Origin of the sequence: Caballeronia sp. BCC1704, from assembly GCF_902833455.1 — a bacterium.
In the GTDB taxonomy this organism is placed as follows: domain Bacteria; phylum Pseudomonadota; class Gammaproteobacteria; order Burkholderiales; family Burkholderiaceae; genus Caballeronia.
The window spans coordinates 1-56065 of the sequence record NZ_CADFFT010000002.1; the positions used below are offsets into that span (position 1 = coordinate 1).

56 protein-coding genes and 1 rRNA gene (1 of these 57 cut by a window edge) are annotated in these 56065 nt (G+C 63.4%); 24 read left to right on the forward strand and 33 right to left on the reverse strand.

Annotation, left to right across the window (positions count from 1 at the left end):
• The 8 genes from HWX53_RS09790 to HWX53_RS09825 all read right to left on the reverse strand — a co-directional run.
• Positions 1–108: ribosomal RNA gene (locus tag HWX53_RS09790) — 16S ribosomal RNA — on the reverse strand; the annotation flags it as partial.
• Positions 109–535: 427 nt separating this feature from the next.
• Positions 536–880, reverse strand: coding sequence for a DUF4148 domain-containing protein (locus HWX53_RS09795; RefSeq protein ID WP_175940672.1), 345 nt, complete (start codon positions 878–880; stop codon positions 536–538).
• A gap of 558 nt (positions 881–1438) precedes the next feature.
• Complete coding sequence (locus tag HWX53_RS09800) at positions 1439–3352, reverse strand: response regulator (protein ID WP_175940673.1); 1914 nt, start codon at positions 3350–3352, stop codon at positions 1439–1441.
• On the reverse strand, positions 3349–5103 hold the full coding sequence (locus HWX53_RS09805) for an ATP-binding protein (RefSeq protein ID WP_175940674.1): 1755 nt from the start codon (positions 5101–5103) through the stop codon (positions 3349–3351). The genes HWX53_RS09800 and HWX53_RS09805 overlap by 4 nt, the downstream gene beginning before the upstream one ends.
• A complete protein-coding gene (locus tag HWX53_RS09810) occupies positions 5103–6173 on the reverse strand; it encodes an ATP-binding SpoIIE family protein phosphatase (RefSeq protein ID WP_175940675.1) in 1071 nt (356 codons plus the stop codon). The genes HWX53_RS09805 and HWX53_RS09810 overlap by 1 nt, the downstream gene beginning before the upstream one ends.
• Complete coding sequence (locus HWX53_RS09815) at positions 6158–6598, reverse strand: anti-sigma regulatory factor (RefSeq protein ID WP_175942294.1); 441 nt, start codon at positions 6596–6598, stop codon at positions 6158–6160. The genes HWX53_RS09810 and HWX53_RS09815 overlap by 16 nt, the downstream gene beginning before the upstream one ends.
• 22 nt (positions 6599–6620) lie before the next feature.
• Entirely contained in the window at positions 6621–6980 is a 360-nt protein-coding gene (locus HWX53_RS09820) for an STAS domain-containing protein (RefSeq protein WP_175940676.1), read from the reverse strand.
• 53 nt (positions 6981–7033) lie between these two features.
• Complete coding sequence (locus HWX53_RS09825; RefSeq protein WP_175940677.1) at positions 7034–7951, reverse strand: STAS domain-containing protein; 918 nt, start codon at positions 7949–7951, stop codon at positions 7034–7036.
• Positions 7952–8346: 395 nt separating this feature from the next.
• Here HWX53_RS09825 and HWX53_RS09830 point away from each other — a divergent pair, with 395 nt between their 5' ends.
• The 3 genes from HWX53_RS09830 to HWX53_RS09840 all read left to right on the forward strand — a co-directional run bounded on the left by HWX53_RS09830 (position 8347) and on the right by HWX53_RS09840 (position 11329).
• Positions 8347–9726, forward strand: a complete 1380-nt coding sequence (locus HWX53_RS09830; RefSeq protein WP_175940678.1) for a nucleobase:cation symporter-2 family protein — start codon at positions 8347–8349, stop codon at positions 9724–9726.
• A gap of 25 nt (positions 9727–9751) precedes the next feature.
• Complete coding sequence (locus tag HWX53_RS09835; RefSeq protein WP_175940679.1) at positions 9752–10585, forward strand: alpha/beta hydrolase; 834 nt, start codon at positions 9752–9754, stop codon at positions 10583–10585.
• A 141-nt stretch (positions 10586–10726) separates the two neighbouring features.
• Entirely contained in the window at positions 10727–11329 is a 603-nt protein-coding gene (locus HWX53_RS09840) for a phasin family protein (RefSeq protein WP_175940680.1), read from the forward strand.
• A gap of 15 nt (positions 11330–11344) precedes the next feature.
• Here the strand turns inward: HWX53_RS09840 and HWX53_RS09845 are convergent, their stop codons facing one another.
• The 7 genes from HWX53_RS09845 to HWX53_RS09875 form a co-directional block, all read right to left on the reverse strand.
• Positions 11345–12145: an exodeoxyribonuclease III gene (locus tag HWX53_RS09845; protein WP_175940681.1), complete on the reverse strand. Its 801-nt coding sequence runs from the start codon at positions 12143–12145 to the stop codon at positions 11345–11347.
• 181 nt (positions 12146–12326) lie between these two features.
• A complete protein-coding gene (locus HWX53_RS09850; protein ID WP_175940682.1) occupies positions 12327–13217 on the reverse strand; it encodes an ABC transporter permease in 891 nt (296 codons plus the stop codon).
• Complete coding sequence (locus tag HWX53_RS09855; RefSeq protein ID WP_175940683.1) at positions 13214–14038, reverse strand: ABC transporter ATP-binding protein; 825 nt, start codon at positions 14036–14038, stop codon at positions 13214–13216. The genes HWX53_RS09850 and HWX53_RS09855 overlap by 4 nt, the downstream gene beginning before the upstream one ends.
• Positions 14039–14150: 112 nt before the next feature.
• The gene (locus tag HWX53_RS09860) at positions 14151–15170 is read right to left on the reverse strand and encodes an ABC transporter substrate-binding protein (protein WP_175940684.1); all 1020 of its coding nucleotides are present in this window, start codon (positions 15168–15170) and stop codon (positions 14151–14153) included.
• Positions 15171–15209: 39 nt separating this feature from the next.
• Positions 15210–16100, reverse strand: coding sequence for a TauD/TfdA family dioxygenase (locus tag HWX53_RS09865; RefSeq protein ID WP_175942296.1), 891 nt, complete (start codon positions 16098–16100; stop codon positions 15210–15212).
• Between the two features lie 115 nt (positions 16101–16215).
• Positions 16216–17412 (reverse strand): DNA polymerase IV, encoded by a 1197-nt coding sequence (dinB, locus tag HWX53_RS09870; protein WP_175940685.1) that lies wholly within the window; start codon positions 17410–17412, stop codon positions 16216–16218.
• 132 nt (positions 17413–17544) lie between these two features.
• A complete protein-coding gene (locus HWX53_RS09875; protein WP_175940686.1) occupies positions 17545–17910 on the reverse strand; it encodes a hypothetical protein in 366 nt (121 codons plus the stop codon).
• Positions 17911–18151: 241 nt separating this feature from the next.
• On the opposite strand from HWX53_RS09875, the gene HWX53_RS09880 reads away from it, so the two are divergent.
• Positions 18152–19729 (forward strand): MDR family MFS transporter, encoded by a 1578-nt coding sequence (locus tag HWX53_RS09880; RefSeq protein WP_175940687.1) that lies wholly within the window; start codon positions 18152–18154, stop codon positions 19727–19729.
• A 29-nt stretch (positions 19730–19758) separates the two neighbouring features.
• Here HWX53_RS09880 and HWX53_RS09885 read toward each other — a convergent pair whose 3' ends face one another.
• From HWX53_RS09885 to HWX53_RS09900, 4 genes are all read right to left on the reverse strand, one after another.
• Positions 19759–20001, reverse strand: coding sequence for a hypothetical protein (locus HWX53_RS09885; RefSeq protein ID WP_175940688.1), 243 nt, complete (start codon positions 19999–20001; stop codon positions 19759–19761).
• Positions 20002–20178: 177 nt separating this feature from the next.
• Positions 20179–22002 carry an alkaline phosphatase D family protein gene (locus HWX53_RS09890; RefSeq protein ID WP_175940689.1) on the reverse strand — a complete coding sequence of 608 codons (1824 nt, stop codon included), beginning with the start codon at positions 22000–22002 and terminating at the stop codon, positions 20179–20181.
• Positions 22003–22161: 159 nt separating this feature from the next.
• Positions 22162–23232 carry an FUSC family protein gene (locus HWX53_RS09895; protein ID WP_175940690.1) on the reverse strand — a complete coding sequence of 357 codons (1071 nt, stop codon included), beginning with the start codon at positions 23230–23232 and terminating at the stop codon, positions 22162–22164.
• 19 nt (positions 23233–23251) lie between these two features.
• Positions 23252–24178, reverse strand: coding sequence for a LysR family transcriptional regulator (locus HWX53_RS09900; RefSeq protein WP_175940691.1), 927 nt, complete (start codon positions 24176–24178; stop codon positions 23252–23254).
• 112 nt (positions 24179–24290) lie between these two features.
• Between HWX53_RS09900 and HWX53_RS09905 the strand changes: the two genes are divergently transcribed.
• Complete coding sequence (locus tag HWX53_RS09905) at positions 24291–24725, forward strand: VOC family protein (protein WP_175940692.1); 435 nt, start codon at positions 24291–24293, stop codon at positions 24723–24725.
• A gap of 90 nt (positions 24726–24815) precedes the next feature.
• Here the strand turns inward: HWX53_RS09905 and HWX53_RS09910 are convergent, their stop codons facing one another.
• Together HWX53_RS09910 and HWX53_RS09915 are read right to left on the reverse strand one after the other, a co-directional pair.
• Positions 24816–25100, reverse strand: coding sequence for a hypothetical protein (locus tag HWX53_RS09910; protein ID WP_175940693.1), 285 nt, complete (start codon positions 25098–25100; stop codon positions 24816–24818).
• A 214-nt stretch (positions 25101–25314) separates the two neighbouring features.
• Positions 25315–26679, reverse strand: a complete 1365-nt coding sequence (locus HWX53_RS09915) for an MFS transporter (protein ID WP_175940694.1) — start codon at positions 26677–26679, stop codon at positions 25315–25317.
• Positions 26680–26928: 249 nt separating this feature from the next.
• Here HWX53_RS09915 and phnN point away from each other — a divergent pair, with 249 nt between their 5' ends.
• Positions 26929–27486 (forward strand): phosphonate metabolism protein/1,5-bisphosphokinase (PRPP-forming) PhnN, encoded by a 558-nt coding sequence (phnN, locus tag HWX53_RS09920; RefSeq protein WP_175940695.1) that lies wholly within the window; start codon positions 26929–26931, stop codon positions 27484–27486.
• 128 nt (positions 27487–27614) lie between these two features.
• Positions 27615–28361, forward strand: a complete 747-nt coding sequence (locus HWX53_RS09925; protein WP_175940696.1) for a Pr6Pr family membrane protein — start codon at positions 27615–27617, stop codon at positions 28359–28361.
• 7 nt (positions 28362–28368) lie between these two features.
• Here the strand turns inward: HWX53_RS09925 and HWX53_RS09930 are convergent, their stop codons facing one another.
• The 8 genes from HWX53_RS09930 to HWX53_RS09965 form a co-directional block, all read right to left on the reverse strand.
• Positions 28369–28677 carry an EthD family reductase gene (locus HWX53_RS09930; RefSeq protein WP_175940697.1) on the reverse strand — a complete coding sequence of 103 codons (309 nt, stop codon included), beginning with the start codon at positions 28675–28677 and terminating at the stop codon, positions 28369–28371.
• Positions 28678–28716: 39 nt separating this feature from the next.
• Positions 28717–29586 carry an MBL fold metallo-hydrolase gene (locus HWX53_RS09935; RefSeq protein WP_244140062.1) on the reverse strand — a complete coding sequence of 290 codons (870 nt, stop codon included), beginning with the start codon at positions 29584–29586 and terminating at the stop codon, positions 28717–28719.
• Between the two features lie 68 nt (positions 29587–29654).
• Positions 29655–30551 (reverse strand): quinoprotein dehydrogenase-associated SoxYZ-like carrier, encoded by an 897-nt coding sequence (locus HWX53_RS09940; protein WP_244140063.1) that lies wholly within the window; start codon positions 30549–30551, stop codon positions 29655–29657.
• Positions 30539–31570: a quinoprotein relay system zinc metallohydrolase 2 gene (locus HWX53_RS09945; protein WP_244140064.1), complete on the reverse strand. Its 1032-nt coding sequence runs from the start codon at positions 31568–31570 to the stop codon at positions 30539–30541. The genes HWX53_RS09940 and HWX53_RS09945 overlap by 13 nt, the downstream gene beginning before the upstream one ends.
• Positions 31571–31576: 6 nt before the next feature.
• Positions 31577–32344 carry a hypothetical protein gene (locus HWX53_RS09950; protein ID WP_175940699.1) on the reverse strand — a complete coding sequence of 256 codons (768 nt, stop codon included), beginning with the start codon at positions 32342–32344 and terminating at the stop codon, positions 31577–31579.
• Complete coding sequence (locus tag HWX53_RS09955; protein ID WP_175942303.1) at positions 32341–33219, reverse strand: substrate-binding domain-containing protein; 879 nt, start codon at positions 33217–33219, stop codon at positions 32341–32343. The genes HWX53_RS09950 and HWX53_RS09955 overlap by 4 nt, the downstream gene beginning before the upstream one ends.
• Before the next feature lie 90 nt (positions 33220–33309).
• A complete protein-coding gene (locus tag HWX53_RS09960; protein ID WP_175940700.1) occupies positions 33310–33723 on the reverse strand; it encodes a c-type cytochrome in 414 nt (137 codons plus the stop codon).
• 89 nt (positions 33724–33812) lie between these two features.
• On the reverse strand, positions 33813–35621 hold the full coding sequence (locus HWX53_RS09965) for a methanol/ethanol family PQQ-dependent dehydrogenase (protein ID WP_175940701.1): 1809 nt from the start codon (positions 35619–35621) through the stop codon (positions 33813–33815).
• A gap of 378 nt (positions 35622–35999) precedes the next feature.
• Here HWX53_RS09965 and HWX53_RS09970 point away from each other — a divergent pair, with 378 nt between their 5' ends.
• The 9 genes from HWX53_RS09970 (at position 36000) to HWX53_RS10010 (ending at position 44195) form a co-directional block, all read left to right on the forward strand.
• Complete coding sequence (locus HWX53_RS09970; protein ID WP_175940702.1) at positions 36000–36374, forward strand: 4a-hydroxytetrahydrobiopterin dehydratase; 375 nt, start codon at positions 36000–36002, stop codon at positions 36372–36374.
• Positions 36375–37073: 699 nt separating this feature from the next.
• Complete coding sequence (locus tag HWX53_RS09975) at positions 37074–38102, forward strand: beta-ribofuranosylaminobenzene 5'-phosphate synthase family protein (protein ID WP_175940703.1); 1029 nt, start codon at positions 37074–37076, stop codon at positions 38100–38102.
• Positions 38103–38147: 45 nt separating this feature from the next.
• The gene (locus HWX53_RS09980; RefSeq protein WP_175940704.1) at positions 38148–39077 is read left to right on the forward strand and encodes an NAD(P)-dependent methylenetetrahydromethanopterin dehydrogenase; all 930 of its coding nucleotides are present in this window, start codon (positions 38148–38150) and stop codon (positions 39075–39077) included.
• On the forward strand, positions 39077–40228 hold the full coding sequence (locus HWX53_RS09985; RefSeq protein WP_175940705.1) for an ATP-grasp domain-containing protein: 1152 nt from the start codon (positions 39077–39079) through the stop codon (positions 40226–40228). Before HWX53_RS09980 ends, HWX53_RS09985 begins: the two co-directional genes overlap by 1 nt.
• Before the next feature lie 13 nt (positions 40229–40241).
• Positions 40242–41252, forward strand: coding sequence for a methenyltetrahydromethanopterin cyclohydrolase (mch, locus tag HWX53_RS09990; RefSeq protein WP_175940706.1), 1011 nt, complete (start codon positions 40242–40244; stop codon positions 41250–41252).
• Positions 41249–42184 carry a RimK family alpha-L-glutamate ligase gene (locus HWX53_RS09995; protein ID WP_241269953.1) on the forward strand — a complete coding sequence of 312 codons (936 nt, stop codon included), beginning with the start codon at positions 41249–41251 and terminating at the stop codon, positions 42182–42184. The genes mch and HWX53_RS09995 overlap by 4 nt, the downstream gene beginning before the upstream one ends.
• On the forward strand, positions 42171–43022 hold the full coding sequence (locus HWX53_RS10000; protein WP_175940708.1) for a triphosphoribosyl-dephospho-CoA synthase: 852 nt from the start codon (positions 42171–42173) through the stop codon (positions 43020–43022). Before HWX53_RS09995 ends, HWX53_RS10000 begins: the two co-directional genes overlap by 14 nt.
• 189 nt (positions 43023–43211) lie before the next feature.
• Positions 43212–43721, forward strand: a complete 510-nt coding sequence (gene fae, locus HWX53_RS10005) for a formaldehyde-activating enzyme (RefSeq protein WP_175940709.1) — start codon at positions 43212–43214, stop codon at positions 43719–43721.
• 84 nt (positions 43722–43805) lie between these two features.
• A complete protein-coding gene (locus HWX53_RS10010; RefSeq protein WP_175940710.1) occupies positions 43806–44195 on the forward strand; it encodes a hypothetical protein in 390 nt (129 codons plus the stop codon).
• Positions 44196–44210: 15 nt separating this feature from the next.
• Here HWX53_RS10010 and HWX53_RS10015 read toward each other — a convergent pair whose 3' ends face one another.
• Positions 44211–44648, reverse strand: coding sequence for a dihydroneopterin aldolase (locus HWX53_RS10015; RefSeq protein ID WP_244140127.1), 438 nt, complete (start codon positions 44646–44648; stop codon positions 44211–44213).
• Positions 44649–45023: 375 nt separating this feature from the next.
• On the opposite strand from HWX53_RS10015, the gene HWX53_RS10020 reads away from it, so the two are divergent.
• The 6 genes from HWX53_RS10020 (at position 45024) to HWX53_RS10045 (ending at position 50700) form a co-directional block, all read left to right on the forward strand.
• A complete protein-coding gene (locus HWX53_RS10020) occupies positions 45024–47075 on the forward strand; it encodes a sigma-54-dependent Fis family transcriptional regulator (RefSeq protein WP_175940712.1) in 2052 nt (683 codons plus the stop codon).
• Positions 47072–47671 carry a flavoprotein gene (locus HWX53_RS10025; protein WP_175940713.1) on the forward strand — a complete coding sequence of 200 codons (600 nt, stop codon included), beginning with the start codon at positions 47072–47074 and terminating at the stop codon, positions 47669–47671. The genes HWX53_RS10020 and HWX53_RS10025 overlap by 4 nt, the downstream gene beginning before the upstream one ends.
• Positions 47650–49050 carry a DUF6513 domain-containing protein gene (locus tag HWX53_RS10030; protein ID WP_175940714.1) on the forward strand — a complete coding sequence of 467 codons (1401 nt, stop codon included), beginning with the start codon at positions 47650–47652 and terminating at the stop codon, positions 49048–49050. The genes HWX53_RS10025 and HWX53_RS10030 overlap by 22 nt, the downstream gene beginning before the upstream one ends.
• A 193-nt stretch (positions 49051–49243) precedes the next feature.
• A complete protein-coding gene (gene pqqA / locus HWX53_RS10035) occupies positions 49244–49318 on the forward strand; it encodes a pyrroloquinoline quinone precursor peptide PqqA (protein ID WP_008354335.1) in 75 nt (24 codons plus the stop codon).
• Positions 49319–49403: 85 nt separating this feature from the next.
• The gene (locus HWX53_RS10040; protein ID WP_175940715.1) at positions 49404–49973 is read left to right on the forward strand and encodes a DUF447 domain-containing protein; all 570 of its coding nucleotides are present in this window, start codon (positions 49404–49406) and stop codon (positions 49971–49973) included.
• A 22-nt stretch (positions 49974–49995) separates the two neighbouring features.
• On the forward strand, positions 49996–50700 hold the full coding sequence (locus tag HWX53_RS10045; protein WP_175940716.1) for a (5-formylfuran-3-yl)methyl phosphate synthase: 705 nt from the start codon (positions 49996–49998) through the stop codon (positions 50698–50700).
• Here the strand turns inward: HWX53_RS10045 and HWX53_RS10050 are convergent.
• Genes HWX53_RS10050 through HWX53_RS10060 form a run of 3 tightly spaced genes read right to left on the reverse strand, consistent with a single transcriptional unit; the run spans position 50691 to position 53438 of the window.
• Positions 50691–51278, reverse strand: a complete 588-nt coding sequence (locus HWX53_RS10050; protein ID WP_175940717.1) for an aspartate kinase — start codon at positions 51276–51278, stop codon at positions 50691–50693. The two genes, HWX53_RS10045 and HWX53_RS10050, sit on opposite strands and share 10 nt — an antisense overlap.
• Positions 51279–51282: 4 nt before the next feature.
• Positions 51283–52410, reverse strand: a complete 1128-nt coding sequence (locus HWX53_RS10055; RefSeq protein WP_175940718.1) for a hydantoinase/oxoprolinase family protein — start codon at positions 52408–52410, stop codon at positions 51283–51285.
• Entirely contained in the window at positions 52407–53438 is a 1032-nt protein-coding gene (locus HWX53_RS10060) for an ATP-grasp domain-containing protein (RefSeq protein WP_175940719.1), read from the reverse strand. The genes HWX53_RS10055 and HWX53_RS10060 overlap by 4 nt, the downstream gene beginning before the upstream one ends.
• Before the next feature lie 13 nt (positions 53439–53451).
• On the opposite strand from HWX53_RS10060, the gene HWX53_RS10065 reads away from it, so the two are divergent.
• Both HWX53_RS10065 and HWX53_RS10070 read left to right on the forward strand, forming a co-directional pair.
• Positions 53452–54150, forward strand: coding sequence for a HisA/HisF-related TIM barrel protein (locus HWX53_RS10065; RefSeq protein ID WP_175940720.1), 699 nt, complete (start codon positions 53452–53454; stop codon positions 54148–54150).
• An 816-nt stretch (positions 54151–54966) separates the two neighbouring features.
• A protein-coding gene (locus HWX53_RS10070; RefSeq protein ID WP_175940721.1) for a formylmethanofuran dehydrogenase crosses the window boundary here: on the forward strand, positions 54967–56065 show its 5' portion. It continues 164 nt past the right edge of the window; 1099 of the gene's 1263 nt are visible here — the first part of the coding sequence; it begins with the start codon at positions 54967–54969; its stop codon lies off the right edge, out of view.

A 56065-nucleotide genomic window follows, 5' to 3' on the forward strand; every position in this document is an offset into this window, starting at 1 on the left:
ACCCGTTCGCCACTCGCCGCCAGGCCGAAGCCCGCGCTGCCGTCCGACTTGCATGTGTAAGGCATGCCGCCAGCGTTCAATCTGAGCCAGGATCAAACTCTTCAGTTCAATGCCTGTTACTGTTTTCGGTTTCTAAGAAACCGGTCGCTCACTCAACGTACTGACGATGATTAATCCGTCCTAAGACAGATAAACCTTCCTCTGATACTTCGTGTGAGACTCTTGATACTTTTGCTTATGCCGCAGCGCCTAAGCACCGCAACCGCACTCGCCATCAAGCGCCCACACTTATCGGCTGTTAGTTTTTAAAGAGCAGTTGCACAAGAATCGCGTTGCTTATTTGCTTGCTTTCTTGCGCGCCGTCATTCAACGGGAGGCGAATTATGACTGGCGCAAGACAGGTAGGTCAACCCCTTTTTCCAAATTATTTTCGGGCGACGATTAGGCACTAAAAACGACAGGTAAAGAAGCGCCAGTGCGTGAATTCACAGCACGATATCCGTCTGGCGCGCAGAGCATCGATAGGTTCGAGCGCTCAGTTTCCGAAGAATGGTACGCAGAAGTCCGCCGGACCGACGCAATCCGCCGCCGCAGACGACGAGCCGCCGCGCCGCATCGGCCCCGACGCAACTGCACCTGATTGCATGCCGCCGTAAGCCTCTTGCGCATTCTGCGCTGCGACCTTGGCCTCTGCCGCCTGAATGTCCGCGGGGTACGTCGCGTTCTCTCCCGTGGCCGGCGAGAATCCGGCCCGCTCCAGCTGCACGAGTTCAGCCTTGACTTGTGCGCGAGTCACCGGGCCCGTCTGGGCCTGAGCGAATGCAAACGCCGGCGCGACGACAGCGGCGACCGACAAGACGATTTTAGCGATGGTGTTCATGGTGAGTGCAAACTCCGACGAGTAGGGTTGACGTAGATCGCATGCGATCCGCTAACCTCGCTCGGCCCGGGTTCCAAGCATTGAGGCTTCGAATGGTTAACCGCGGCACATCGCGATCTATTCCATCGCGAGAACGCTCGCATGCCGTGCGTGTTCGTCAAATCGTTGGCTATCACCCAACACGTCTGGCGCTCGCGAAGATACGCGCCGGCGACAACGTCGATGCATGCGCCGGCGGGGGCTGTCGTCTCGGACGATCGAAGCGATCACGTATCACCACAGTTTCACCGTGTTTATATGTAGACGTCCTTACGAATCGAAGCGGAGGTGGCTCACACGGGAAACTCCTCGACACTGCGAGCGATATGTGAAGGAACACGCGTCACACAGCCGAAATACAGCCTACATCTCCGCGCCCCGCCGATGCCCAAAGCGCTCCGTTCCCCGCCACGAGGCAAAAAACGAAAGACGCGCGCCGCCCGATCCCGCAACCGTTGCCGCCACGCGCATCACAATCGCTTCAAGCGGATCGCACGCCAACACCATCGCCGAGCCCCTTCACCCCCCAAACCGCCCCCGCACGGCCTTTAAAATCTCCGCGAACGCCACCGGCTTCACCAGATGATGATCGAAGCCCGCTTCCCTCGATCGCTGCCGGTCATTCGCCTGCCCATAGCCCGTTACCGCGAGCATCAGCGCATCCTGCGTCGCGGGACGCGAACGCATCTCGGCCGCGAGCGTGTAGCCGTCCATTCCCGGCAGTCCGATATCGAGGAGGATGATCTGCGGCGCGAAGCTGTCGCTGATGGCGAGCGCCGTGGTCGCGTCATGCGCGGTGCGCACATCGAAGCCATCGGCTTCCAGCAGTAACGACATCGCCGTTGCGGCATCCACGCTGTCATCGACGAGCAGCACGCGCATGCCGCCGCTCACGCTCGCCGGCTCGCGCTCCACCGCACGCGGCGCGACTTCCGCTCCCTTCGCGAGCGGCAGCCACACGACGAACTCGCTGCCCTGATGCGGCCCGGCGGAATACGCGTCGATACGGCCGCCCTGCAATTCGACAAGCGTCTTTGCCAGCGGCAAGCCGATGCCGAGCCCGCCTTCCGAGCGTTCGAGCGATGTCTCCGACTGCACGAACAGATCGAAGATATGCGGCAGCATGTCCGCCGCAATGCCGATGCCCTTGTCGCGCACGGTGATCCGCACTTCGTCGCCGACCTGCTCGGTCTCGATAGCGACCTCGCCTTCTTCGACGCTGTACTTCGACGCGTTCGACAGCAGATTGCCGAACACCTGCGCGATCCGCACGCTGTCGCCGATGATGAAGAGCGGCGCATCCGAGAGCTTGGTCGTGAGCCGGTGACGCTTCCTGTCGAGCGCGGGCTGCGTCGTTTCGATCGCCGCTTCGACCGCCGCCGCGATATCCACCACTTCGCGCCGCAGCGTGATCTTGCCCTGCGTGATGCGCGCGACGTCGAGCAGATCGTCGACGAGACGGCTCAGATGCCGCACTTGCCGGTCAATGATCGAGCGCACCGTCGAAAAGTTCTGCGCCGAGGGCGCGCGGTCGGGGTCGAGCAGGTCCACGGCGTTGCGAATCGGCGCGAGCGGATTGCGCAACTCGTGCGCGAGCATCGCGAGGAACTCGTCTTTACGGCGGTCGGCATCGCGTAACAGCATCTCCGCGGCCTTGCGCTCCGAGATGTCGTTGACGATACCCGCGATACGCGCCGGCCGCCCCTGCGCATCGCGTACGAGCGACGCACGCTCGGACACCCAGCGCGGTTCGCCATGCGCGCGCGGAATACGATATTCGACCTGATACGGCGCGCCGCTCGCGAGCAACTGTCGGTACGCCGCCGCGACATGCTCGCGATCCAGCGGATGAATCTCGCCCGACCAGTGATCCGGGCCGGGTTCGGGCGTCGGTGCGCCATCGCCGGAATTCCACAGCCGCGCGTAGGCGGGGCTCACATAAAGCAGGCGATTCGCGGCAGGATCGAGCATCCAGAAGACGTCGTCGATATTTTCCGCAAGCTGGCGAAACCGCTCCTCGCTCTCGCGCAACGCGTTTTCCGCGAGCCGCACGCGCAGCAGCGCGCGCACGTGCGCGATCAGTTCGGCAGGCTCGACCGGCTCGGTCAAATAGCTGTCCGCGCCGCCTTCCAGACCGCGAATGCGATCCATGCTATGGACCGCCGCCGCCGACGTTTGCAGCACGAGCGTTCCCGCCGTTTCCGCCGACGCCTTGATCTGCCGGCACACTTCGAGGCCGTTGATATCGGGCAGCTTCACGTCGAGCAGCACGAGATCCGGCGATTCCGCGCGCACGCGCTCCAGCGCGGCGGTGCCGGTTCCCGCCTCGATCACGTTGAATCCGGCACGCGACAGAATGCGCGTCTTCGCGTAGCGCGCGCCGTCGTTGTCGTCGACGTTGAGGATCAGCACCTCGGTCCAGTCGCTTTTCATGTCGCCAACCCTTCCCCGCGACGCAAGCCCTCCATCGCCTTCGACACCATGTCCAGCACGCCGGCCAGTTCTCCGCCGGAGATCGGCTTCTGGATGAATGCCGCCGCGCCGAGCGCCTCTGCCTCGTTGCGATCCTCGGCCTCGCCGAGCACCACGACCGGCACATTGCGCGTCGCTGCCTGCGCGCGCAATGCGGCGAGCCAGATCCACGCTTCGGATGCCGCGGGCCGCACCGCGAGCAGCAGCGCGGCCGGCGGCGTGCGCGCGAGCGCGCGACTCGCTTCATCGAGCGTCGCGGCGCTCACCGTGCGATACGGCGAAGCCTTGAGCGCGGCCTCGCAATCCAGCCGCTCGATCGGATTGCTCGCGACGACGAGCACCATCGGACGTGCGTCGCCGTGCGCGGCTTGCATGCTGTCCGGCGCGCCGTATTCGGCCGGTATCGTCGCAATAAAGGTTGAGCCGCGTCCGAGTTCGCTCTCGAGCGAGACATCGCCGCCGAGCAGCTTGCAGAGCTTCCTGCACAGCGGCAGGCCGAGCCCCGTGCCCTTCACGTATTGCTGAAGCCGGTTCTCGACTTGTCCGAATTCTTCGAAGACGACGTGCTGGTGCTCGGGCGCGATGCCGATGCCCGTGTCCTTCACCGCGAACGTGATGAGGCGCCGCACTTCGTCATAACTCGCCGACACGCGCACCTCGCCCCGCTCGGTGAACTTGAGCGCGTTCGACACGAAGTTGCGCAGCACCTGCGCGACCTTGGCTTCGTCGGTGCGAATGGGCGGAAGCCCTTCGCACGATTCGAAGACGAGTTCGACCGCGCCGCCCGGCGTGAGCGGGCGCAGCATGCCGCGCAGCGCCGAAAAAAGCGTGTCGACCTCGAATTCCGTGGCGCGCACTTCGATCTTTCCGGCTTCGATCTTCGCGAGGTCGAGCAGATCGTCGACCGTTTCGGAGAGATCTTCCGCCGCCTTGCGGATGAAGCGCACCTGCTTTTCCTGCTCCTCCGTCAGATCGCCGTCGATACGTTCGAGCAGCAGCTTGGACAGCGCGCGAATCGACGAAAGCGGCGTGCGGAATTCATGGCTCATGTTCGACAGGAAGCGCGATTTCGACTCATCCGCGCGGCGCAGATGATCGGCGCGCGCGTCGAGTTCGGCGTACAGCGCGACGACGCCGCGATTCGTGTCTTCGAGTTCGCGCGTGAGGCGCGTGAGTTCTTCCTGGCGCTCGCGCAAGTCGGCGAGCGCGCCGATCAGCTCGCGGTTCTGACGCGCGAGTTCCGCAGTCGAATCTTCGCTGTCCTGGCGCGACAGCGTGGCTGATATGGCTTGCACCGCGCCCGCATCGACAGGCGCATTGTCCGGCAGCGTCTTCGCGAGCGAAATGGCCGTGCCGCCGCCAACTTCGTCGGCGATCGCGCATTGGTCCATTAAGCGCTGCGCGGCGAGCAGGCCGAGTGCGGCTTGCGAGTCGTCGTGCTTCATCGCGCGAAGCCGCTCGCCCGCGCTCGCGCACGCCAGAAATCGCACGACGAAGCGCGGCGGATACGTCGCGTCGTCGACCACGAAATCCGCCCGCGCCCGCGCGCCGGCGGTGAGCACCGTGCGCGCCGCTTCGAGCACGGAGGTCGAAATGCGCGTCTGGTCCTGCGCAGAGAAGCCGAGCGCGGCGCTCGCGTCGCGCGCCTTGCGGCGAGCCGCGACGATGTCGTGCTCGCCGTCGATCTGCATCGAGTAGAGCGGAAGCGTCATCACGCGCTCCCGGCCGCGCGGGCGACGAACACGGTGACGTCGTCGCGGCCACGCGAGAAATCGCGGTACAGCACCGCCGCGACGAGCGCCGGATGCCGCGCGCTCAGGCCCGGATAGCGCGCGAGATCCCAGCGCGAACCGATTCCATCCGAATGCAGCACGACGAGCGCGTTGGGCGGATACGGCACGTCGAATTGCTGCACGCGTCGCGCTCCGTGCCCGACGATGCCGCTGTGCGACACCAGATGCCGGTGCGAATCCTCCGTCCACACGCTCGCCGCGATATTGCCGATGCCGGTGAACGCGACCTTCGCGCCGCTCGCCGACGCGGCATTTGCAAGCACCGGCATGCGCGCGATGCCGACCGCCGCTCCGCGCGTCGGGCGCAAGGCTTCGTTCGCAAGCTCCATGATGCGTTCGAGCGGCGCGTCGCCGTGGCAGCCGAGCACGCGCGCCGCTTCGACCGCCGCGACGTTCGCGAGCGGCCCGTGACCCAGGCCGTCCGCGACGAGCACGGTAAAACCGTCCTTGCCCGCGCTACAGGACCACGCGTCGCCGCAGACGGTCTCGCTCGGAAGCGGCAGGTTCACGACGCCGTAGGTGACGCGCGCCGCACCGATGGACCCGGCGGCAGGCGCGGCCGCGCGGTTCCAGCAGACGACGCGCATCACCGTGCCTTGCTGCGGCCTGCTCCAGATATCGAGCTCGCCAGACAGACGCCGGATCGCGCCCATGCCGTTGCCGGGACTGCCCGCCGTCGTGTAGCCGTCCTCGAAGCAGCGGTAAAGATCGTGGATGCCGGGGCCGCTATCGACGGACAGAATCTCGATGCCGTAACGGTCGCCCGCATCCAGCAGCGGACGCACGAGCAACTCGCCGCTGCCCGCATGTTTGAGAAGATTGGTGCCGCATTCGGTGACGACAATCGCGAGCTCGCCCGCGACTGTCTCGTTGAAACCGAGCCCGCGCGCCAGTTCGCCGATCGAGCGTCGCGCGAAGGCTATCTGGCTCGCCTCCGCGATCTCGTGGCGCTGTTGCGCGGCCATCGATTCCTTCAGAACGGTTTCCATTTCGTGATCGAGACGTGCGTACCTTCACCCGGCGCAGAGCGGATATCGAACTCGTCGCACAGGCGTTTGGCGCCGCCGAGACCCAGTCCCAGCCCGCTGCCGGACGTGTAGCCGTCCGAGAGCGCGCGGGCGATGTCGGGAATGCCGGGCCCGTTGTCGACGAATTCGAGTTTGAGGCCACGGCGGCCATTGCGCTCGACGATCGTGCAATGCACGTCGCCGCCGCCACCGTAGATGAGCGTGTTGCGTGCCAGTTCGCTCGCCGCCGTCACGAACTTGGTCTGATCGATGAGCGACAAGCCCTGCGCCACCGCCTTCTCGCGCACGAACTGGCGCAGCCGCACGATCTGCTCGTCCGAGCGGATCGGCAGCGTCTCGGCCGGTGAGGAGGCAGCGCGCGCTGCCGAGGAATCGAAGGTGATCATGGAATGGTTCGCTTGGCGGCCGTCAGACCGCGCCGCCCCCGGTAAGCAGCGCCATGCCTTTTTCCACATTGAGCGCCGTGCGCACGCCCGAGAGCGTGAGCCCGAGTTCCACGAGCGTGATCGCGACTGACGGCTGCATGCCGACGACGACCGTCTCTGCGTCCAGCACCCGCGCCATCGCCGCCGTGTTGCCGATCATCCTGCCGATGAACGAATCCACCACGTCGAGCGACGAAATGTCGATCAGCACGCCCTTCGCGCCGTCTTTCACGATGCGGCTCGTCAGGTCGTCCTGCAGCGCGAGCGCGAGGCGGTCGTGCATGTCCACTTGAATGGTGACGAGCAGCAGCTTGCCCATCGTGAGAATTGGAATGCGATCCATCGCTTGGGGCCCTGTTCAGTCGCGTTGCATGCGGTTGTCGATCTCGCGCGCCGTCATTCCGGCAGCGACGAATCGTGCAAGCCGCCCGCGCCGTTGCGCGTGGCGTTGTCTTGCGCGCCCGCCGCCGTCACGGACTTGCCGGTGCGCTGCAGCGCGACGATGAACGCCGCCGCGAGCGACGCCTTCGTCGTCACGTTCGACAGGTTCACGCCCAGATGCACGATGGTCTGCGCGATCTGCGGACGAATGCCGCTGATGATGCAGTCCGCGCCCATGAGCCGCGCCGCCGCGACCGTCTTGAGCAGGTGCTGCGCGACGAGCGTGTCGACGGTCGGCACGCCCGTGATGTCGATGATCGCGATGGCCGCGCCGGTTTCCACGATCTTCTGCAGCAGGTTCTCCATCACGACTTGCGTGCGCGCCGAGTCCAGCGTGCCGATGAGCGGCAACGCGAGAATGCCGTCCCACAGTTGCACGACGGGCGTCGACAATTCGAGCAGTTCCTGCTGCTGGCGCACGATCACTTGCTCACGGCTCGCCTGAAACACTTCGGTGGTGTAGAGGCCGAGTTCGTCGAAGAGCGAGCTGACGGTCCATGTGAGATCCGCGAGCGCGGCGGGATCGGTCGCGAGTTGCTGACGCAGACGCGCGACGAGCGGTTGCTTCAGCGAGAAAACGAACATCGCGGTTTCGACCGGCGAGAAGCCCTGGCGGGCGCGCTGCCCCGACATATCCGCGAGAAACGCGCGTACTTCCTGCCAGTGCGACGCCTTGAAATCGACGCGATCCGACGCTGCGAGCGCGCCCAGCAGCAACGAGATGAACTGCCCGAACTGATTGCGCAACTCGGCTTCCCCGACGAGTCCGCGCCGCGACGCGATGGCATGCTGCTGCGTGATCCACTCGGCGAGCAATTCCGCCTGGTTCGAAGTAAAGAGTTGGGCGAGTCGCGTTCCGCCGACCATTTCCATGCCGAGATCCCTGTGCGAATGATGGTTTTTTTGGGCGCCAAAGCCCCGGATGTCGCCGATATTTGCGTTGAAAGCATCGGGCCGCGTATGCCGCGCCCGCCCCCGCGCAACGCAAAGGCGCTCGGAATGTAGCACGCCATCTTGAAAATCGACAGTGCGCGCGGCCTTGATTTTCAAGCCTTAACGCGATTCCTGCGAAGAATCGTCGTGGAAATTTGGGGATCGGGAAAATGTGCCGGGCGTTCGATAGCGGCTGGACAAAAGACGGTCATATGTCCCTGCCGCGCTTCGAAGAACGTGCGATGCCGCTTATAGCGGCGCGATTATTTTTTTGCGCGTCAGCGGGTGCAATACTCGCTCGCACATCACGCGATAACCCGCCGCCCGGAGCGCACATGGCCCAAACCCATCATCCCGTCGACGAAGTGCTGCCCCTCGGACAGATGCTCGCCGTCGCCATACAGCACGTGCTCGTCATGTATGCGGGCGCCATTGCCGTGCCGCTCATCATCGGCGCGGCGCTCAAGCTGCCGAAGGATCAAGTCGCGTTTCTGATCAGTTCGGACCTCTTCGCATGCGGCGTCGTCACGCTGATTCAGTGCATCGGCATCTGGAAGTTCGGCATCCGGCTGCCCGTCATCATGGGCGTCAGCTTTGCGCCGGTCGGGCCGATGGTCGCGATGGCTTCATCGAGCGCGGGACTGCCGGCCATCTTCGGCGCGACTATCGCCGCGGGCGTGTTCGCCATCGTCATCGCGCCGTTCTTCGGGCGGCTGATGCGGTTCTTCCCGCCTATCGTGACCGGCACCATCATCCTGACCATCGGCATGACGCTATTTCCCGTCGCGATCAACTGGGCAGGCGGCGGACATGGCGCGCCGCATTTCGGCGAACCGAGGAACCTGATGATCGCAAGCATCGTGCTGCTCGCCATTCTGCTCATCAACAAGTATCTGAAGGGCTTTGTCGCCAACATCTCGGTGCTGCTCGGCATGGCGATCGGCTTTCTCGTCGCGTTGCCGATGGGCCTCGTGAACTTCTCGGGCGTCGGGCGTGCCGCGTGGTTCGCGCCGGTGCGGCCGTTCGCGTTCGGCTTGCCGACCTTCGACATCGCGGCGATCGCGTCGTTGTGCCTCGTGATGATCGTCATCATGGTCGAATCGCTCGGCATGTTCCTCGCTCTCGGCGATCTCGCGATGCGTCCCGTCACGCGCGCCGATGCCACGCGCGGCCTTCGCACGGACGGACTCGGCACTGTGATCGGCGGCGTGTTCAACACGTTTCCGCATTCGTCGTTTTCGCAGAATATCGGGCTCGTCGGCATTACCGGCGTGAAAAGCCGCTGGGTCGTCGCGGTATCGGGCGTTATCCTGATGCTGCTCGGGCTATTGCCGAAGCTCTCCAATCTGATTGCGTCGATACCGGTCGTCGTATTGGGCGGCGCGGGCATCGCGATGTTCGGCATGGTCGCGGTCACCGGCGTCAAGATCCTCAGCAAAGTGGATTATGAAAACAAGAACAACCTGCTCATCATTGCCATCAGTCTCGGCGTCGGCGTCATCCCGCTCGCGGCGCCGACGTTCTTCGCGCAAATGCCCGCGTGGGCCGGCCCGCTCACGCATAGCGGCATCACGCTTGCCGCGATCTTCGCGATCTGTTTGAACGCGCTGTTCAATCGCAGACAATCTGCGGACACCGTGCAGCGCGACATTGCGGCGGACATGCCGCTGAGTTTGCGGCAAAGCGATGAACCCCGCATGCGCCCGCGCGAATGACAAACCAATTGCATTGCAGCGACTCATGATCGAAGCACTATGCGTTCTACTGGCGGCCGTTGCTTTGGCGTATCTCTTTGCGCTCGCCGCGCTGTATTGGCTGCAAGGGCGGCTCGTGTATCCGTTGGAACAGATTCAGGCTTTCGTCGATGCGACGCTCGAAGAGAGCACCGAAGTCATCACGCTGCAAACGCAAGACGGCCTCGTGCTGAAGGCGCGTTATTGCGCGCCGCCCGACGCGCACGCGCCGACGGTGCTGCTATTTCACGGCAACGGAGAAGACCTGACGCAACGCGCGCACATTGCGCTCGAAATGATCGAAGCCGGCTACGGCGTGTTGCTCGCCGAATATCGCGGCTATGGCGGCAATCCCGGCAAGCCGCACGAGGCCGGGCTTTATGCCGACGCGCGCGCCGCTTACGCCTTCGCTCGCGCGCGTTCCCCATCTATCGTGCTGCACGGCTATTCGCTGGGATCTGGCGTAGCCGTGCAGCTCGCGGGCGAAGCGAGCGTGACCGCGCTCATACTGGAAGCGCCTTTCACCAGCATCGTGGATGTGGCGGCCGCGCGCTTTCGCTTCTTTCCGGTCCGGGCGCTCGCACGCGACCGCTATGACAACCTCTCGAAGATCGCTTCGATACGCGCGCCTATCCTCATCTACGGCGGAACGCGGGACTTCGTTGTGCCGCCTGTTCACTTTCAGCGTCTTTTCGAAGCGGCACGAGGCGACAAACATCTGGCGATGATCGAGGACGCCGACCATCTCGATGCATGGCGCAACGGCGGGCGAGCACACGTCATGCAGTTTCTGGCCTCTCTGAGCGCGCGCGAACGGCAGAAAACCTCCGACGCAACGTGACCGGTCGTGCTTGAAAAAATCGGGCCTCGGACGGGAACCGGCTAGCATGGGCTTCGTCAGAATCAACTCACAAGGCGCGGCTGTCCCGCCCCGCATTCGTTATTTACCGATTGATATTCGGCTTAAGGAAAGGAGCGGTCAATGTTTCAGTATCCCAATCTCATCGCTTATCAGATGCCGTCGATCGCACGCGCCAATCTTCTGGCGTTTCTCAACGCGAGCGAGCGGTTCGCGAACGGCCTGCATGCGCTGACAGAACTGAATGTTCAGACGGTGCGCACGGTCATCGAGGAAAGCAATTCACTGCTGCGCACTGGCGACGAGACGAGCCCCGGCGAAGTGTTGAGCTGGCAGTCGGTGATGCTCGCGCAGTTGCCGCAGAAGGCGGCTTCGTATGGACAGCATGTGCTGTCGATCATCACGTCGACCGAAGCGGACATTCTCGGCGAAGTGCGCAGCCAGTACGAGCGCAACGGCATCACGCTGAAGGGCCTGTTCGATAGCGGCGCGCAAGCGGCGCAAGAAACGACGGAATCGACGAGCCTCGTCGTGACCAATCTCACGGAAACGACGAGCGAAGCAGCGGCGAACACGTCGGGCGTAATCCTCGATGCAAGCGGCGAGATCGCAAACGAAGCGGCCAGCGAGTCCGCCGACGAAACGAAGCAACTGGTTCTGCCCGCGGAAGAAGCGCAGAGCGCGCCGGGGAAGCCGCCGCGTTCGTCGTCGCGTCGTCAAGGCTAACCACCCGAGGCGGTCTTACTCGGCCGCCTTCTTCTTCGCACGCGGCTCCTTCAATACGACCCATGCGGGCGCATGGTCGCTCGCGTGCGGCTCGCCGCGCACCCACGTGTCGACGCCTGCATCCTGAAGCCGGGGCGCAAGATCCTTGCTGAGCAAGATGTGATCGATGCGCAGCCCCGAGTTCGTCTGCCAGTGCTGGCGGAAGTAATCCCAGAAGGTATAGATGCGCTCATCGGGATGCTTCTTGCGCAGCGCATCCGTCCAGCCCTGCGCGAGCAGCTTCGCGAAAGCCGCGCGGCTTTCCGGCTGAAGCAAGGCATCCTTGAGCCATGAGCGCGTGTTGTAGATGTCTTCGTCGGTCGGCACGACGTTATAGTCGCCCGCCAGTACCACCGGATGCCCGCTTTCGAAAAGCGTCTTGGCGTGCGCGTTGAAGCGCTCCATCCATGCGAGCTTGTAGTCGAACTTCGGGCCCGGCTGCGGGTTGCCGTTGGGAAGATAAAGACAGCCGATCAGGATGCCATGCACCGCCGCTTCGATATAACGGCTGTGCGTGTCGTCTTCGTTGCCGGGCAGGCCGCGACGGCTCAGAACCGGCTCGGCGTCCCTCGCCAGTATCGCCACGCCGTTCCACGATGCCTGTCCGTGCCACACCGCGCCATAACCGGCAGCCTGTATGGCGGAAATGGGGAACTGCGCGTCGGTCGCCTTGAGTTCCTGCAAGCAGACGACATCCGGCGCTTCGCGTTCGAGCCAAGCGAGCAAGGCATCGAGACGCGAGCGTATGCCGTTGATGTTGAAGGTCGCGATTTTCATCCAGCGGTCTCCATCGGTCATGGCGTCATATCGCCGTCGATCGTACACGCATCGCACGATGCGTGCCGCCACGGTTGACCTTGGAGGATTGGAAGAAAATCAAGTCGATTCGGGCATTCGCAAGTTCTTCTCGATGCCCGAGTCTTCAGTGTGTGCCGCGCCGCATTCAGCCCATTGCAATCTACGACTGAACGCCCCAGCGCCGCACGGTCACGCGTTCGATGGTATCGAAGACGAGATGTTCGACCGCCAACCCGATCACGATGACCGCTGCCAGCCCGGCGAACACGCGGTCCGTATAGAGTTCGTTGCGGTTCTGGAAGATGTACCAGCCCAGTCCGCCCCTGCCCGAACTCGCGCCGAACACGAGTTCCGCTGCGATCAAGGTGCGCCACGCGAACGCCCAGCCCACTCGCAAGCCGGCGAGAATGGACGGCAACGCGGCGGGCACGAGAATCAGCACGACGTGCCGCAGGCCCGTAAGCCCGTAATTGCGGCCGGTCATTCGCAAGGTCGACGGAACGGCCTGGAATCCCGCGTACGTGTTGAGCGCGAGCGGCCACAGCACCGAGTGCACGAGCACGAAAAGAAGACTGCCGGTGCCGAGCCCGAACCACAACAACGCGAGCGGCAGCAACGCAATGGAGGGCAAGGGATTGAACATGGCGGTGAGCATCGAAAGAATGTCACGGCCGATGCGGGTCGATACCGCCAACGATGTCAACACGAACGCGAGCGCCGCGCCGAGCAGATAACCGCGCAGCAGCACGGACAGGGAGATCGCGGTCTTGGCGATCAACTCACCGGAAACAATGCCCTGCGCAAACGCAACGCACGTCGCGCTGAAGGTCGGCAAGAGCAGGTCGTTATCGACCACGCGCGCGACGCATTCCCATAACGCCATGAGCACGAGCGCGATCAGCAACTTACGCAGCCACGCGCGGTCGAAAAGACGCGTCGAAAGCGGCAAGGTCGCGTCGCGCTGCGTCACATCGGCTGCGGGCGAAAGTGTCGACGGATGCCGTTCAAACTCGGGCCGCACCGGCGGTTCGATCAAATGCGGCGTGCTCATTGCGCGATCTCCTCTTCGAACAACAGACGATGGATACGCGCGACGCTCTGTTGAAAGTCGCCTCGGCCCACGCTCTCCTGCGAATACTGATGACTGTTCAATTCGGCGCGCACGCGGCCAGGATGCGGTGTCAACAGCAGAATCCGGTTACCGACGATCAGCGCCTCTTCAATGGAGTGCGTCACGAACAACAACGTGAAGCGTTCATCGCTCCACAGCCGCAGCAGTTCTTCCTGCATGCGGCGGCGCGTGAGCGCATCGAGCGCGGCGAACGGCTCGTCCATGAGAAGCACGCGCGGTTGCATCGCAAGCGCTCGCGCAATCGCGACACGCTGCTTCATTCCGCCGGACAGCGTATGCGGATAAGCGTCGGCCACATGCGCAAGGCCGACCTTGTCGAGATAGTGAAGCGCCCGTTCACGGGCTTCTGCGCGGCCCAGCTTGCGCGCGACACGCAACGGAAAAGCCACGTTTTGCAGGACCGTCTTCCAGGGCGGAAGCTGGTCGAACTCCTGGAACACGACAATGCGGTCCACGCCCGGTCCGCGCACGCGCTCGCCGTCGATTTCGATGCTGCCCGCCACCGGCTGAATGAACCCGGCCACTGCCTTCAGCAAGGTGGACTTGCCGCAACCCGACGGTCCCAGCAGCACGAAGCGGTCGGCGCCATAGACGTCGAAACTCACGTCATGCGTCGCGCGCACGAGACGCTCCGGGGTGCGGTATTCCAGCGAGACATTACGCGCGCTCAACAGCTTGGTGGTCGATAGAACGGCCTTGTTGCTCTCGACCGGATACAGCACATGAGGATTGGCAGCCATGATCGCAGTGCAAAAACGCAAACCATCAAGATACCGGCGCGCGTTTCGGAGCCTAACCAATGAATGCGCATATTCAATGCACGATCGCGGATAAGGCGCTCGCTCGAATCGATCAACTTCCGTCGCGCGTGGCGGGGTCGCTAAAGAAGTAGTCTTGCCACGACTTCGGTTCATTCTTGATGACGCCCACGCGATGCATGAACTGCGCGAGCGCGAAGGTGTTCTGTGGCGCGATCTTGAACTGCACCGAAGGGTCCGTGATGATCTTGACGAGCAAGGCGCGGTCAATCTTGGCCTGATTCACGCGCAGATAGATGTCCGCTGCTTCGTTCGGATGCTGCGTCACGAAGCGCGCGGCATCGGCTAAACCATCGACGAAGGCGCGATACGTCTTGGGATTCGCGTTGCGGAACTTCTCGGTCGCATAGAGCACCGTCGCGGAACTGGGTCCGCCGAGGACGTCGTAGGAACTGAGAACGATGTGCGCCTTCGGGTTGCCCGCCAACTCCTGCTGCTGAAACGGCGGGTTGCCGAAATGCGCGTTTATTTCCGTGCCGCCCGCGATGATCGCGGCGGCTGCATCCGGGTGCGGCACCGCTTGCGTCAGCTTGTCGAGGCGATCGAACTCTTTGTCGCCCCACTGCTTCGCGGCGGCATATTGCAGAATGCGCGACTGCACCGACACGCCCACGGCAGGCAACGCAATACGGTCCTTGTCCGTGAAATCGGCGATGGTCTTCACGCGCGGATCATTCGATACGAGGTAATAAGGCAGATTGCCGAGCGAAGCGACGCCCTTTACGTTCTGGCGCCCGTGCGTGCGGTCCCAGATGGTCAAGAGCGGACCGACGCCTGCCGCTGCAATATCCACGGACCCGGACAGCAGCGCGTCGTTGATGCTCGCGCCGCCGGAGAGCTTCGCCCAATCCACCTTGATATCGATGCCCTGCTTCTTGCCTTCCTGCTCGATAAACTTCTGGTCGCGCGCCACGTTCAGGAGCAAATAGACGACGCCATATTGCTCCGCAATGCGCAGCGTGCCTTCCGCGAAGGCGCTGCAAGTGCCACCGAGCGAAAGCGCCAACGCGCAGACAAAGGCGCGCAACGCGCCCTTCCCTTTTCGAGAATGCATCGAAAAACCCCGTGTTTGTAGGACTATTTGTGGTTCGGCTCAGAAAGGCGCATCGCCTTCGATGGTGGTCCGATACAGCTTGCGGCGCTGATCGTCCGGCGTGCCCGCGGCCAGATGCATGACCGAGCGGTTGTCCCAGAACACCATGTCATGGTCGCGCCAAACATGCCGATAGACGAATTCGGGTCGCACGCTGTGCGCGAAGATCTCGTCGAGCAATGCGCGGCTTTCATCTTCCGGCATATCGACGATGCGCGTGGTGAAGTGCTCGCTCACGAAGAGCGCCTGACGACCCGTCTCCGGATGCGTGCGCACGATGGGATGCACGACCGGCTTCACCTGCGCGATCTGCTCGGGTGTGAGATTCGGACGCCACGGACTACGCCTTTGCAGCTCCGCATATTTCGCGAGATAGGTGTGCTCCGCGAAGCGCCCCTCGACCGCGTTCTTCAGATGCGCGGGCAACGTCTCCCACGCGAGATGCTGATTCGCAAACAGCGTGTCGCCGCCTGTCGATGGGAGCTCTTGCGCATGAAGCATCGAGCCGAGGCTCGGCTTCTCTTTGTATGAGAGATCCGAATGCCAGAAGTGGCCGGCGTCGCCGAGTCCAATAGGCTTGCCGTTCTCGATGATGTTCGACACCACGAGCACTTCGGGATAGCCGGCCAGTCCGAACTGGTGCAAGACGTGAATCTGCAATGGACCGAACCGCTTGCTGAAGGCGACCTGCTGCGCGGGCGTGATGCGCTGTTCGCGGAACACGAGCACGTGATAGTCGAGGTGAGCGCGATGAATGCGCGCGAAATCCTCAGCGGACAAGGGCTGCGACAGGTCGAGCCCGATGACCTCTGCGCCCAGCGGGCCGTCGAACGGACGAATGACGATATGTTGCTCGACGGCCTCGGCAGCGTCGTGAGTCGGCGAAAGAATGGTCACGGTGTAGTGAAAAGCGGCGGACAGACGAATAATCTACGCCCGGCGCGCTCGCGCGGCAACGAACGATGCGCGATTTGATTATCTGGCGTGATGCTAAGACCGGGAGAGGTCAGTCTTCGATCGCATCGAAAGGCAATTCGACCTGTACCGGCGCGACGGAAACGCCGGCTTCGTCAGCGGACTCCAGCGCGCTCACGCGCACGCCGAGCAGTCGCAGTCTTTTGTCGAGCACGATTCGTTTGAGGCACTCGGTCGCTGCGCGACGAATTTCGGATGCGTCGGCCGTGGCGACCGAAATCGTCAAGTCGCGCGTGACGGTGCGAAAGTCGTCGAAACGCAGCTTGATGCCGACGGTGCGCCCCACGTAACCTTTGCGCGCGAGATCGTCCGCCACGCGCTTGCAAAGGCCCGTGAATTCCGCCGAAAGCGTGGCGCGGTCGTGCTTAGGATGCAGGTCGCGCTCGAACGTGGTCTCGCGGCTCATGGACTTGGGCGTGGAACTCACGACGACAGGCCGCTCGTCCTGCCCTTGCGCGATGCGCGCGAGCCATGCCGCATAAGTCGGACCGAAGTGCGATTGCAGAAGGCCGAGGTCGGCGGCCGCGATATCGCCCACGGTCACGATGCCGAGCGCGGCGAGCTTGTCATTTGCCTTGGGCCCGATGCCGTTCACCTTGCGCGCGGCCAGCGGCCAGATGCGCGTGGGCAGGTCGTTCATCGTAAGAATGGTGAGACCGTCGGGCTTGTCCAGTTCCGAGCCGATCTTCGCGAGCAGCTTGTTCGGCGCGATGCAAATGGAACACGTAAGGCCGGTCGCTTCGCGCACCGCGTCTTTCATGCGCTGACCAATGTCCGCGGAATCGCCGGGCATGTCGGTGACGTCGATATAAATCTCGTCGATGCCGCGGTTCTCGATCTGCGTGGTGAATCCGGCAATCGCCGCTTTGAAGAGGCGCGAGTAATGCCGGTAAGACTCGAAATCCGTCGGAAGAAGAATGGCGTCGGGCGCGAGCTGGGCCGCTTTCATCATGCCCATTGCGGAGAAGACGCCGAACTTGCGGGCTTCGTACGTGGAGGTCGTCACCACGCCGCGGCCCGCGTAGTCGCGCAATCGCTTGAAACGGCGCGTGCCGTCCGCCAGCGTCTCGGGCGCGGCATTTCGGCCGCCACCGACCACCACCGGCTCGCCGCGCAGTTCCGGATAGCGCAGCAGCTCGACCGACGCGAAAAACGCATCCATGTCGAGGTGCGCGATACGGCGCGGCGGCGTCTCTGAGGCGAACGAGGAAGGCAGTGAGGCGTCCATCGACGGCGAAAGGCGAGCGCAAAAGCAAGAGCAAGAGCAAGAGCAAGAGCGCTTAGGGCCGAAGTCGAAAATGGCTTACTGTACATTCATACAGTGATTTTCGCCAGCGGCCTCTCAGTGACGCTTCAGCGGCTACTCTGCCGCGCGCTTTTCCGCAAGGGCGCGGCGGCAGTCGTCGAAGACCTGCCGGACCACATCCGACTGATAGTTGAGGTCTTCGCTGTCGAGAATCTCCTCGACGGCATCGCGCGCCCAGTCGGCCTCGAGTATCGCGCAATGACGCGCGGCCAGATCGCGCGCGATGGCGGCAAGTTTCGCGACCGTCAGCCAGTCCGCGAGCCGTTCATGCCTGTCGAGCCACTTGTGCGCGGCCTGCACGTGGAAAGCCGCCGCCGGCCAGTCTCCGTTCAGGTAGAACGCGCCCAGACTGCCGCATGTCAGCCAGCAGAGCAATTCGACGCGGTCCCGGGCACTCAGGGTACGAGGCACATCGTTCATGGCGGCGCTCACGAAGGACGTTTCGACGAGAGGTACGTCAGCGAATACGCTGCGTTCCGTATGAATTCCGTATGAAACAAGATAGCACGGGATGGTGCGGCGCGGCAGTGGCTTGCAAGAAAGGCATCGTGTGCTGACGAACGCATGAATCGCGGCTAAGAATTCCCTGCCTCGCGACGAAGGAGCATGTCAAAGGCGGTAAGTTAGACCGCGCCAGCAGTGCGTGGCGCGCCGGGATACCATGACGAGTCGAACCGCGCGTGCCCGCCGCGGATCGCGTCCTCTTTCATCAGATCCCGACCGCATGCCCCAACACAAGCAGACCGTCCGTCCCCTCGTCATTGCCGCAGTGATGGCCTCGATGGCCATGGTGGCGATCGAAGCCACCATCGTTTCGACTGCCATGCCGCAGATCGCCACGCAGCTCGGCGGCCTCAATCTGTATAGCTGGGTCTTCTCGTCGTTCCTGCTGACGCAGACCGCGCTTACCGTCGTATTCGGCAAGCTCGCGGATCTTTACGGCCGCAAGCCCGCGATACTCGCCGGCATTGCCATCTTTCTCGTCGGGTCGATACTCGCGGGCTTCGCGTGGTCGATGCCCGCCATGATCGTCTTCCGCCTGATACAAGGCGTCGGCGCCGGGGCCATTCTGCCGGTTGCGCTGACGGTGGTCGGCGACCTTTACCCGGCACGGGAACGCGGTAAGGTGCAGGGCTACCTCGCCAGCGTATGGGCCGTGTCTGCCGTGCTCGGGCCGATGGTCGGCGGCTTGCTCATCCGGCATCTTTCGTGGAGCTGGATTTTCTGGATCAACCTGCCGATCGGCGCGCTCGCCGCGCTGCTATTCGTGCTCTTTCTGCACGAGGAGAAGCGCCACGAACGTCCGGCAATCGACCTTGCAGGCGCGTTCCTCTTCACGGCCGCCGTCGCTTCGCTGATGATGGCGCTCACCGATGTCAGCACCGCAAGCAGCGCGCGCGTCGGCGTGGAAGTCGCGATATGCATCGTGGCGAGCGTGCTCTTCGTCATGCAGGAAAAGCGCGCCGCCGATCCGATGATCTCGTTCGGCTTATGGGCGCATCGCCCGATCGCGGCGGGCAACGCCGCGACGCTGCTCGCGGGCATGGCGTTGATGGGCCTGACCACGTTCCTGCCGATGTACGTGCAGGGCGTCATGCATCGCTCGCCGGTCGAAGCGGGCCTCACGCTCACGATGATGATGATCGGCTGGCCCAGCGGCGCCACCTTCACGTCACGCACCTTCAGCCGGATCGGGTTGCGCCGCTTACTGATCGGTGGGACCGTGTTCATTCCGCTCGGCGCGATTCCGTTCGTGCTTCTCACGCCGCAGTCGAGTCCGGTGTGGGCCGGCGTCGGCTCCGCGGTGATGGGCTTCGGCATGGGCATACTGAGCGTGTCGTGCCTGATCCTGATCCAAGAAATCGTCAAGCTGTCCGAGCGCGGGAGCGCTACTGCATCGAACCTCTTTGCCCGCAATCTCGGGAACACGCTCGGCGCGGCGGTGTTCGGCGCCGTGCAGAACTATGGACTGGGTCATGCGAGCGGCGTGCCGGCCGTTAGCGCGGATCAGTTGAAGCGCCTGTTATCGGCCGTGCCGGGCAACTTCGCAAGCAACGCGGAGATTCGCTTCGCGTTGCACCATGCGCTGCATCTGACCTTCACATCGATGTTCGTGATCGCGCTGGGCGCGGTCATTTCGATGCTGTTCATGCCCGCGGTAGACATCGGTCGGGCGCGTCCGACGGTGCAGACGCTCGGCGCGAACGATGCACCGGAACGCGTCGGCATCGACGCCTGATTTGGCGTCGATGCCTTGCACACTGGGTCTCAATCTTGCGCCTGAATGAGCGGGCTGTCCTGCTTGTCTTTGGACACGCTCGCATCTCCGCTTTGGCTTCCCGGCGCAGCGGAATCGTCGGCCGCGATGGTCTGCGTGTTCATGCCTTGTTGCGACGTGGGCGCGCCGGCATCCGGCTTGTAATGCGGCGCAGGACCATAGCCGCTTGCGAGCGCGTAAGGCGCGGCAAGCGAGGCCGCGACGAGAACAATGCCGGTGACTTTGCTGATCATGGTCGTACTCCTGAAGGTTTCAAATGTCCACTTCATCGGCCAATGCACTGCCCTGCCAGCATGCGACCTTCCGAAATGTGCACGCAGTCTACGTGCGTGACTCGACCGTGAAATCCCCCCAGAAGCGCGGATACGAATGGCGGAAGCGCCCTGAATGAAGCGCTTCGCGCACTGGCATCAGACGTTGTCTTCCACCGCTATCGCCACGGCGCCCGCATTGATCGTCAAACGCGTGCGCTTTTGCAAGGGGTTCTGCGGCGCGGTGCCGTCCGCGTTCAGCCCCTTCACCTTGTTGTAGATCGCGACGAACTGCGTGGGCGTGACTGTCGCCGATGCATAGCCGATTGCGTCGTGGTCCGCGTACAGCATGTCCGGATTATTCTGCCTGATGAACGCATCCAGTGCCGACGATGAAGTGATGAGCGATGCCAGCGGCATCCCTGCGACATAGTTCGTCGCATCCTGAAAGAAGGGGCGGCTGCTGACGCCCGCCGCCATGAGATCGACGAGCACGGGCGTGCCCGTCGCCGGATCGGGCACATCGCGCACGATGCCGGCCTGGAACGCATGAAGATCGCCCGTGATGGCGATGAGATTCGTGATGCCTTGCGCCTTCACGAACGACGTGAGATCGGCCTTGTGCGATGGATACCCGTCCCATGCGTCGCAATCCATCACGAAAACGAGGTTGTCGGGCGCAGGGGCGATCGAGCGCAGGTCGAGCCACAGGCGATTCATCATCACCTCGTTGCCCCATACCTTCCAGATCGAGGTCGAGGCTTTCAGCGTGTCCTTCCACCATTGCGTCTGCACCGGGCCGAGCATGGACGGAATGCGCCCAAGACGCTGCGTATCCGCCGCCTCGAACTGCGCGAGCACCTGTTGCGGCACCGCGTACCGCGAGCCGACAAGATCGTTGCCGTTCACCGGATCATGTCCCAGCTTCTGCGCGACAGCCGCTTCGCTGACCACATGATCGTCGCGATAGAGCCGCTCGTCGGTCATGACGAGGTGAATCAGCGAGCCGAAGTGAAAGTCCCGGTAAATGCGGATGTTGTCGTAGCTGGCGTTGTTGAGGTCGAACGACACGTCGCCCCAATCCACCGGCAAATATTCCGCCCACGCCTGATTCGCATTGCGGCGTCGCGCTGTCTGCTGCACGTTCGCATTGGTGTACGTCTGGTGGTCTTGCCAGCAATCGTCCGAGAACTCGTGATCGTCCCAGATGGCGATCACGGGAAAGCGCGCATGAACGGTCTGCAAGCGCGCGTCGCCGCGATACGTGCGATACAGCGTGCGGTAATCGGCGAGCGTGTTCGCATAGACGCCGCCGCCTGACATCGCGACGCCATCGGGCAAGGTGATCTGTGAATGCGCCGGCTCGGCGGCGTTCTTTTCGTTCGGACTACCGACGGTCTCGTAGATATAGTCGCCCAGATGCACGACGAAATCGAGGTCGGTTTCCGCGGCGAGCAGCGTGAGCGCCTGCCAGTGGTTCACGCTCCAGTTCTGGCAGACGAACCACGCGAAGCGCAGCTGGGGAAGCGATTCGGTGGCCGCCGCTGCGGTGCGTGTCGTGCCTGTCGCGCTGATGTCACTGCCGGCAATGAAGCGGTAGTAATAGGTCGTCTTCGCGCTGAGACCCGTGACCTTGGCTCGCACGGTGAAGTCGTAGTCGGGAATGGCGCTGAGGGGCACGCTCGCCGCGAGTTGCGAGAAATCGGGACGCGTGGAGACTTGCAGCGTCAGGGCGATTGCCGTTTGTGAGGCGTTGCTCGCATTGGCGACGCAGCGTGTCCAGAACACGACGGACGTATCGCGCGGGTCGCCGCTCGCGACGCCCTGCGCGAACGCGTACACGCCCGAAGGCGGTGGCGTGGTGCCGCCGCCCGCGCTGCTGCCGCCCTCGTCATCGCTCGAATGATGACAGGCCGCGAGCGTGCCGGACGCCGCCGCAACGGTATAGAACATGGACAACGACATAAAGCGGCGACGATCCATGACAGCCTCCAGAAAACGACGTGGCAGACAGACCATGCGCGCTCGATGTGTCGACTTCGAATCCGACCGGATAGCGGCTTACGGACGATGTGATTGCTTACACGCTACAAACAGCGGGTGTCAGTGTCAATACCGGAGCGGGACAGAACGATCGTTCTATCAAGCATCGCGCTGCGGAACGGTCCGCAGAGGAAACACCAGCCTTGCGCAAAGCAATCCGATGGCGCCGCCGAGAAGCGTCTCCCATGCGCGCGCGGCGAGCAGCGGCACCGAATGAACGCCGCTCGCGGCCAGCGTCACGACGAGCGCAAAGGCGAAGGCTCCGCACGCGATGTCGTAGCGCTCCGGCAGCGCCATCGCGTAGACGATCATCGCGATGGCAGCCATCGCCCAGACGAGAAGCGGCGCATGCTCAGCAAGCGGCAAGCAAATGATTCCGATGGGGACGCCCACCAGCGTGCCATAGATACGCCTTCGCACACGGTCCGCCGTTCCCACCGCGGACGTCGCGACGACATAGACGCATGCCGTGATGGCCCACGCCGATTCGGCGAGCGCGAACGCCGCATCGAGCAGCGCGACGACGAGCGCGCCGCTCGCTGCTTGCAGACCCATGGCAAAAGCGGGCGACACCGCCTGTCTGCCATAGACCGGCTGCGATGCGAGCGCAGGCGGCACCACAGGATGTTCCGCTGGTCCGCTCAAGAGACGCGGCACGATGGCCGCGAGCATGGCGATCAGCAGGGCGACCACGATTGCCCACGTATCCATCGGCGCGAGCTTCATCACGTAGGCGGCCACCTGGCCGATATAGAACTGCGATCCGATGCCAGCGCCCGTTACGCCGAAACGCTTTAAATAGCCCGCAAAAAAGGCCCCGGAGACGAGGATGAACTCGGCACCGCTGCGGCCGTGTTCGTCGAACCACGGTCCAAGCCATGCAACGGTGAACGCGCCGCACGCCGCCGCGAGGCACAGCACCGCGAGGTCCCGGCTCGATTCACGCCGCGTCGCGCGCGCCTCGGACACGCTCGCCCACAGCGCGAACGTCGCGGCGAGCGAGCCGACCGACACGCTTGCGGGCACGTCGCGCGTCACATCGTGCAGTGCGCCGATGGCCGCCGCAAGGCCATACGCCGTCACGAGCCGCAAGCCCTTGACGCGCCGATGCGTGCCTGGGTCCACGCGTTCGAACCATGCGGTCATTGCCAACAGGTAGCGAGCGTTCATCGCGATTCACCTTGTGCCTCTATCTGCGCTTCTTCCGCGCGGGTCGTTCAACCGCCTTGGCTCGATCTAAACCCGTGCCGCGCGCGGCTGCCTCGGCGATGCATTCGGCAAACCGCGCCGCTGCGTCGTGATCGGCGCGCCGCGCCCGCTCGACGAGACCGATCTCGCGGTGAAACGTATCGTCGCCGAGATCGTGCGCGACGGTGCCTCGCGGCCACGCACCGATGCCCGCCGACTTCGGCAGTAACGCGACACCCATGCCGCGCGCGACGAGTTGCGCGATGCCATGCAGTTCATCGGCCTCGATGGCCTCTCGCACGGCAATGCGCTTCTTGCGCAGGAAGACGTCGACTTGCCGGCCCCCAAACGAGCGCCGGTCGTATCGAATGAACGGCTCGCTTTCTATCAGCTCACGCCATGTCGCGCGCTTCTTTGCGGCCGGCGCGAGCAATACGAACGGCTCCGCGATAAGCGTGCGCCAGCGCAGTTCCGCAGGCAACGAAAACGGCGGGCGAATGATGACGGCCATGTCGGCTTCGGCGGCATCCACCTGTGCGAGCAGATTGAGCGACACGCCCGGCACGAGACGTATGCGCCATGCCGGCATGTCGCGCCGGAATGAAGCGATGGCATCGGGCAACAACGCAGCATGCGCCGATGCGATTGCGCCTACCGAAAGCGTGCCGCCCCGCCCTTCCTCGCCGCTGGGTTCGGCAAGACGCGCATAGAGCGCGATGAGTTCATCGGCGAGTTCGAGCGTGCGGCGCCCTGCTGCGTTCAGCGTCGCTGAGCGGCCGGTGCGATCGAAAAGCGCAAAGCCGAGATGCGCTTCGAGCCGCTGCATTTGCGCGCTCACCGCCGATTGCGTCAAGCCGATATGCGCCCCTGCACCGGCAAAGGTGCCGTGGCGGGCGACCGCCATGAAAGTCCTCAATTCGCGCAGCATGTGATCGATCGATTTCGTTGTTGCTCAGACCCGCAATTTATCGTTTTTCATGGAATTCGTTCATGAATACACTAGCGGCTTCTCTGGATCAACCCTCACGGACCTCTTGACCATGAACACCCCGCACGACGCCATGCCGCCGTTTCATCTCGCGTTTCCCGTTCACAGTCTTTCGGATGCGCGCGCGTTCTATGGCGAACTGCTCGGCTGCCCCGAGGGACGCAGTTCGGAAGACTGGGTGGATTTCAATTTCTACGGGCATCAGATCGTCGCGCACCTTGCGCCGGACGAAGCCGGTCATCGCTCGACGAGCGCGGTCGATGGCGATGCCGTGCCCGTGCGCCACTTCGGCGTGGTGCTGTCCATCCCGCAGTGGGAAGCGCTCGCGGAGAAACTGAAGGCGGCGGGGACGCGCTTCATCATCGAACCGCATATTCGCTTCAAGGGCGAAGTCGGCGAGCAGGCGACGATGTTCTTCCTCGACCCGTCGGGCAATGCGGTGGAAGTGAAGGCTTTCGCCAACATGGCGTCGCTGTTCGCGAAGTGACCTTCTGAGTTTTCATTCGCTCGCGCTGCAAAAGAAACGGGACGCCATCGGCGTCCCGTTTTTTACATCATGCGAGCGTAATGCTTACGCTTACTGCCCCGAGCCGCTTGCGCTGACCGGCGCGCCGGGGCCGCCCGGCGTTGCGCTGTCGCTCTGGCCAGCGGTCGAGCCGCTGTTCGAGGACGAATGCGTGCTGTGCGATTTCTTCTTCGAATGCGAGTGCTTGTGCGACATTCCCGAGCCCTGCGTGGTGGTCTGCGCGTTGTCGCCCGCTTGCAGGCCCGTGGCCGAGCTCGGCGGATTGTCCTGCGCGAGCGCGGATGCGCAAACGAGAGCGAATGCGCCGGCGGCGCAGGAGAGAGCGATACGTTTCATGTCGAATGACTCCTGTTGGCGGTTTGCGAATGCGATGGTTGCAGCTTGTTCTGCATGGCCGTCGAGTGATGCAAGCGACGGCTGGTCGCAAGACGTCTGGAGCATGGGACGTGCCACGGTCTGACGATTCGCAAGCTGACAAGCCCCCATCACCGTGACAATCGACATGACAACGCGGCGCGCGCCACCACCCGCCGCGAATCGCACAACGGGTTCAGTGGCCCACTGGCCCCGTAGCCTTGAGATCGGCATTGACCGCGCGCTGCGGATGAGTGGCCTGTTTGATGAGGAGCGCAACCGCAGAGACGAGCCCCGCGACCGCGATCACCGCGAAGATGCCGCCGAAGCTGAAATGCAGGCGCGTGAGTTCGGCAACGAGGAACGATCCGGCAATGCCGCCGAAGCGCCCGATGCCGAGCATCCACGCGACGCCCGTGCCGCGCCCCTGCGTCGGATAGAACGCGGCGGCGAGCGCGGGCATCGACGATTGCGCGGTGTTCATCAAGACGCCCGCGAGGAACACCACCAGCACGAGCAAGCCGACGTTGCCCACGGCCTGTCCGATGCAGTAGACGCTCACCGCGGTCAATGCATAGCATGCTGCAATCACGCGGTTCGCGTTGAACTTGTCCATCAGCACGCCGAGCAGCACCGCGCCGACGCCGCCGAGCGGAAACAGCGCGGAAATCAGCGTCGCGCGTTGCGGGCTCAAGCCGGATTCCTTGAGGAGAATCGGCATCCAGTTGATCGATGCATAAAAGATCACGAGGCCCATGAAGTACGCGAGCCACAGCATGATCGAGCCGATCACATAAGAACGCGACAACACCACGCTCATGCCGCTCTGCCCCTGCACGGCAGGCGCGGCTTCGGTCATGAAGAAGGAGCCGGCGTGGCGAGCATCGTCGGAAATGCGGGCAAGCGTCGCGCGAATCTTCTCGACGGGCTTCGACTTCGCCACCATGTAGCGCACCGATTCCGGCAACGTGATGAGCAGCAGCACCGCAAGCGCGAGCGGCGCGACGCCGCCGAGGAACAGCACGCTGCGCCAGCCGAACTGCGGGATCATCCACGCCGCGAGGAAGCCGCCGAATGCAGCGCCCAGCGGAAAGCCGCAGAACATCAGGTTGATGAGCGTGGCGCGACGGTTGTCGGGACAGAACTCGCTCATCATCGTGACGGCGTTCGGCATGGCCGCGCCGAGGCCCAGGCCGGTGATGAAGCGCAGCGTCGTCAAATGCTCGAGGCTCGCGGAATACGCCGATGCAAAGCAGGCGACGCCGAAGATGATCACCGACGACAACAGCATCGCGCGGCGGCCGAGGCGGTCGGACAAGGGCCCCGACAGCAACGCGCCCGCGGCGAGGCCGAAGAGCGCCGCGCTCAATACGGGCGCGAGCGCCGGCCGGCTGATGTGCCACTCGGTAACCAGCGACGGCGCGATAAAGCCGATCGCGGCCGTATCGAAACCGTCGAGCAGCACGATGACGAAGCACATGCCGAAGATGAGCCATTGGAACGGCGAAAACGGATGCTCGTTGATGAACGTCTGCACGTTCACGTTTGGACTTCTGCTCACTTCATTCCCTTCCGAAAGAGACGATGAATGTTCGCTATGCGAACAGCGATTCACATAGCGAACTATGCGTTTCGCGTGAGAATACGGAATAGCCCCATGTGCCGCAACGCGGGGTTACCCGGAAATGAAAGGACGTGGCGGCCGACTCGTCAGACTGAATCGATGTCTGACGCCGTTGCGGACCATACTGTCATCACGAGTTGCACTCTACAATCGATCTTCGAACGCGAACATTGCACAGGACATCGCATGAGCAAGATGGAAAGCGCGAGGCTGATCTATGTCATGGGCCCTTCCGGGGCGGGCAAAGACTCACTGTTGGCGTTCGCGCGTGAACGCGTCGGCGCACGCGTGATGTTCGCGCATCGATACATTACGCGCGCCATGACTGACGGCGAGAACCATATCGCGCTCACGCCCGACGAATTCGCCTCGCGCCTTTCTCACGGCCTCTTCGCGATGCATTGGGAAAGCCTCGGTCTGCGCTATGGCATCGGCATCGAAGTGGATGCGTGGCTCGCGCGCGGCATCTCCGTCGTCGTCAACGGTTCGCGGCAGCACGCGCCTGAGGCGCTCATGCGTTATCCGGACGCATGCTTCGTCCATATCGATGCGGCGCCTGCCGTGCTGGCCGCGCGGCTTGCGAGGCGGGGACGCGAAGACGCGCGACAGATCGAGGCGCGGCTCGCACGCAGGCCCGCGTTTGAACTCCCGCGTCATGCGCGCGTGGTCCACATCGATAATTCCGGCTTACTTGCAGAAGCCGGCAGCCACTTCTTGAGCATCGTCGGTCACGCCGGGACATAGCGCGCCACGCTCAAATAACGCGTTCTCTGATCAAGCCCGACAATAGTCACGCACGAAGGCGTCAGAATGCATACATGACCGCCGAGGCGCCGTCTGCACGCTTTCACATGCGCCGATAAAATGACCGCATGTCCCAATCCCAAGAGAACTCGCGGCGGCACGAGCCCGACTTGCCGCTTCATACCCCCAGCACTGCTTCGCTCGCTCTGGCTGCGGCTATCGCAATGGTCGCGTGGCTTGCCATCGCGGCGCAAACGGACCTGACCATCGCACGCTCGCTCGATCGCGGCCTGACCGTCATGGACGGCATCGCGCGCATGAGCAGCTACCTCACGAATCTGACGGTATTGCTCACGGCCATCTGTTTCACGTGTGTCGCCACGCGCGCTCAGGCACCGCTTGCGCGCTTCTTTCGTCAGCCGACGGTCGTGACGGCAGTCGTCGTGTATATGGTCTTCGTCGGCATCGCGTATAACACGCTGCTGCGCTTCTTATGGACGCCATCGGGCTATCGCGCGTTCGTCAATGAATCGCTGCACACGGTGGTCCCCGCGCTTTCTGCGTTGTACTGGCTCTTGTTCGTGCCGCGCTTTCATCTTTCCTGGCGGCGATGCGCGCTCTGGCTCGTCTATCCGCTGGGCTATCTCTTCGTGACGCTATGGCGCGGAAGCGAGTCGGAGTTCTACCCGTACTGGTTCATCGACGTGTCCGAGTTGGGTTACGAGCGCGTGTTTCTCAACGCCGCGATGCTAGTCGTGGCCTTTCTCGTGCTGATGAGCGTCTTTCTCGTCATCAATCACCGGCGCGACGATCTGCGCGTGCCCGATCCGGAAGTCGAATCCGACGACGTATCGGATTCGGGCGCGCCACATTGAAAGACGCTTAGGCGTCCTTGGTATCGAACATCAATAACTCGACGCCCGCCTGCGCGAAGTTGGACAAATCGCCGGCGGTTGCCTGGCCTTCCGGCGATTCAAGCGCGGACCGGATCGCATCGAGCGAATCGAATTCGAGCACGGCGACGAGGTGATACGGCGATTCGCCTTGCGCCACCGTGACTGGTCCCGTGCTCAACTCATAACGCGTGAGACCCGGTAGTTGTTTGGCCAGCGGAACGTGCGTTGATGTGTAATGGGCATCGAATGCCTGTTTGTCCGACGGCGTTTTATACAGCGCGACCAGCTTGGCCATGTCGTGTCTCCTTGGTGTGGGCCTGCTTGAAAGAACGGGCTACTGCTTTTCCAACTGAAGATAGATGCGTTGCACGTTCTGCGGCTGCGCGGTGGTGTACAGCTTATAGCCGCTGAACGTGGGCAACTGCACTGCGTGCATTGCCTGCGTGAGACTCATGCCGCTCTTATAGGCTTGCTTCACGGATGCATCGAGCTCGCGCAAATACAAGCCGGTCTGCAAGATCGCGTCGCCGCGCAAAGGCGGACCGAACGCGGGCACGACGGTGTTCAGATCGAGCGCACGCAGGTTTTCGAGCGCAGCGAGCCAGCCCGGTATCTGCTCGTTGCGCAGCTCGGGAATTCGGCCATTCGATACCAGACTGCCCGCGAAGAGGACACCGGTTTCGGTATCGAGCACGGCCAGATCGCCGGGTGTGCTCGCGGGGCCGAAATGCAGCAATTGCAACTTGCGTCCGCCGTTCTCTATCTCAGTGGTCCCGTCGATGGTGCGGTCAGGCACGGTCACGCGCGAGCCCGCCATCTCATCTTCGCCGAGTGTCTTGCGCAGATTCGCGAGACAGATCGAGCAGCGATCATGGATAAGTTGCGCCGCTCGAACATGCGCGAGTATCGGCACGTTCTGGTCGCGAAAGGCAGCGGCGCCGAAGACGAATTCCGGCGCTTGATGCGTGATGATGACGAGCGTCACCGGCAAAGGCGTCACCTTGCGGATGGCTTCGATCATCGCGCGGCCATAACGATAAGACGGCCCCGTGTCGATCACCGTTACCCCGCTCTTCCCCACGATAAAGCCGTTATTCGCGACGATGCCATGATTCTCCGGCGCCACGGCGTTCCCGGTGCCGATGAACGCGTACACGCCCGGCGCAATGCGCATTGGCGCGGGCATGCCGGCAAGCGCAGCCATCGCCGGTCCAGCCAACGCACCGCATGCGAGGAAAAGCGCGGCAATGAGTAGCTTCGCGCAGCGCAGCGTCATTTCATTGCCGACGCTTGCCCGGCCGCTTGAGTCTGGATAGCGATCGCGCCTTCGAACTGCTTGTTCTTGGTGTCCTCGATATGCGCTTTCAACTCGCCATTTCCGGTCGGCAGAAAGTAAAAGCGAAAATTCGGGTTCTCGCTGATCGAGAAGTTGACGTTCGCCGTCATCACCGGTTTATCCGCATAGGTGACGGCGACCTTGCGAATGAAATAGGCCGTCGCATAGTTGCGCGTGATCTGGTTCATCGCCATGCCCGTGCGGTTTGGATGCCGCACCATCACTTGCGCGAGTTGCGGCTTGCCGGCGACCGCCGCGCCCTCCGATTGCAATCGAACCGCGCCTGCCGCGCGTTCGGCTGCATCGTCGTCCTTGTCGGCGGGTGCCGAGCAACCGCCCGATGCCTTCACGAAGCGCACCGCGCTATACAGGTGCCCGTCGTTTGTTTCGGCGATGGCGCGCATGAACGTATAGTCCTCCACGCGCACGCGCGTTTCGATGCTCGCCAGTCCCGACTCGGGCGTGAATTCGAAATAGCCCGCGTACGGCTCGGGGTTTTCGTCGATGAAAAGGTAGATCTTCTTGATGTAGTGCGCGGGACTTTGCGCGAACTGTGCGTTGATTGCGATAGGAACGACTGCGGCGTCTGCCGCGCGTGCTGGAGCGTCGAGCGTGATGACGGATTCGCCATGCGTATCGACCGTTCGTCCCTTGAATGCGCCTTCCTTGAAATCGAGCCAGCGGGCGACCTTGTTCGGGTCGTCGTCCGGCTGTGCCGCTTGCGCGAGCGATGCCATCAACGCAAGCAGCGCGAACAGTGCGCCGCGCGCGCGCATAGAGCCAGGCGTATCGGTCATCATGATGCCCTCCATGCTGCCTGTTACTGCTCCCATTCGAGTTCCGCATAAGCGGCCGTCACATTGCGACGATGGTAAATCTCGTAGAGCAACCACTTGTCGCGCTGATCGAGGCCAACGGTGTCTACGGCTTGTTGAATCGTCGCCCCGCGCCTGATGGCCTCGCGTACGTCACGCGCGAGTCCGGCAAGGTACTGCTCTTCTGCTTCCAGTGACTGCTGCCACGGCGGATCGAGCGGACCATGTCCCGGCACGACATGTCGCGGATTCATCTGCTTAATACGTGCGATGTCATCAAGCCAGCCGACGACACTTCCATCCACCACCGGGATGCAGCGCACGAAAAGCAGATCCCCGGTCCATAACGTGCCGCTCTTCTCATCGTATACCGTCAAGTCGTTGTTGGTATGCGCTGTTTGCCATGTGCGCAGGGTCAACGGACGGTCGCCGAGATCGAGCATTGCGCTGCCATCCACCGTTTGCGTCGGCCCGATGATTTCACTACCTTCGGCGATGTCTCCGAGCTCCCGGTTCAGCGCGCGAAGATAATTCTCCACGCGCGACGCCTCCGCTTGCGCGAGCTTCACGCTTCCAACGAATTGCGGATGATCGTCCACGAATGCCGCATTGCCGAAGATATGGTCCGGGTGCATGTGCGTGTTGATGACATAGCAGACCGGCAGCGGCGTGATCTTTCGTACCGCCTGCCTCAGCGCGCGTCCCTCTGCGAGCGTGCCGCCCGTGTCGATCACCGCCACGCAGCGCGTACCGACGATGAAGCCCACGTTCGCGATATCGCCTCTGTTCGCGCGTGTCGCAATGTCATCGTGGCCGCGATGCGCGTATTCGCCGGGCGCAATCTGCTGAATGGAGAGCGGCGGTTCCGCGCGCGTCGGTCCGACGAGAAGCGCAAACAGCAACAACGCATGCCATGTGAATGACAGCGCCTTGATGCGTGATCGCGCCGAAATCGCACACATCTGCGGGATGAATGCTTCGCGTCCCGGCGCACGCGTAGTCGAGCGGACGAGATTCACGCGCACCTTGTCGCTCATGCGGCCTTATCGGCTCGCACGCGGCACATTCCCCGCCTTCACAGGCGCGCCCGCGGGCGGCGACAGATTCTTGAGCGCCCCTTGATAAGTGATCGTTTCCCTTTGCAGCGGATGGGCGAAGTCGTTGCCCGTGCCCGGCACTTCGGTGCGAATCATGAGAAGGCCGCCGGGCACATCGTCCGCGATCACGAACGTATAGCGCTTGCCCGTGTACTGTGAGAAACGTTCGGCATTGGGATCGTTCAGGTAAGGCTGAATGACGACCTGATGCGCCGTCACATGCTTGCCGCGTCCGATTCCGAGGGCATCGCTCGATACGGGCGTGATCGCCGGAGCAGCTGCCAATGCGAGACGAACGCGCTGCTGAAAATAGCGCCGCTGTCCGCCCGTCAGTTGCTCCATCTCGGCAATGTCGTGTTCCAGAAAATAGATGATGACCGGATTGCAAGGGAGACCGCCGGGTACATTCACAGGACCGGTGCGGTCTGTCACGCGCGCATCGTTCTTGCTGTTGCCGGGACTCACGACGAGCACGCGCACCGTATCGCTGACTTTCGCGGGCGGACCGGAATAGTCCACGGAGTAATCCAGTTCCGTCTGCGGCTCGACGCCGCTCATATGCGGCTGCAGGAACACGAGGCGTTCGGCGGGCGCAATGTCCGCCCCCGGCGCCGAAGCAACCGGCGGTGCTGCGGCGAACGCGCTATGCCCTTGCGTCAGGCCCAGCGCGCACGCGATCATCACCGCGCATAGAGTGACGGCAGGCGTTCTCATTGTGCTTGCGCGGGTTGCATCGGCTGGAGAGGCAGCAGCGGCACTTGATAGCTCGTCAATATCTGGTCGATCTTCGGCTGATTCGACGCAATCCAGTTATCGACCTTGTCGCGCCATGCTTTCTCTCCGTACCGCACGCCCATGGAGATTTCGAAGTCGAAGCGAATGCCGGGCTGCGGCGGGAACGGAACGAGCCTTACTTTGTTGTCCGAACGATTGACGAAGTATCCGGCAATCGGCCCCCAGACGAACGCAGCATCGACGTTGCCTTGCGACAGGTCGTGCTCGATCATCTCGCCGGGAAACGCCTCGGGATCGCCGCTTTGCCCTTGATACGACACCGCCTGTTCGATGAGGTTATTCCTGAGGAGCCAGTCCACGGCCGGGCTCTTGACGAAGATGCCCAGCTTCATTTTCTTGAGTTGGTCCGGCGGCAGACTCATGAGGTCAGCGGGCGTCTTGATGTTCGCGTATTCCGGGCGATTCGGAAAGACCATTGCGTAGGTGGAATGCAGATACGGCCGCGTCGTCGCAGTGAGTTCATAGCCCTTGGGTACGCCGATGATGAGATCGCACTTGTATTGCTCGGTATTCGGCACCTTGTCGCGCAGCGTATTTCTCACGAAACCCATGCGCTGCGGATAGAACGTGTATTCGAGCTTATAGCCGAAATCACTCGCCATCTGGCTCGCGATTTTGTTCTCGAAGCCTTCGCCTTTCTGGTTCGAGAGCGGCATGTTGTTCGGATCGGCGCATACGCGCAACACGCCGTCCGCGCCGTCGTTGTTCGGCAGGTTCGGCGGCGGACCGCCTGCGCCCTGGGCTAACGCGGCGTCGGTCGAAAGCAGAACAAACGCTGACAGCAATGCGGCCATGCGACCGGATCGCACCGTACGACTGGCCTTACGCTGAAACATGAAGCCTCCGGGAGTAGAAGCGGTCATCGTGCGCCGCTCGCGATGCCTTCACTTCGCATCGATTGCTTGCAGGTCGCCCGGATTGATCTTGCCGTCGGACCGTCCCTTCAAATAGGTGTAGAGATTCTCCCAATTCTTCTGCATCATCTGGCTCGCGCTGAAGTCGGGCATGCCCTTGTCGACACGTCCGCCGAAGACTGTGCGATGAAATTCGTTCTTGTCGAGCGTCTTGAAAGCGTCGACCAGCGAGGGACCGACGAGACCTTCCTGCTTCGCCCCGTGACAGCGTTCGCACGCGAGCGCGCGCCAGGTACGCCATCCTTGCAGCGTATCGTTGTCGACCTTGTTGCCGTCGACGACCTGATACGCCACCGGCTTCATCTCCCCTGAAGAGGTCTGAGCGAAAGGCGCGGATGACGCAACGAGCGCTATCGACAACACCAGGATGGTTCGGCCTATCATTCGCGTGTCTCCTTCAATATGTTTTTTATGCAAGGCTCTGCTATGCGCGGCGGCACGCATGCCGCCGCGCGATCCTGCTCACGCCTGTATCAACTCGGGACAGCGAAGATGAAGAGCGTGCCGCCCAGCGCCGTATACTTCGCGAGTTCGCGGTACCCGCCTACCGCACCGAGACCTTCCGTCGACTTTTCGAGTCCTGCTGCCATGCCGATGCCGGCCCAGCCGCCGATGCCCGAATATACGCCGACATATTGCTTGCCCTGGTACTGATACGTGAACACGTTGCCGATGATGCCGGACGGCGTCTTGAACTTCCACAGTTCCTTGCCGTCCCTGATGCGTACCGCCTTGATGTAGCCTTCGAGCGTGCCGTAGAACACGATGCCGCCTGCGGTTGCCAGCGCGCCGGACCACACCGAGAACCGCTCGGGCTTGGACCATGCGATCTTGCCCTTGGCCGCATCCCACGCGATAAAGTTGCCCATCGCGCCGTTCTCGTTCGGACCCGGATACATCGAAAGCGTTGCGCCGACGAACGGCTGACCCGACACGTAGTCGACCTGGAACGGTTCGTAGTCCATACAAACGTGATTGGTCGGAACGAGGAAGAGACTCGAGTTCGGATCATATGCGGCAGGCTGCTGATCTTTCGATCCGAGCGCGGCAGGACAAATACCCTTCACGTTGTGATCCGGACCCGCCTTCTGTGTCGAATAGCTCGCGTTGCGAATGGGCAGGCCGCTCTTGATATCGACGCTATCGGCCCAATTCACGGCCGGATCGTACTTCTGCGCGACGAGCAGTTCGCCGGTTTCGCGGTTCAGCGTATAGCCGAAGCCGTTGCGGTCAAAGTGAACGATCGCGGGCACTCGCTTTCCGCCGATGCTCAGGTCCGACAAGATCATTTCATTGACGCCGTCATAGTCCCACTCGTCGTGCGGCGTCATTTGATAGACCCACTTCGCTTTGCCGGTATTCAAGTCGCGCGCGAAGATCGACATCGACCATTTGTTGTCGCCGGGGCGCTGGGTCGGATTCCACGTGCCGGGGTTACCCGTGCCGTAGTAGACAAGGTTGAGTTTCGGGTCCCATGCATACCATCCCCATGTCGTGCCGCCGCCGTACTTCCATTGATCGCCTTGCCAGCTCTTGGTCGACGAGTCGGCGCCCACGGGCATCATCTTGCCGTCGGACCACGTCATGGTTTGCTGCGGGTCGAGCAACATCTCATCGTCGGGGCCCGTGCTATAGGCCTTCCACACTTCCTTGCCGTCCTTGATGTTGTACGCCACGAGGCGGCCACGCACGCCGAATTCGCCACCCGAAATGCCGGTCAACACCTTGTCGCCGAATACGTGTGGCGCGTTGGTGTTCGTCTCGCCTTTCTTCGGATCGCCGTTCTGCGCGCTCCATACGACATCGCCTGTCTTGGCATCGAGCGCGACGAGTTTCGTATCGGCTTGCTGGAGGAAGATCTTGCCGTCGCCGTAGGCGAGGCCGCGGTTGACTGTGTCGCAACACATCACGGAGATGACTTGCTGATCCTGCTTAGGCTGGTATTGCCAGAGGAAGGTTTGGTCTTTCAGGTTGACTGCGATGACTTTGTTGGGGAATGGCGAATGGATATACATCGTCTCGCCGATGACGAGCGGCGATCCTTCGTGACCACGTAGCACACCGGTGGACATGGTCCAGGCGACTTGCAACTTGCCGACGTTGTTCTCGTTGATCTGTTTGAGCGTGCTGTAGCGGTGATTCGAGTAATCGCCCGCTTGCGCTGCCCAATTCGAAGGATTCTTGATGAGGCTGTCGAGTTGCGAATCGGCCTGCGCTACATAGGAATTCAGGCCTGCTGTCGCAACCACCGCCAGTCCAAGAACCAGGGTGCGTAAGTTCATGTCTCCTCCAGAATGGTGATGCCTCCGACCCAGGGATGACCACGCTACCGGGTTGCATCGCGCGCGCCTTCTCAATGCAGGTAACGAGCTACGCTGTGCCCGGTCATGGCCGAACGCATGCGTATCGACGCCAATTGCATATTCCATGCCGGTGTAGTGCGCTCGTGCGCGTATTGCGATGGGGCGGGAGTGACATCCTGTTCGCTCACGTTCGCGCGTGAGTGCGCGGTGTATCGCGAGACATACTGTGTCAAATACGCGAAATCGCTGGGTCTATAGGTTTGATTTCTGACGCGCCGCAGCAGTGTTTGCGTTTGCTTGTGTGCCTACGACGATGACGCGCATACTGAATCACTCACGTATGTTCCGGACCTCGCCATGACTTCAGCCGAGAAGGTGTACTCCGATGCGGAGATCGCCGAGCGTCTCAACGGTGCGCTCAAACACTGGTACTTCGAGGACGGATGGCTCAGGCGCAAGTTCCGCACGGAAGGCTGGAAGGGCACGCTGATGGTCGTCAATACGGTGGGCCATCTTGCGGAAGCGGCCTGGCATCATCCGGACCTTACCGTTTCTTATGCCTTCGTTATCGTTAAGCTCAAGACGCATTCGGCCAAAGGCATTACCGATAAGGATTTTGCGCTTGCTTCCAAGATCGAAGAAGTCGTGCAGTGGCGGCCCTCGCTCGAGGGTGGGCCTCTTAGCGGGACGCCCTCCGATGATCAGCGGTTTCGGTATATCAAGTACGATTGATTTTCTCGCTTGTTTCTTGCGGGGCGTTTCTTGTCGTGGAACTTGTATTCGTGTCGGTCTATTAGTGTTGCCCCTCCCCGGGGCGGGGGTCACTTTCTTTGCTGCTGCAAAGAAAGTAACCAAAGAAAGCAGCTTTTGTGAGCCCACAGCAGCAAGAGCGTGGTCACTTCGCAGAAGAGCATTGGCCATCAGTTTGAAGCAACCCTGAATCACCTTCCACGCCCGCTGAGCACAACGTCCTCCGAGCCCCTTGGCTCGCTAGCCCCGAACGCTTGCAGCGGCATGCGTGCTTCTCAAGCGTTGGTCTAGCCACGTTGGGACGTCGTCTGAACGGACTCTTGCGCGGCACAGCGCGCGATCTCAAGCGCGAAGCGCTGAACCGGGTGTGGTGTTAACGAGCCAAGGGGCTCGGAGGACGTGGCGCTCAGCGGGCGTGGAAGGTGATTCAAGGCTGGTCATCAGCTGAGTGCCACGGACTCTCTACAGAGTGACCACACTGTTATTGCTGCGGGCCCAAAAAAAGCTGCTTTCTTTGGTTACTTTCTTTGCAGCAGCAAAGAAAGTGACCCCCGCCCCGGGGAGGGGCAACGCCAATAGACCGACACGAATACAAGTTCCACGAAAGAAGAAGAACGACGAACTTGGTACACCTTTTGCCTGAGGCATGAAAATTCCCGTACGAGCAAAAGCCAAAAAGCCATGCCCAATTCCGCCCTATCGCCGCCCCAGGCGATCACCCTTTCGGCGGATGCCCGGCTGCATCTAGGCTTCATCGATCCGAACGGTTCGCTCGGCCGCGCGTTCGGAAGCGTGGGGCTCGTCATCGACGGACACGGCACCCGCATCACCGCGCGGCGCGCGCAACGCAAAGGGCGCATAGACGGCACATCGACGCAAGCGCAGCACGCGCGCATCGAAGCGTACCTCGCGCGACTCCACGCGGCGCTAGGCGTCACGAAACCCGTCGACATCGAAGTGCACGAAACGCCACGCGCCCACACCGGACTAGGCTCCGGCACGCAACTGGCGCTGGCGCTCGGAACCGCGTTCGCCCGCGTGACCGGACACGATCTGACCACAGCGGATATCGCACGGTTGCTCGGACGCGGCGCGCGTTCGGGCATCGGCATACATGGGTTCGATCACGGCGGACTGATCGTCGATGGCGGACGCAGCACCGCGCACCGCGAGAACGCAACGCTGCCGCCACTGCTCGCGCGTCAGCGCTTTCCCGATGCCTGGCGCGTGCTGCTCATCGACGACGCATCCCGCGAAGGGCTGCACGGCGAGGCGGAAAAGCGCGGCCTCGCCTCGCTTGCGCCGTTTCCCGCCGCGCTCGCCGCCCATCTTTCGCATCTCGTCTTGATGCGCCTCCTGCCCGCCGTCGCCGAATGCGACTTCGAACCCTTCGCCGACGCAATCTGCGACATGCAGCAGACCATCGGCGAATACTTCGCGCCCGCGCAAGGCGGCGTATTCGCGAGTCCCGCAGTGGCGCGCGCGCTGCAAGCGGTAGCGGCAGAACAAAAGGCCGGCATCGGTCAGACGTCGTGGGGGCCGGTGGGCTTCGCGTTCGTCGCAAGCGCGCAGCACGCCGAGCGCGCGCTCGCCACCGCGCAACGCGCAGCGCCGCATGCATCGCTCAGCTTCTCCATTGTCGCGGCCCGCAATCACGGCGCGACGTGGCGCGCAGCCTGTCCGCGCGAATCAGGCGCAAATGCTGCGTGAATCGCGCCGTAACGCATCATTTCCCTCACCGACCGAGCCCAGACCATGCCCGATGCCGCCGAAAGACCTTACGTGCTGCACATGTTCACGAGCACGCCGCAAATGAGCCCGTTCGATGTGAACATGGCTGCGGACGCCGGCTATCAGATCGTCGTGCCGTACTGCAACGTCGATGAAGGCAGCGTCGTGCAGCTCACGCAGGACGCCATCTTTTCGCGCGGTCCCAAGGGCGTATCGCGCACGGGCATCTTTCTCGGCGGGCGCGACGTGATGCTCGCCGCCGACATGCTCGAACGCGCGCGTAACGCGATGGTGCCGCCCTTCGAAGTCTCCGTTTTCGCCGATCCCAGCGGCGCGTACACGACCGCCGCCGCGCTCGTCGCGCTCGCGGAGAAGCATCTGAAGGCGTCGCATCAGGTCGGCTTCGACGGCAAGCGCGTGCTGATTCTCGGCGGCACGGGCGCGGTAGGACGCGTGGCCGCCGCGATGACCGCATCGCTCGGCGCGGACGTGGTCGTCGCGAGCCATTCGAGTCAGTCGCGCGCCACGCAAGTCAGCGATGAAATCAACCGGCGTTTCGATATCGCCACGACGGGCGTCGCGACCGGTACCACGGAGCAATTGCATCGGGAACTGGCGCGAGCGGAGATCGTCTTCGCCACCGCCGCCGCGGGCGTGCAAGTGATGAGCGCCGCCGATATCGCGCAGGCGAAGCATCTGCTGATCGCCGCCGACGTGAACGCCGTGCCGCCCGAAGGCATCGCCGGGGTCAACGTCATGGACGACGGCAAGCCGCTTGCCGGCGCGGCGCGCACGGATGCGATCGGCATCGGCGCGCTCGCCATCGGCAACGTGAAGTATCAGGCCGAGCACCGCTTGTTCGTGCGCATGCGCACCGGCGGCAAGCCGGTGTACCTGGGTTTTCCCGAAGCTTTCGACGAAGCCCGCGCCATCGTCGCGGGACAAGGCGCGTGATGAACGCGCGCGCGCCACGCGTCGCCGTCGCCGGACTGTCGGCGCGCATGCTCGCGCAGTCGGCCGCGCGCGCGGGCCTGAACGTCGTCGCGCTCGATATCTTCGGCGACCGCGATACGCGCACGCACGCGGGCGTGTGGTTCGACATCGGCGGCGAGGGCTTGTCCATCGACCGCGCGCGTCTCTACGACGCGCTGCAACACGTGGCACGCATGCCTCGCATGTTGGGGCTCGTCGTGACGAGCGGGCTGGAGCCGCTCGCCATCGAGCTAAGCCGCGCGCCGGGCGTGCCGCGTGTCATCGGCAATGGCGCGCAGTCGGCGGCCGTGCGCGATCCGCGACGCTTCTTCGCGTTGCTCGACGACGCGCATATCGCCCATCCCGATGTGCGCTTCACGCGCCCCGCCGATGCGCGAGACTGGCTCATCAAGCGAAGCGACGGCTGCGGCGGCACGCACATCGAATGGGCGCGCGAGCTCGACGACACGCCGCCCGGAGCCTATTTCCAGCGGCTATCGCGAGGCCGCCCGATGTCCGCGCTCTTCATCGCGGCGCAACGGGAGGCCGTGGTCATCGGCTTCGCGGAGCAGACCACGGTGAGCGCGCATCGTCTGCCGTTCATTCACGCAGGGTCGCTCGGTCCCGTGACGTTGCCGCGCGATACGGCCGCGCGCATCGTCGATGCGATCGAAACAATCGTATGGCGAACGGATCTCACGGGTCTCGGCAGCCTCGACTTTCTGCTCGATCACGACACGTTCCAGGTGCTCGAAATCAACACGCGCCCGTCATCGACGATGGCGCTCTACGAAGCCGCATGGCCCGACGCGTGGCCGCGCGGTTTGATCGGAGCGCATCTGGACGCGTGCCTCGACGGCGAGTTGCCGCACACCGACACTGCGCTCAAGCGACCCCCGCTGATCGCGGGGCAGCGCGTCGTGTTTGCGCCGCACGGCTTCGTCGCATCGCAGGCATTCAGCGATGCCTGCTTTGCCGATCCCGCGTGCCACGACATACCGCTTCCCGGCGCGCGCATCGAGGCGGGCATGCCTGTCTGTACGATGATGACGACCGCGCCCGAACTCGACTTGTTGCGCGCGTCGCTGGATAGCGATTGCGCGCGCATCCTGCAACGCATCGAAAGCCACTGAGGCCATTGAGCCTATGACACTGACTTCTCCCCTTCCCGCTGGATTGAGCGTCAACGCGATGAGCGAGCCGCTCGTCGCGCAGTTGATCGAACGCAGCGAAGCGCTTCGCGTCGGCATCACGCGCACGCCTGCGGGCACGACCATCGTGGATGCAGGCGTCGATGCAGCGGGCAGCGCCGATGCCGGCATGCTCATCGCGCGAATCTGCATGGGCGGGCTCGGACACGTTGCGCGCCGCATGGCGTTCGATGCCGCTCCGCTCTGGCCCGTCTTCATCGAAGTGCATACGTCGAATCCGGTGCTCGCCTGCCTCGGGAGCCAGTACGCGGGCTGGAGTCTCTCCGCGACGAAAGAAGAAACCGGCGGCAAGAAGTTCTTCTCGCTAGGCTCGGGCCCAGCGCGCGCGCTTGCGTGCAAGGAGCCGCTCTTCGATGAACTCGGCTATCGCGACAAACACGAACGCGGCGCGCTCGTCATGGAAGTGAATCGCCTGCCGCCGCAAGTGGTCATCGACAAGGTGATCGACGACTGCGGCCTCGCGCCCGACAAGCTCGTCATCGCGGTCACGCCGACACATTCTGTCGCGGGCACGGTGCAGGTCGTGGCGCGCGTCGTGGAAGTTGCGCTGCACAAGACGCACGTACTGGGCGTGGACTTAAGCGAGGTCGTCGAGGCAAGCGGCAGCGCGCCGTTGCCGCCGCCCGCGCCCGACGACACGCAGGCAATGGGCCGCACCAATGACGCGATCCTCTACGGCGGCCGCGTGCATCTCACCGTCAAGAGCGATGCGGCCGCAAGACGGCTCGCGGCCGAACTGCCGTCTTCGAACGCGCGAGACTACGGCAAGCCCTTCGCCGAGATATTCAAGTCGTTCAACTACGACTTCTATCAGATCGACGCCGCTCTCTTCGCGCCCGCCGAGGCGTGGGTGTCGAGTCTCGAAAGCGGCGCGACATATCACGGCGGCAAGCTCGACCACGCGCTGCTTCACGCGCAATGGCACGTCACGCAGGAAACGCCATGACGCGCATCGCGATCATGACCGACGAGACCGGCTGGCACACGAGCCGTCTGAAGAAAGCGTTTCGCGCGCGCGGCGTCGAGGCGCGTTGCGTCGATCTTGCGGATTGCCGCATCGATACGACGTGGCCTCCGCATGGTCTCGCCATTCCCGGCTTCGGCCACGCGCTGCCGGATGCGGTGTTCGTGCGCGGCATCGCGGGCGGCACGTTCGAACAGGTGACGTTGCGGCTCGGCATCCTGCATGCGCTGCGCGAAAGCGGCGTGCCGGTTTATAACGACGCCCGCGCCATCGAACGCAGCGTCGACAAGTCGATGACGAGCTTTCTGCTCAACCGCTTCGGCGTGCCGACGCCCGCGACATGGGCCGGCGAATCGCCCGCATTCGCCAAGCGCGTGTTGATGCGCGAAGCCGCCGCAGGCCGCAAGCTCGTGATGAAGCCGCTCTTCGGCTCGCAAGGCAAAGGCTTGCGGCGGCTCGGCGACGACGCATGCGAAACGTTGCCATCGCTCGAAGACTTCAGCGGCGTGGCTTATCTACAGCGTTATGTCGATGCCGGGCATCCCGGCTTCGACTGGCGCGTGCTCGTGATCGGCACGCGGGCGGTCGCGGCGATGAAGCGCGTGGGCGGCGACGACTGGATCCACAACTTCGCCCGCGGCGCGCGTTGCGAGCCGGCCGAGCTCACGCCCTCGCTCGCCGATACTGCGGTGCGGGCGAGCCATGCGCTCGGGCTGGACTATGCAGGCGTCGATCTGATCGCAGCCGAAGGGCGCCCGCTCGTGCTCGAAGTGAACGGCGTGGCAGCGTGGCGCGGGTTGCAGTCGGTGACGCCGCTCGATATCGCCGCATTGCTTGTTGACGATCTGCTCGACCGCAAGCTCGCGCTATCGCAGCGCACGCTCGCATGGGCAAGCGGCGATGCCCGCGCCTGACCCGATGCACGCGCGCGAAGCGTTCATGCGCGCCTGCGCGCTCGATGTGGAGACGCGCAAACCCGGCAACGTGAGCATCGCGAGCGCGGGTCACGGCATGACGGCGGCGCAGTTCATCGAGAGCGCGGAAATGGCCGCAACGGGTCTCTTTGTCGCGGGCGCAAGCGTCGGCATGCGCATTCTGGACGCCGTGCGCCGTACATCTAATGCAGTCGGCTGCAACACGAATCTCGGCATCGTGCTGCTCGCCGCGCCGTTGTGCGCCGCACTCGAACGCCTGCCGCGCGATCGTACTGTCGACACCGTGCATTGGCATGCCGCGACCGAAGCCGCGCTCGCATCGCTCGATCTGGACGATGCCCGTCTCGCCTATCGCGCGATCGCGCTCGCCAATCCCGGCGGCCTCGGCGAAGCACGCGAGCAATCCGTGCATGCGCCGCCGACCGTGGACCTGCGCGCCGCGATGACGCTCGCCGCGCACCGCGACAGCATCGCGCGGCAATACGCGAACGGTTTCGCAGACGTGTTCGGCGCGGGCCTCGATGCGGCGCGAGACGCGGGCATCGCGAATCCGCGCGCAGCCATGCTCGATGCGTTCCTCATGTTTCTCTCGCGTTGGCCGGACTCGCACATTGTGCGCAAGCACGGCGCGGCGACGGCGCAAAGTGTCACGCGCGATGCAGCCGTTCGACGCGCGAACTGGCACGCGACTGGCCGTCCTTCGCACGCGCCCGAGCTCGACGCATGGGACGCCGAACTCAAGGCGCAACGCATCAACCCGGGAACGAGCGCGGACCTCGCGGTGGCGACGCTTTTCGTCGCGCTGATGACCGCATGACTCGTCGATGCGCGCGCCGCTGTACCGGGAAATTGGCACGGATCATGTTTAGGACGTACGCGGTTATGCCGCCCTCTGTGCAGCCGTTTGCATCGAGGATGCGTTGCGCGGTCTTCGGGTTATCGACCGTGGCCGCCTGAGCCCTGGAGCAAGTCGATCGTCCCAAGAACCCTTCACTGGAGGAACAGCATGGCCAAGATCAACCGCGTCCTGATAGGCGAGTCGCTCGTCGGCGACGGCAACGAGGTCGCACATATCGACTTGATCATCGGACCGCGAGGCTCCGCTGCGGAGACCGCGTTCTGCCACGCGCTCACGAACAACAAGGACGGCTTCACGTCGCTGCTGGCCGTGGTCGCGCCCAATCTCATCACCAAGCCCAACACGATTCTCTTCAACAAGGTCACCATCAAGGGCGCGAAGCAGGCCGTGCAGATGTTCGGGCCGGCGCAGCATGCGGTGGCGCTCGCGGTCGCCGACAGCGTGGAAGACGGCACCATTCCCGCCGACGAAGCCGACGACCTCTTTATCTGTGTCGGCGTGTTCATTCACTGGGAAGCGTCCGACGACAAGAAGATTCAGGAGTTCAACTATCAGGCGACGAAAGAAGCCATTCAGCGCGCGGTAGCGGGCGAACCGAAGGCATCCGAAGTGGTGTCGAGGAAGTCATCGGTCGCGCATCCGTTCGCGGCGGCCTGATCGTCACTATGCCGTCGATAGTGCGGCCGGCGTCGCCGTTGCGCGCCGGCCGCATGTCATCGACTACGATACGAGGTTCATCGAATGAGTCCACGTTGCAGCGCGCTCTGCGTGTTCGTCGCCTTGACGTTCGTCTGCCCGCTGTCGTTCGCGGCCACAGGCGTGCCGGCGCAAGGGCACGACTATCCGACCGAAGGCCGCGTGGAATACGTGCTCGCCTGCATGGACGACAACGGGCATGACTTCGTGAACGTCTACAAGTGCTCGTGCGCCATCGACAAGATCGCGCAAGTGCTCACCTATGACGACTTCGTGGAGCAATCGACGTTTTCGAAATACGCCGCGCTGGGCGGCGAAGGCGGCGCCGAGTTTCGCGTCGATCGCGCGAAGGCGCAGACGAAGAAGTATCGCGAGTTGCAGCGCGATGCATTCAAGGCGTGCGGACTCGTGAAGCCCGCATCGGCCGCGAAATAACGCTGCACGCAAGGCTTATTGCGGCACGTAGCCCAGGCCGATCCAACCGAGCCCGCCTTGCATCGACGGCGCGCGCCGCCGCTCGATCACGACGCCGACCGCATCGACATCATTGAACTTGGCGGGTTTCGCCAGCGACACCCTCACCCAATGCGCGCCGAATCGCGCGATGACGAGTTGCGCGATGTGCTCGGCCAGCGCCTCCAACAGCTGAACGCGATGCGACGCAAGCAGTGCGTGAACGGCCTCGCGCACCGCGGCATAGTTGACCGTGTCCTCGATGCGATCCGTGGTGCACGCACGCAACGACGGCACGCCGATCGCAAGACTCATGCGCACGGGCTGCGCGATGTGCAGCTCGCTCTTGTCGATGCCGATCACCGTCTGTCCTGTGAGTCCCTCGATAAAAACGATATCCATCGGCGGGTTTTCCTCGGCAGCGCGCGGCGCCATGTCGCGAACGGCTTCGCGGATCGGATCGAATCGGCCCATGTGCGTGTCGCCGCGCGAGCGGCCCGGTGAGTGATGAAAGCGTGAAACGCGGGTGATTCGAGGACAAAAGCAAAAACCGCGCGCAGCGCCAAACTCTATGCGACTACTTATTGAACCGGCGCGCCATCGGATGTAGAGTTTTTGGGAACCGGGCCAGATCGGGGCGGAAATCCTGACCGAAACGCACGCCCGGCCACGAGGCGCGCACGCGAACGGCTACAGCACGACGGCAAAGAGACGGCCGCGGCGCCCGCGGAAACACAACAGATTCGGCGTCGGACGCAACGCGCGGCTCATGCGCAAACGCAACGAAAAACGCCACGGAGACACGGCCCCATGTCGTCGCTAGCTGACGTAGACACGCATGTCCGGGAAGTGCTGAACATCGTCAATAACCCGCTCGCCACGCGGCGCGCGAGCGATTCCGTCGCGCAATCGTGGATGCGTTGCCTCACCGAGTTCCATCTCGACCCGGCGCGCTTCGTGATGCCGCCCGTGCTGACATCGCGGGAACTCACGGAGCGCCGCGAAGCCGCGAGCGATCTCATCGCGTGCTCCAAGCTGGAAATGACGACGCTGTATCAGCAACTCGCGGATCCCGAGCTCGCGGTCGTGCTCGTCGATGCGGACGGCGTGATCGTGCATCAGGTGTCCTCGGTGCCGTTCGGCGAGGCTGTCGCCGCCGACGGCCTGCGCGTGGGCGCGCTGTGGAGCGAGCGCGAAGCCGGCACCAACGGCATGGGCACGTGCCTGATCGAGCGCGATTGCATTGCCGTGTGCCAGCACGAGCACTTCTATCCGCGCTATACGTCGCTCACCTGCTCCGCCGCGCCGATCTTCGATGAACGCGGAACGATCGCCGGCGTGCTCGATGTCACGAGCCGCTCGAAGCTCTTGCAGCAGCATTCGCTGGTGCTCGTCGGCATGTCGCGGCAGATGATCGAAAATCGTCTGATCGATGCGCGCTACCGGCACGCGAACATGATCCACTTTCATAGCCGGCCCGAATTCGTCGGCACGCTGCACGCGGGCAAGCTCGCGGTCAGCGACGATGGCGTGGTGCTGGCCGCGAGCCGCAGCGCGCTCTTTCAGCTCGATCTGCGCACACCGGCGGAACTGTGCGGCAAGCGCATCGAAGAAGCGTTCAACGCGTCGCTCGAAGACATGATCGCGCGCAGCATACGCGGCTCGTTTCATCCGGTCACGGTGTATAGCGCGAAGGCGAACAGCCGCTTCTTCCTCACCGCGCAGACGCCCCGCGAAGCGGCGGGCGGCGCAACGCGCATCCTGATGAACGACTCCGCGCTGACGACACGCGCGAAGCCCGCGCGCAAGGAGTCGCGCGAGAACGCCGGCTCGGGCGCAGGCCGTCTCGACAAGCTCTCGCATCTGGAATTCGGCGATCCGCGCATGGCCTCGCAGATTCAGCTTGCCGCACGCGTGATTCAACGCAAGATACCGATCATCCTGCGCGGGCAAACGGGCACCGGCAAGGAAGTCTTCGCCAACGCGCTGCACAGCATCAGCCCGAACGGAGCGGGCGCGTTCGTCGCGGTGAATTGCGCGTCGCTGCCGGAGAACCTCATCGAGAGCGAACTGTTCGGTTACCGCGCGGGCGCTTTCACCGGCGCGCAGCGTGAAGGACGGCGCGGCAAGATCGTGCAGGCGAACGGCGGCACGCTCTTCCTCGATGAGATCGGCGACATGCCGCTCACGCTGCAGGCGCGGCTGCTGCGCGTGCTCGAAGAACACGAAGTCACGCCGCTCGGCGCGGAAGCGACCGTGAAGGTGGACTTCCAGCTCATTAGCGCGAGTCACCGCAATCTCGCGGAACTCGTGCAGACAGGTCTCTTTCGCGAAGACCTGTATTACCGGCTCAACGGCATCGAGATCAACTTGCCGCCGTTGCGCGAACGCGCCGATGCGCTCGCGCTAATCGGCCATATTCTCGAAACCGAATCCACCGATCCGCCTGCGTTGAGCGCCGAAGCACGACAGGCTTTGCTGAGTTATTCGTGGCCCGGGAATATCCGGCAATTGCGGCACGTCCTGCAGATGGCGATCGCGCTCTGCGACGGTCCCGAGATTCGCTGCGCGCATCTGCCGCCCGAGATCGTGAACGGCGCACGTCCCGTGAGCGCGACAACTGTGCCCACGGCAACTGCCCCGGCGCCACTGCCGCATCTCACCGACGACGCCGACACATCCGCGCTCAACGCGATACAGGTCAGGGAACGCGAGACCGTGTTGCTGCTGCTCGACGAACATCGCTGGAATGTGAGCAACGTCGCGAAGGTGCTCGGCATCAGCCGGAACACGTTGTATCGCAAGATGCATCGGCTGCACATCAGGCTGTCGCACGATTCGGCCACGCCGGATCACGCATGACGCAGCCCGCGCCCGCTCGCCGGCTCGACGAGTTCAAGCCCGACGCGCGCTTCGCGTGGTGCGTGACCGGTTCGGGGCACATGATCGAGGAATCGCTCGAACTCGCCTTGCGCCTGCCGCGCTGCGATCTCTTTTTGTCACGCGCGGGCGAAGAAGTGTTGCCGCTCTATGGCTGGCCCATCCGTAAGCTGCGCGAGCACTTCAAGGTCTTTCGCGACAACAGCGCGAGCAGCGTGCCCGTGGGCATGCTCTATCACGGCGAATATCACACCGTCGTGATCGCGCCCGCAACGAGCAACACAGTGGCGAAGTGCGCGCTCGGCATCTCCGATACCTTGCCCACCAATCTCTTTGCGCAGGCCGGCAAGCAATGCGTGCCGGGCATCGTTTTCGCATGCGATACCGCGCCGAGCGTCATCACCCAAACGCCCCACGAATGGGTCGAAGTGAGGCCGCGCGCCATCGAGTTCGATAACGTCGAGCGTCTGGCGGGCATCGAACATACGACTGTCGCGCGCACGCTCGACGACCTGAAGGCCGCGCTCGAACAACGGCTTTCGGACCTGAATCTCGCATGGAACACATTGTCTTCCTGACGGGCAGGCTCGCCGAACAGAGCCTTCGTCGCGTGCTCGAAGGCATTGCGCCGACGAGCGCCGCATCGCCCTTTACATGGGAAGTGCGCGAGATCGGTCTGCAAGTGGCAGGACTCATGACCGCCGACATGATTCGCCGGCGCGTCGCGACGCCGCTCGGCGAAGGCACGAGCCGCATGATCGTGCCGGGCCGATGCCGCGGCGACCTCGATGCGCTGACCGCGCACTACGGCGTGAAGGTCGAGCGCGGCCCGGAGGAAGTGAAGGACTTGCCGCAGTTCTTCGGACGTGAAGCGAGACATGTCGATTTATCGCGCTACGAGACAGAGATCTTCGCCGAGATCGTCGACGCGCCGCGTCTCGACCTCGCAGGCATCGCCGCCCGCGCGCGCGACTACGCCAAACAGGGCGCGGACGTGATCGACATCGGCTGCCTGCCCGAGACGCCGTTTCCGCATCTCGGAGACGCAGTGGCGATGCTCAAGGAACAGGGTTATCGCGTGAGTGTCGATTCGATGGTCGCCGACGAACTGGTGCGCGGCGCACGCGCAGGCGCGGATTACCTGATGAGCCTGAACGTCGATACGCTGTGGATCGCCGACGAAACGGCATCGACGCCCGTTCTCGTGCCGCGCGAGCCGCACGACATGGCATCGCTCGAAGCGGCCATCGACGCGATGAAAGCACGCAATCGCCCGTTCCTCGCCGACCCGATTCTCGATCCGATTCCCTTCGGGCTCGCGGCGTCCATCGCGCGTTATGTGAGCTTGCGCGAGCGCCATCCGGATGTTGCGATCATGATGGGCATCGGCAACGTGACCGAGTTGACGGAAGCGGACACGACCGGCATCAACGCGGTGCTGCTCGGCATGGCGGCGGAACTGCGAATCGCGGCGGTGCTTACGACATCCGTGAGCTTGCATGCGCGCCGTGCCGTGCGCGAAGCCGATGTCGCGCGACGCGTGATGCACGCCGCGCGCGAAACGCAGACGCTGCCCAAGGGCCTGTCGGGCGACCTGTCCGCGCTGCATGCAAAGCGCCCTTTTCCTTACAGCGCTGAGGAGATTAACGAGCTCGCGCGATCCGTACGTGATCCTAACTTTCGTGTTCAGGTTTCGGCCGAAGGGATTCATGTCTATAACCGTGATGGACATCGCATCGCCACCGACCCGTTCGCGCTCTATCCTGACCTGAAGCTGGAAGCCGACGGCGGCCACGCGTTCTACATGGGCGTGCAACTGGCGCGGGCCGAGATCGCATGGCAGCTCGGCAAGCGTTTCGATCAGGACCAGGCTCTCGATTGGGGATGCGAGGTGGATCGTCCTGAGGAAGATCTGACGGCATGGCACGCGCCCGGCACGACGATGAAAAAGCGCTGATCGACGCGCGTTCATCGGATGGAGCATCACGCAGACGGGACACTTTGCTGCGTTTCCGTCACAGTGCCGCGCGCACGAACGATTGGATCTTTTTGGCATGCCGCTTGCGTGCGTTCGCACGCGCACGCCGCTCGAATTGAAAGGGCGTCGTCGGCATCGACCGATTCACTCGTTCAACCAAGGAGAAAGTGCCATGCAATGGACCACGCCGAGCTTCACCGATATGCGCTTCGGTTTCGAAATCACGATGTATATCGCCACGCGCTGAGTGCCACGTCCCGCTTGCACGAAGCCGCGTGCGTCAATGCGCCTTCGTGCGAGCCACATGCCTGTGAATGCGTTCGCGGACAGCCATGATCTACGAGACGATCGTCACCACGGCGGATCGCGATGGCCGTCCGCATGTCGCGCCCATGGGCGTGCGCTTCGAGCAAGACTCAGCCATTCTCGCGCCGTTTCGCCCGTCGACGACGCTTGATAACGTCATCGCAACCCGAAGCGCCGTCATCAACTTCACGACGGACGTGCGCGTGTTCGCGGGCTGCGTCACGGGCTTTCAGCGCGACTGGCCGACGCTTCACGCGACAGTGGTGCCGAGCGTGCGGCTCGCGCAAACGCTAGCGCATGCGGAGCTGCAACTGATCGAAATGAACGATGACGACCCGCGCCCCTCGCTGCGCATGGCGTGCGTGCATCGCGAGACGCACGCGCCGTTTCCCGGCTTCAATCGCGCGCAGGCTGCCGTTGTAGAGGGCGCGATTCTGGTTAGCCGTCTCTTCATGTTGCCGCAAGAGAAGGTAGATAGCGAGATCGACTATCTGCGTATCGCCATCGACAAGACAGCGGGCGATGCGGAACGCACTGCGTGGAACTGGCTATTGCAGGCCATCGAACAGCATCGCGCAAAGACGCCTCCTCCCTGATTCAACGCTCCGGAGTTCGACCATGACCGCATTGCTGGCAAGCGTCCGCTCGGTGGATGAAGCGCTCGATGCCGCGCAAGCCGGCGCGGATGTCATCGATCTGAAGGAACCGCGCGCGGGCGCGCTGGGCGGCGTCGCGACGGACGACATAAAGCGCATCGTGCGCGCATTGCGGGCGCAGTACGCGGTGCGGCCCATCAGCGCGACGATTGGAGACTTGCCGAACGACGCGCTCGATGAAATGACGAGCCGCGTGCTGGACGTCGCGAGCACCGGCGTCGATTACGTGAAGGTCGGCGTCGCGCCGGGTCCACGCGCCGCGGCGTGCTTGCGTCATCTGGCGACCTTGCCGGCGACGGTCGTGCCGGTGCTGCTTTCGGACGACGGCATCGAGCGTTCCCTCGTTACACTCGCCGCGCAGCTCGGCTTCGTCGCGCTCGTGTTCGACACCGGGAACAAAGACGGCCGCACGCTGTTCGATTGCGTCGATACGGCGACGCTCGCCCCATGCCTTTCACAAGCGCGGTCGCGCGGAATGATGACCGCCCTCGCAGGATCGCTAGGCTGGCGCGATCTCGAACGGATACGCGTGCTTGCACCGGATATCGCGGGCTTCAGAGGCGCGCTATGCGACGAGCGCGATGGACGCACGGGGCGGCTCGATGCATCGCGTGTGCGTCAGTGGTCGCGCGCGCTGCATGGCGAGCGCATGACCGCTCACGCGTGAAATGCGAGCAGCCGCTCGCGCATGACCGACGCATCGCTCTTGCTGAACACTTCCACCAGATAATTCGCGTCTTTCACGTAGGCCGGAAAACGTCTGTCGATAATGCCGCTCGCGGCGAGCGCTTCGAGCGGCGCGTGCGCTTCGATCGCGCACGACTTCACGATCATCAGGCGCTCGGCATTGAGCGTGGTCGAAAGCCAAGCGGCGAGACTGTCGGATGTCGTGTCCCAGTTGGTCATCGAGTCGGGCGTGGTGCGCATCAGATCGGTCGGCACCCAAACGGCCACCTGGCCATCGCGCAGCGCGCGCCGGATGCGTTCTTCGTTCGAGGCGAGCACGAGTTCGGGCAACACGCCTTGCATGAGGATGGCGTATTGGGTCATCGCAAGGAGACACATGTTATGCGCGGCGAGGTCGTCAAAGCGCCATTCGCGCTGATACTGCCGCACCGCATCCGCGAAATCGCCGCCGCCAGGCACGATCACGACACGCCCGCCGCCCAGTTCCCAAAGCCGCATGAGCCACTCGCGCAGCACGGGATCATGGCTCAGGCTTCCGCCGATTTTGATCACCCACATGCCGTTATCCTCGTTCGAGATTGACCGCCTCGTTCGCACCGTTCGCATCGTTGGCATCCGAACCCGTGACCGGCGACGAAGCCAGCAGCGCGACCGCCACGCTCGGCGCGCACGTCGAAGTCCATTCGTTGCGCTCCGCATCGTCAGACGCGACTCCCGCGAGCCGCGCGAAGTCCACATAGCTGCGCGCCTCCTGTTGCGCCAGCGCGGCGGCCAGGAAGCGCCCGCATCCCGCGCCGACGATAGGCGCCCGTGCCAACGACTCGTGTTGCGCGCTCACGCGAGCCAGATTCGCTTCGAGCACGCGCAACTGTTCGCGCCGCCATGCAAGCGCGAATCGCCGCCATTCATCGGGGCTCGCATCGCACGCGTCACGTCCGATCATTCGTGCGATACGGGCACGGCTCGCGGCTTCCGTCTTCGGGCCGTTGTCCGCGCTCGGATGCTGGTCGTGCTCGGCCCACAACTCGCCGGTCAGACGATACACGTCCGCTGTCGTCGCGAACCACTCGTTCATCACGCCCGTGGTTTCGCCCCTGAATGCGATGCGATGCGCGACGCCGCACAACGGCGTGCGAACGACGCCTTGATACACGAGCTCGCCGCTCATGAGACGCTGTGCATCGTTCATGCCGCGTGCGGCGACGTGGCCCGCGGCGATCGGAATGATGTCCGTGGTCGTGCTGCCGATATCGACGAGCAAGGCATGAGGCAGGCGCGTCGCGACGTATTCCGCAGTGGCAAGCCAGTTCGCCGATGCGATCTTGCGCCAGCCCTCGCGGCACGCGGAACGCGCGAGCCAGTTCGCCTTTCCGCCGTAGAAGAGCGTGCGCGGCCCGAGCCGTTGCGCGAGCATGCGGGTCAGCGTGCGCACGCCTTCTGCGCGGTCCGCAAAGAGATCGACCATTTCGCCGGTCATGGTGACCGCGTGGCGCGCGGTGGCGTCGGCGGCTTGCGGCCAGCGTTCGAACACGCTATCGACCGTTCGCTCCAGATGCGCGATGCCTTGCCACAACGGACACGCCCATTGCGCGACATCGACCGGCGCGCCCGCCGTGGCCATGCACACCTTCACATGCGCGCCGCCCACGTCCCAGCCGAAGACCGGCGCGCCGCCCGCACGCGTCGTCATGACGACGCTCCGCATGCGCGCAACGATGGCTCACGTTGTTCGAAGCCCGGTACACCATGCGCCGCCAACAATTCGGCCGCGATGTTGCGCGTCTTGCTGAGTTCCGCATAGGCCATCGTCAGGCGCGGATTGATTTCGATAACCACCGGTCCGCGTCGCGGGTGCCATACGAGGTCGATGCCCGCGAACCCGCGCAAGCCGGGAAGCGCATGAGCCACGCGCTGCGCGAGTCTTTCGAGCACGCGCCCTCGCTCGCCGTTGCGCGCAACGGTATTCACATCGACGCCGTCGAACTGTACGACGCATTCGCGGCGCTTCGACTGCGCCGCTTCGGACAGCGCGATACGTTGATGGTTGATCGACAAGAGCCGCGCGGCCGCGTCGTCGCACAGAAGCGAAAGACTGAGCGGTTCGCCATCGACCCATTCTTGCAGAACGGGATTGCGTCCTGCCGCAGCGCGCGCTTCGTGTTCTTCGCGGGCTGCGTCGAGTCGATCGTAGACATACGTATCGAGGCCGCCCGCGCCGTCATCCGGCTTCACGACCCAGCGGCGTCCCTGTGCGGCGACCGCTTGCTCGGGTTCGAGCGCGGGCGTCACGGGGATGTCGTGTGCGGCGAGGCATGCCGCTGTCGCGCTCTTGCTCGACGCCGTGCGTATGGCTTCTTTCGCGCAGCCGAGCCAGCGCGCGGCGCCGACGGCATCGTGCAACTGCAACAACAGGCCGTCGCATTCCGGCGCGATGATGATGGCATAGTCGTGCTCGCGCGCGATGCGTGAGACGAAGCGCGTGATCGACTCGCCGGGCAGCGGGCGCGCATGCGCGTGATCCTTGCTCATCAGTTCGAAGCGCGACGTGGCGACGGTGACATCGACGCCTTCGAGCGCGCGCAAGTCGGCAGCGATGGCGTCGCGCATGACGCGTCCTTCGACGATGAGCGCGCTGAGATCCGCGAGCGTGCTTGCGCTCGCGACATCCGGTTCGATGCCGCCGCCGGTGAGATACTCGAACACGAATATTCTGGTCAAGGGGAAGCCATCCATGCAGGTGATACCCGTTCTCGATCTGCTCGACGGCCACGCGGTGCGCGCAGTGCGCGGCGAGCGTTCGCGCTACCGGCCGATTCAGTCTTCGTTGTGCGCGACGAGCGAACCTCTGGAGGTCGCCCGTGCGTTGCTGGCCGCGACCGGCGCTCGCACGCTATACGTGGCCGATCTCGGCGCGATTCTCGGGCGCGGCGCGCATATCGACACGCTGGCGGCGCTGCGGGAGACGCTCGGCGATGGCGTCGCTATCTGGCTCGATGCGGGCTTTCGCGATTTCTCGTCGATGCGCGTGTTGTTCGAGCGCATTGTGAACTTGAAGCCATGCGCTGCGGCTGCGACGCTCGTGCCGGTGTTCGGCACGGAGACCTTGCTCGACGCAGGCGCGATTGCCGAAGCGAGCGCCGCCGGGTATGAACCGATTCTCTCGCTCGACTTTCGCGGCGGGCGCGCGCTCGGTGCGCTCAACGGCGATAGCGCGTGGTGGCCTTCGCGCGTGATCGTGATGACACTGGATCATGTCGGTGCCAAGGCCGGACCGGACTTCGATACGTTCGATGCCGTGCGGGCTTTGGCCGGTGAGCGCTCTTTGATCGGCGCTGGAGGGGTGCGGGATCGCGACGACCTCACGCAGGTCGGGTTGCGCGGCGCGCACGGGTGGCTCGTTGCTTCTGCGATTCATGATCGGACGGTTTAGTTTGGCGTTCGCTTCTCCGGGACTCAATATTTGTGCCAATGGCATTGGTTCGGTGTTGTGGTCCATGAGCTGCCGCTCGGGCGTGACAGTATGTTTCATATGTCTTGCTTCTGCGTCAGTTTTTTCGTGGAACTTGATTCCGCCTCGGTCTATTAGCGTTGCCCCTCCCCGGGGCGGGGGTCACTTTCTTGGCTGTCGACCAGAGTAGGCGCTTTAGCGCCGTACTCTGGTCCCATGCAAAGAAAGTAACCAAAGAAAGCAGCTTTTTTTAGCCCGCAGCAACAACAGGGTGGTCACTCCGCAGAAAGTCATTGGCACTCAGCTGGTTGGCAGCCTTGAATCACCTTCCACGCCCGCTGAACATTAACGTCATGCGAGCCCCTTGGCTCGTCAACACCACACCCCCGGTCAGCGCTTCTCGCTTCGAATCACGTATGTGCCGCGCATAAGTCCGTTGAGGCGCGGACCTGCCAGCACTGAGATCAACGTATGAGAAGCACCCATACCGTTGCAAGCGTTCGGTGTTAACGAGCCAAGGGGCTCGGAGGACGTGGCGCTCAGCGGGCGTGGAAGGTGATTCAAGGCTGTCTCAAACTGAGGGCCAATGTTTTTTTGCGGAGTGACCACACTATTCTTTCTGCGGGCCCACAAAAGCTGCTTTCTTTGGTTACTTTCTTTGCAGCAGCAAAGAAAGTGACCCCCGCCCCGGGGAGGGGGCAACGCTAATAGACCGACACGAAAACAATTTCAACGACAAACGAAAACGCGAGAGCAAGAAAAGACCCTCGGCATAGACCTTGCAAAGACCCGCGCACCATGCCCAACCCAGCGCCAGCAAAACCCCTCTGGACGTGTCCATTCTGCCCGCTCTTATGCGACGACATCGCGCTGGACGTCACGGCCGACGCGCGCCTGAGCGCAACGAACACTTCATGTCCGCGGCTAGCGAACTCACTCGCGAGCATCAACGCCGGAACGGCAAACGCACAGCCAAAGGTCAACGCAACTCAAACCGACGTACCAACAGCAATTGCGCGCGCCGCAGACATCCTGACGAAAGCCCACCGCCCGCTCTTCGGCGGCCTCGCCACCGACGTCGCCGGCGCACGCGCGCTCTACGAACTCGCGGCTCACAGCGGCGCCATCCTCGATCACATGCACGGCGATTCGCTCGCCGCGGCCACGCTCGCGATGCAAGACCGGGGCGCGCTCTTCACCACGCTATCGGAAGTGCGTTCGCGCGCCGATCTCATCATCGTGTTCGCGTGCGAACCCTCGCGCCGTTATCCGCGCTTCTATGAGCGGCTGCAAACCGCGCAGCGCGAGAAGAAGATCGTCTTCGTCGGATGCGATGTCGATACGGCCGCCCCGCACGGCGAGACATTGCTGCGCGATGTCGATCCCTTCGATACGCTCGCCCTCTGGTCCGCGCTCGTCGAAGATCGCAAGCCCGATGCGTTCGCAGACGCAGAAACGGCCCGCAATTTGCAGGCGTTGACCGACCGCATCCACACGGCGCACTACACCGCGTTCGTCTATGATCCCGCCGCATTGCCACATCCGCACGCGGCGCTCGCGATAGAAGCGATACACCGAATCGTGAAGACGCTCAATCGCACCACGCGCGCAGGCGTCCTTGCATTGACCGGGGACGACGGCGCGCTGTCGGTCAATCAGACGGTGACCTGGCTCTCCGGCTTTCCGCTCAGAACGCGTGTCACCGCCGGACTGCCGCTCGATCACGATCCATATCGCTATCGCACGCACACGCTGTTGCATAGGCGCGAAGCCGACGCGCTGTTATGGGTATCGAGCTTCGGTCCCGAGCCGATGACCGATGCGCTCGCCGACGATATTCCCGCCATCATCCTCGCGCATCCCGCCACCGCGCTCGTCGAACGCAGCGCGCCCACCG

Excerpts from the sequence above, each read along its gene's own strand:
- HWX53_RS09795 (WP_175940672.1), bottom strand. The coding sequence starts at position 880 with ATGAACACCATCGCTAAAATCGTCTTGTCGGTCGCCGCTGTCGTCGCG.
- HWX53_RS09800 (WP_175940673.1), bottom strand. The coding sequence starts at position 3,352 with ATGAAAAGCGACTGGACCGAGGTGCTGATCCTCAACGTCGACGACAAC.
- HWX53_RS09805 (WP_175940674.1), bottom strand. The coding sequence starts at position 5,103 with ATGACGCTTCCGCTCTACTCGATGCAGATCGACGGCGAGCACGACATC.
- HWX53_RS09810 (WP_175940675.1), bottom strand. The coding sequence starts at position 6,173 with ATGGAAACCGTTCTGAAGGAATCGATGGCCGCGCAACAGCGCCACGAG.
- HWX53_RS09815 (WP_175942294.1), bottom strand. The coding sequence starts at position 6,598 with ATGATCACCTTCGATTCCTCGGCAGCGCGCGCTGCCTCCTCACCGGCC.
- HWX53_RS09820 (WP_175940676.1), bottom strand. The coding sequence starts at position 6,980 with ATGGATCGCATTCCAATTCTCACGATGGGCAAGCTGCTGCTCGTCACC.
- HWX53_RS09825 (WP_175940677.1), bottom strand. The coding sequence starts at position 7,951 with ATGGAAATGGTCGGCGGAACGCGACTCGCCCAACTCTTTACTTCGAAC.
- HWX53_RS09830 (WP_175940678.1), top strand. The coding sequence starts at position 8,347 with ATGGCCCAAACCCATCATCCCGTCGACGAAGTGCTGCCCCTCGGACAG.
- HWX53_RS09835 (WP_175940679.1), top strand. The coding sequence starts at position 9,752 with ATGATCGAAGCACTATGCGTTCTACTGGCGGCCGTTGCTTTGGCGTAT.
- HWX53_RS09840 (WP_175940680.1), top strand. The coding sequence starts at position 10,727 with ATGTTTCAGTATCCCAATCTCATCGCTTATCAGATGCCGTCGATCGCA.
- HWX53_RS09845 (WP_175940681.1), bottom strand. The coding sequence starts at position 12,145 with ATGAAAATCGCGACCTTCAACATCAACGGCATACGCTCGCGTCTCGAT.
- HWX53_RS09850 (WP_175940682.1), bottom strand. The coding sequence starts at position 13,217 with ATGAGCACGCCGCATTTGATCGAACCGCCGGTGCGGCCCGAGTTTGAA.
- HWX53_RS09855 (WP_175940683.1), bottom strand. The coding sequence starts at position 14,038 with ATGGCTGCCAATCCTCATGTGCTGTATCCGGTCGAGAGCAACAAGGCC.
- HWX53_RS09860 (WP_175940684.1), bottom strand. The coding sequence starts at position 15,170 with ATGCATTCTCGAAAAGGGAAGGGCGCGTTGCGCGCCTTTGTCTGCGCG.
- dinB (WP_175940685.1), bottom strand. The coding sequence starts at position 17,412 with ATGGACGCCTCACTGCCTTCCTCGTTCGCCTCAGAGACGCCGCCGCGC.
- HWX53_RS09875 (WP_175940686.1), bottom strand. The coding sequence starts at position 17,910 with ATGAACGATGTGCCTCGTACCCTGAGTGCCCGGGACCGCGTCGAATTG.
- HWX53_RS09880 (WP_175940687.1), top strand. The coding sequence starts at position 18,152 with ATGACGAGTCGAACCGCGCGTGCCCGCCGCGGATCGCGTCCTCTTTCA.
- HWX53_RS09885 (WP_175940688.1), bottom strand. The coding sequence starts at position 20,001 with ATGATCAGCAAAGTCACCGGCATTGTTCTCGTCGCGGCCTCGCTTGCC.
- HWX53_RS09890 (WP_175940689.1), bottom strand. The coding sequence starts at position 22,002 with ATGGATCGTCGCCGCTTTATGTCGTTGTCCATGTTCTATACCGTTGCG.
- HWX53_RS09895 (WP_175940690.1), bottom strand. The coding sequence starts at position 23,232 with ATGAACGCTCGCTACCTGTTGGCAATGACCGCATGGTTCGAACGCGTG.
- HWX53_RS09900 (WP_175940691.1), bottom strand. The coding sequence starts at position 24,178 with ATGCTGCGCGAATTGAGGACTTTCATGGCGGTCGCCCGCCACGGCACC.
- HWX53_RS09905 (WP_175940692.1), top strand. The coding sequence starts at position 24,291 with ATGAACACCCCGCACGACGCCATGCCGCCGTTTCATCTCGCGTTTCCC.
- HWX53_RS09910 (WP_175940693.1), bottom strand. The coding sequence starts at position 25,100 with ATGAAACGTATCGCTCTCTCCTGCGCCGCCGGCGCATTCGCTCTCGTT.
- phnN (WP_175940695.1), top strand. The coding sequence starts at position 26,929 with ATGAGCAAGATGGAAAGCGCGAGGCTGATCTATGTCATGGGCCCTTCC.
- HWX53_RS09925 (WP_175940696.1), top strand. The coding sequence starts at position 27,615 with ATGTCCCAATCCCAAGAGAACTCGCGGCGGCACGAGCCCGACTTGCCG.
- HWX53_RS09930 (WP_175940697.1), bottom strand. The coding sequence starts at position 28,677 with ATGGCCAAGCTGGTCGCGCTGTATAAAACGCCGTCGGACAAACAGGCA.
- HWX53_RS09935 (WP_244140062.1), bottom strand. The coding sequence starts at position 29,586 with ATGGCTGCGCTTGCCGGCATGCCCGCGCCAATGCGCATTGCGCCGGGC.
- HWX53_RS09940 (WP_244140063.1), bottom strand. The coding sequence starts at position 30,551 with ATGGGAGCAGTAACAGGCAGCATGGAGGGCATCATGATGACCGATACG.
- HWX53_RS09945 (WP_244140064.1), bottom strand. The coding sequence starts at position 31,570 with ATGAGCGACAAGGTGCGCGTGAATCTCGTCCGCTCGACTACGCGTGCG.
- HWX53_RS09950 (WP_175940699.1), bottom strand. The coding sequence starts at position 32,344 with ATGAGAACGCCTGCCGTCACTCTATGCGCGGTGATGATCGCGTGCGCG.
- HWX53_RS09955 (WP_175942303.1), bottom strand. The coding sequence starts at position 33,219 with ATGGCCGCATTGCTGTCAGCGTTTGTTCTGCTTTCGACCGACGCCGCG.
- HWX53_RS09960 (WP_175940700.1), bottom strand. The coding sequence starts at position 33,723 with ATGATAGGCCGAACCATCCTGGTGTTGTCGATAGCGCTCGTTGCGTCA.
- HWX53_RS09965 (WP_175940701.1), bottom strand. The coding sequence starts at position 35,621 with ATGAACTTACGCACCCTGGTTCTTGGACTGGCGGTGGTTGCGACAGCA.
- HWX53_RS09970 (WP_175940702.1), top strand. The coding sequence starts at position 36,000 with ATGACTTCAGCCGAGAAGGTGTACTCCGATGCGGAGATCGCCGAGCGT.
- HWX53_RS09975 (WP_175940703.1), top strand. The coding sequence starts at position 37,074 with ATGCCCAATTCCGCCCTATCGCCGCCCCAGGCGATCACCCTTTCGGCG.
- HWX53_RS09980 (WP_175940704.1), top strand. The coding sequence starts at position 38,148 with ATGCCCGATGCCGCCGAAAGACCTTACGTGCTGCACATGTTCACGAGC.
- HWX53_RS09985 (WP_175940705.1), top strand. The coding sequence starts at position 39,077 with ATGAACGCGCGCGCGCCACGCGTCGCCGTCGCCGGACTGTCGGCGCGC.
- mch (WP_175940706.1), top strand. The coding sequence starts at position 40,242 with ATGACACTGACTTCTCCCCTTCCCGCTGGATTGAGCGTCAACGCGATG.
- HWX53_RS09995 (WP_241269953.1), top strand. The coding sequence starts at position 41,249 with ATGACGCGCATCGCGATCATGACCGACGAGACCGGCTGGCACACGAGC.
- HWX53_RS10000 (WP_175940708.1), top strand. The coding sequence starts at position 42,171 with ATGCCCGCGCCTGACCCGATGCACGCGCGCGAAGCGTTCATGCGCGCC.
- fae (WP_175940709.1), top strand. The coding sequence starts at position 43,212 with ATGGCCAAGATCAACCGCGTCCTGATAGGCGAGTCGCTCGTCGGCGAC.
- HWX53_RS10010 (WP_175940710.1), top strand. The coding sequence starts at position 43,806 with ATGAGTCCACGTTGCAGCGCGCTCTGCGTGTTCGTCGCCTTGACGTTC.
- HWX53_RS10015 (WP_244140127.1), bottom strand. The coding sequence starts at position 44,648 with ATGGCGCCGCGCGCTGCCGAGGAAAACCCGCCGATGGATATCGTTTTT.
- HWX53_RS10020 (WP_175940712.1), top strand. The coding sequence starts at position 45,024 with ATGTCGTCGCTAGCTGACGTAGACACGCATGTCCGGGAAGTGCTGAAC.
- HWX53_RS10025 (WP_175940713.1), top strand. The coding sequence starts at position 47,072 with ATGACGCAGCCCGCGCCCGCTCGCCGGCTCGACGAGTTCAAGCCCGAC.
- HWX53_RS10030 (WP_175940714.1), top strand. The coding sequence starts at position 47,650 with ATGGAACACATTGTCTTCCTGACGGGCAGGCTCGCCGAACAGAGCCTT.
- HWX53_RS10040 (WP_175940715.1), top strand. The coding sequence starts at position 49,404 with ATGATCTACGAGACGATCGTCACCACGGCGGATCGCGATGGCCGTCCG.
- HWX53_RS10045 (WP_175940716.1), top strand. The coding sequence starts at position 49,996 with ATGACCGCATTGCTGGCAAGCGTCCGCTCGGTGGATGAAGCGCTCGAT.
- HWX53_RS10050 (WP_175940717.1), bottom strand. The coding sequence starts at position 51,278 with ATGTGGGTGATCAAAATCGGCGGAAGCCTGAGCCATGATCCCGTGCTG.
- HWX53_RS10055 (WP_175940718.1), bottom strand. The coding sequence starts at position 52,410 with ATGACGACGCGTGCGGGCGGCGCGCCGGTCTTCGGCTGGGACGTGGGC.
- HWX53_RS10065 (WP_175940720.1), top strand. The coding sequence starts at position 53,452 with ATGCAGGTGATACCCGTTCTCGATCTGCTCGACGGCCACGCGGTGCGC.